Annotated in this window: 58 protein-coding genes and 1 riboswitch; of the genes, 14 read left to right on the top strand and 44 right to left on the bottom strand. The window is 68.5% G+C overall.

Going from position 1 to position 55067, the window contains the following annotated elements:
• Together LVJ59_RS14860 and LVJ59_RS14865 are read left to right on the top strand one after the other, a co-directional pair.
• On the top strand, positions 1-183 hold a 183-nt coding region (locus tag LVJ59_RS14860), incomplete at its 5' end, for a hypothetical protein (protein ID WP_232763620.1).
• Positions 184-451: 268 nt separating this feature from the next.
• On the top strand, positions 452-1843 hold the full coding sequence (locus LVJ59_RS14865) for a CoA transferase (RefSeq protein ID WP_232763621.1): 1392 nt from the start codon (positions 452-454) through the stop codon (positions 1841-1843).
• Here the strand turns inward: LVJ59_RS14865 and LVJ59_RS14870 are convergent.
• Genes LVJ59_RS14870 through LVJ59_RS14880 form a run of 3 tightly spaced genes read right to left on the bottom strand, consistent with a single transcriptional unit; the run spans position 1828 to position 4925 of the window.
• Positions 1828-2622 (bottom strand): DUF4184 family protein, encoded by a 795-nt coding sequence (locus LVJ59_RS14870; RefSeq protein WP_232763622.1) that lies wholly within the window; start codon positions 2620-2622, stop codon positions 1828-1830. The two genes, LVJ59_RS14865 and LVJ59_RS14870, sit on opposite strands and share 16 nt — an antisense overlap.
• Before the next feature lie 9 nt (positions 2623-2631).
• Positions 2632-3933: a tyrosine--tRNA ligase gene (gene tyrS, locus LVJ59_RS14875; protein ID WP_232763623.1), complete on the bottom strand. Its 1302-nt coding sequence runs from the start codon at positions 3931-3933 to the stop codon at positions 2632-2634.
• A gap of 38 nt (positions 3934-3971) precedes the next feature.
• Positions 3972-4925: an aldo/keto reductase gene (locus LVJ59_RS14880; protein ID WP_232763624.1), complete on the bottom strand. Its 954-nt coding sequence runs from the start codon at positions 4923-4925 to the stop codon at positions 3972-3974.
• Positions 4926-4978: 53 nt separating this feature from the next.
• On the opposite strand from LVJ59_RS14880, the gene LVJ59_RS14885 reads away from it, so the two are divergent.
• Positions 4979-5335: a MerR family transcriptional regulator gene (locus LVJ59_RS14885; RefSeq protein WP_232763625.1), complete on the top strand. Its 357-nt coding sequence runs from the start codon at positions 4979-4981 to the stop codon at positions 5333-5335.
• 5 nt (positions 5336-5340) lie between these two features.
• On the opposite strand, the gene LVJ59_RS14890 is transcribed toward LVJ59_RS14885, so the two are convergent.
• Together LVJ59_RS14890 and LVJ59_RS14895 are read right to left on the bottom strand one after the other, a co-directional pair.
• Positions 5341-6156: a hypothetical protein gene (locus tag LVJ59_RS14890; RefSeq protein ID WP_232763626.1), complete on the bottom strand. Its 816-nt coding sequence runs from the start codon at positions 6154-6156 to the stop codon at positions 5341-5343.
• Positions 6153-6797, bottom strand: a complete 645-nt coding sequence (locus LVJ59_RS14895; protein ID WP_134351652.1) for a SatD family protein — start codon at positions 6795-6797, stop codon at positions 6153-6155. Before LVJ59_RS14895 ends, LVJ59_RS14890 begins: the two co-directional genes overlap by 4 nt.
• A 60-nt stretch (positions 6798-6857) precedes the next feature.
• Between LVJ59_RS14895 and LVJ59_RS14900 the strand changes: the two genes are divergently transcribed.
• Positions 6858-7454, top strand: a complete 597-nt coding sequence (locus LVJ59_RS14900; RefSeq protein WP_232763627.1) for a DUF1349 domain-containing protein — start codon at positions 6858-6860, stop codon at positions 7452-7454.
• Positions 7455-7485: 31 nt separating this feature from the next.
• Here the strand turns inward: LVJ59_RS14900 and argH are convergent, their stop codons facing one another.
• The 22 genes from argH to infC all read right to left on the bottom strand — a co-directional run bounded on the left by argH (position 7486) and on the right by infC (position 31064).
• On the bottom strand, positions 7486-8916 hold the full coding sequence (argH, locus tag LVJ59_RS14905) for an argininosuccinate lyase (RefSeq protein WP_131492600.1): 1431 nt from the start codon (positions 8914-8916) through the stop codon (positions 7486-7488).
• The gene (gene argF, locus LVJ59_RS14910) at positions 8916-9845 is read right to left on the bottom strand and encodes an ornithine carbamoyltransferase (RefSeq protein ID WP_131492602.1); all 930 of its coding nucleotides are present in this window, start codon (positions 9843-9845) and stop codon (positions 8916-8918) included. Before argF ends, argH begins: the two co-directional genes overlap by 1 nt.
• On the bottom strand, positions 9842-11047 hold the full coding sequence (locus LVJ59_RS14915) for an acetylornithine transaminase (protein WP_232763628.1): 1206 nt from the start codon (positions 11045-11047) through the stop codon (positions 9842-9844). Before LVJ59_RS14915 ends, argF begins: the two co-directional genes overlap by 4 nt.
• Positions 11044-11961, bottom strand: coding sequence for an acetylglutamate kinase (argB, locus tag LVJ59_RS14920; RefSeq protein ID WP_232763629.1), 918 nt, complete (start codon positions 11959-11961; stop codon positions 11044-11046). Before argB ends, LVJ59_RS14915 begins: the two co-directional genes overlap by 4 nt.
• Positions 11958-13115 carry a bifunctional glutamate N-acetyltransferase/amino-acid acetyltransferase ArgJ gene (gene argJ, locus LVJ59_RS14925; RefSeq protein WP_232763630.1) on the bottom strand — a complete coding sequence of 386 codons (1158 nt, stop codon included), beginning with the start codon at positions 13113-13115 and terminating at the stop codon, positions 11958-11960. The genes argB and argJ overlap by 4 nt, the downstream gene beginning before the upstream one ends.
• On the bottom strand, positions 13112-14164 hold the full coding sequence (gene argC / locus LVJ59_RS14930; RefSeq protein WP_232763631.1) for an N-acetyl-gamma-glutamyl-phosphate reductase: 1053 nt from the start codon (positions 14162-14164) through the stop codon (positions 13112-13114). The genes argJ and argC overlap by 4 nt, the downstream gene beginning before the upstream one ends.
• A 239-nt stretch (positions 14165-14403) precedes the next feature.
• Positions 14404-16584, bottom strand: a complete 2181-nt coding sequence (locus LVJ59_RS14935) for a bifunctional hydroxymethylpyrimidine kinase/phosphomethylpyrimidine kinase (protein WP_232763632.1) — start codon at positions 16582-16584, stop codon at positions 14404-14406.
• Complete coding sequence (thiM, locus tag LVJ59_RS14940) at positions 16581-17429, bottom strand: hydroxyethylthiazole kinase (RefSeq protein WP_232763633.1); 849 nt, start codon at positions 17427-17429, stop codon at positions 16581-16583. The genes LVJ59_RS14935 and thiM overlap by 4 nt, the downstream gene beginning before the upstream one ends.
• A riboswitch (TPP riboswitch) is annotated at positions 17420-17513 on the bottom strand. It overlaps the preceding gene by 10 nt.
• Positions 17514-17519: 6 nt before the next feature.
• Positions 17520-18482, bottom strand: coding sequence for an NAD-dependent epimerase/dehydratase family protein (locus LVJ59_RS14945; protein ID WP_232763634.1), 963 nt, complete (start codon positions 18480-18482; stop codon positions 17520-17522).
• Positions 18483-18555: 73 nt separating this feature from the next.
• Positions 18556-21066, bottom strand: coding sequence for a phenylalanine--tRNA ligase subunit beta (pheT, locus tag LVJ59_RS14950; RefSeq protein WP_232763635.1), 2511 nt, complete (start codon positions 21064-21066; stop codon positions 18556-18558).
• Positions 21066-22106: a phenylalanine--tRNA ligase subunit alpha gene (gene pheS, locus LVJ59_RS14955; protein WP_232763636.1), complete on the bottom strand. Its 1041-nt coding sequence runs from the start codon at positions 22104-22106 to the stop codon at positions 21066-21068. Before pheS ends, pheT begins: the two co-directional genes overlap by 1 nt.
• A gap of 51 nt (positions 22107-22157) precedes the next feature.
• Positions 22158-23084, bottom strand: a complete 927-nt coding sequence (locus LVJ59_RS14960; RefSeq protein ID WP_232763637.1) for an amino acid ABC transporter permease — start codon at positions 23082-23084, stop codon at positions 22158-22160.
• Complete coding sequence (locus tag LVJ59_RS14965; RefSeq protein ID WP_047524336.1) at positions 23081-23728, bottom strand: amino acid ABC transporter permease; 648 nt, start codon at positions 23726-23728, stop codon at positions 23081-23083. Before LVJ59_RS14965 ends, LVJ59_RS14960 begins: the two co-directional genes overlap by 4 nt.
• A gap of 60 nt (positions 23729-23788) precedes the next feature.
• On the bottom strand, positions 23789-24694 hold the full coding sequence (locus LVJ59_RS14970) for a glutamate ABC transporter substrate-binding protein (protein WP_047524335.1): 906 nt from the start codon (positions 24692-24694) through the stop codon (positions 23789-23791).
• Between the two features lie 56 nt (positions 24695-24750).
• Entirely contained in the window at positions 24751-25497 is a 747-nt protein-coding gene (locus LVJ59_RS14975) for an amino acid ABC transporter ATP-binding protein (RefSeq protein WP_194239376.1), read from the bottom strand.
• Positions 25498-25753: 256 nt separating this feature from the next.
• Positions 25754-26719, bottom strand: coding sequence for a TAXI family TRAP transporter solute-binding subunit (locus LVJ59_RS14980; protein WP_232763638.1), 966 nt, complete (start codon positions 26717-26719; stop codon positions 25754-25756).
• Complete coding sequence (locus LVJ59_RS14985; protein WP_232763639.1) at positions 26716-28092, bottom strand: HAMP domain-containing sensor histidine kinase; 1377 nt, start codon at positions 28090-28092, stop codon at positions 26716-26718. The genes LVJ59_RS14980 and LVJ59_RS14985 overlap by 4 nt, the downstream gene beginning before the upstream one ends.
• A 3-nt stretch (positions 28093-28095) precedes the next feature.
• Positions 28096-28767, bottom strand: coding sequence for a response regulator transcription factor (locus LVJ59_RS14990; RefSeq protein WP_232763640.1), 672 nt, complete (start codon positions 28765-28767; stop codon positions 28096-28098).
• Between the two features lie 34 nt (positions 28768-28801).
• A complete protein-coding gene (locus LVJ59_RS14995) occupies positions 28802-29614 on the bottom strand; it encodes an RNA methyltransferase (protein ID WP_232763641.1) in 813 nt (270 codons plus the stop codon).
• Positions 29615-29731: 117 nt separating this feature from the next.
• The gene (gene rplT / locus LVJ59_RS15000; RefSeq protein ID WP_047524330.1) at positions 29732-30118 is read right to left on the bottom strand and encodes a 50S ribosomal protein L20; all 387 of its coding nucleotides are present in this window, start codon (positions 30116-30118) and stop codon (positions 29732-29734) included.
• A 33-nt stretch (positions 30119-30151) separates the two neighbouring features.
• Positions 30152-30346, bottom strand: a complete 195-nt coding sequence (rpmI, locus tag LVJ59_RS15005) for a 50S ribosomal protein L35 (protein WP_017828564.1) — start codon at positions 30344-30346, stop codon at positions 30152-30154.
• A gap of 73 nt (positions 30347-30419) precedes the next feature.
• Complete coding sequence (gene infC / locus LVJ59_RS15010; protein ID WP_081997100.1) at positions 30420-31064, bottom strand: translation initiation factor IF-3; 645 nt, start codon at positions 31062-31064, stop codon at positions 30420-30422.
• 232 nt (positions 31065-31296) lie between these two features.
• Here infC and LVJ59_RS15015 point away from each other — a divergent pair, with 232 nt between their 5' ends.
• Positions 31297-31695, top strand: coding sequence for a DUF1844 domain-containing protein (locus tag LVJ59_RS15015; RefSeq protein WP_047524328.1), 399 nt, complete (start codon positions 31297-31299; stop codon positions 31693-31695).
• Between the two features lie 28 nt (positions 31696-31723).
• On the opposite strand, the gene LVJ59_RS15020 is transcribed toward LVJ59_RS15015, so the two are convergent.
• From LVJ59_RS15020 to LVJ59_RS15045, 6 genes are all read right to left on the bottom strand, one after another.
• Positions 31724-32521, bottom strand: coding sequence for an SseB family protein (locus LVJ59_RS15020; RefSeq protein ID WP_232763642.1), 798 nt, complete (start codon positions 32519-32521; stop codon positions 31724-31726).
• Positions 32505-33251, bottom strand: a complete 747-nt coding sequence (gene priA, locus LVJ59_RS15025; RefSeq protein WP_232763643.1) for a bifunctional 1-(5-phosphoribosyl)-5-((5-phosphoribosylamino)methylideneamino)imidazole-4-carboxamide isomerase/phosphoribosylanthranilate isomerase PriA — start codon at positions 33249-33251, stop codon at positions 32505-32507. Before priA ends, LVJ59_RS15020 begins: the two co-directional genes overlap by 17 nt.
• Before the next feature lie 103 nt (positions 33252-33354).
• On the bottom strand, positions 33355-33990 hold the full coding sequence (gene hisH / locus LVJ59_RS15030; RefSeq protein ID WP_047524325.1) for an imidazole glycerol phosphate synthase subunit HisH: 636 nt from the start codon (positions 33988-33990) through the stop codon (positions 33355-33357).
• Positions 33987-34604 (bottom strand): imidazoleglycerol-phosphate dehydratase HisB, encoded by a 618-nt coding sequence (gene hisB / locus LVJ59_RS15035; protein ID WP_232763644.1) that lies wholly within the window; start codon positions 34602-34604, stop codon positions 33987-33989. Before hisB ends, hisH begins: the two co-directional genes overlap by 4 nt.
• Positions 34601-35695 carry a histidinol-phosphate transaminase gene (locus LVJ59_RS15040; RefSeq protein ID WP_197055679.1) on the bottom strand — a complete coding sequence of 365 codons (1095 nt, stop codon included), beginning with the start codon at positions 35693-35695 and terminating at the stop codon, positions 34601-34603. The genes hisB and LVJ59_RS15040 overlap by 4 nt, the downstream gene beginning before the upstream one ends.
• Positions 35696-35739: 44 nt before the next feature.
• Positions 35740-36108, bottom strand: coding sequence for a LysM peptidoglycan-binding domain-containing protein (locus LVJ59_RS15045; protein ID WP_134351672.1), 369 nt, complete (start codon positions 36106-36108; stop codon positions 35740-35742).
• A gap of 287 nt (positions 36109-36395) precedes the next feature.
• Between LVJ59_RS15045 and lexA the strand changes: the two genes are divergently transcribed.
• Positions 36396-37082, top strand: coding sequence for a transcriptional repressor LexA (gene lexA, locus LVJ59_RS15050; RefSeq protein ID WP_047524321.1), 687 nt, complete (start codon positions 36396-36398; stop codon positions 37080-37082).
• A 163-nt stretch (positions 37083-37245) separates the two neighbouring features.
• Here the strand turns inward: lexA and metE are convergent, their stop codons facing one another.
• Complete coding sequence (metE, locus tag LVJ59_RS15055; RefSeq protein ID WP_232763645.1) at positions 37246-39555, bottom strand: 5-methyltetrahydropteroyltriglutamate--homocysteine S-methyltransferase; 2310 nt, start codon at positions 39553-39555, stop codon at positions 37246-37248.
• 21 nt (positions 39556-39576) lie between these two features.
• Positions 39577-40524: a methylenetetrahydrofolate reductase gene (locus tag LVJ59_RS15060; RefSeq protein ID WP_232763646.1), complete on the bottom strand. Its 948-nt coding sequence runs from the start codon at positions 40522-40524 to the stop codon at positions 39577-39579.
• A gap of 190 nt (positions 40525-40714) precedes the next feature.
• On the opposite strand from LVJ59_RS15060, the gene LVJ59_RS15065 reads away from it, so the two are divergent.
• The gene (locus LVJ59_RS15065) at positions 40715-42580 is read left to right on the top strand and encodes a prolyl oligopeptidase family serine peptidase (RefSeq protein WP_232763647.1); all 1866 of its coding nucleotides are present in this window, start codon (positions 40715-40717) and stop codon (positions 42578-42580) included.
• A 10-nt stretch (positions 42581-42590) separates the two neighbouring features.
• On the opposite strand, the gene smpB is transcribed toward LVJ59_RS15065, so the two are convergent.
• The 3 genes from smpB to ftsE all read right to left on the bottom strand — a co-directional run bounded on the left by smpB (position 42591) and on the right by ftsE (position 45148).
• Positions 42591-43067, bottom strand: a complete 477-nt coding sequence (gene smpB / locus LVJ59_RS15070; protein ID WP_047524317.1) for an SsrA-binding protein SmpB — start codon at positions 43065-43067, stop codon at positions 42591-42593.
• A gap of 63 nt (positions 43068-43130) precedes the next feature.
• Positions 43131-44045 carry a permease-like cell division protein FtsX gene (ftsX, locus tag LVJ59_RS15075; protein ID WP_047524316.1) on the bottom strand — a complete coding sequence of 305 codons (915 nt, stop codon included), beginning with the start codon at positions 44043-44045 and terminating at the stop codon, positions 43131-43133.
• Positions 44042-45148, bottom strand: a complete 1107-nt coding sequence (gene ftsE / locus LVJ59_RS15080; protein ID WP_232763648.1) for a cell division ATP-binding protein FtsE — start codon at positions 45146-45148, stop codon at positions 44042-44044. Before ftsE ends, ftsX begins: the two co-directional genes overlap by 4 nt.
• 181 nt (positions 45149-45329) lie before the next feature.
• On the opposite strand from ftsE, the gene LVJ59_RS15085 reads away from it, so the two are divergent.
• Both LVJ59_RS15085 and LVJ59_RS15090 read left to right on the top strand, forming a co-directional pair.
• Entirely contained in the window at positions 45330-46259 is a 930-nt protein-coding gene (locus LVJ59_RS15085; protein WP_232763649.1) for a DUF2510 domain-containing protein, read from the top strand.
• 25 nt (positions 46260-46284) lie between these two features.
• Positions 46285-47283 carry a DUF2510 domain-containing protein gene (locus tag LVJ59_RS15090; RefSeq protein ID WP_232763650.1) on the top strand — a complete coding sequence of 333 codons (999 nt, stop codon included), beginning with the start codon at positions 46285-46287 and terminating at the stop codon, positions 47281-47283.
• 63 nt (positions 47284-47346) lie between these two features.
• On the opposite strand, the gene prfB is transcribed toward LVJ59_RS15090, so the two are convergent.
• Positions 47347-48456, bottom strand: a complete 1110-nt coding sequence (gene prfB / locus LVJ59_RS15095) for a peptide chain release factor 2 (protein ID WP_047524313.1) — start codon at positions 48454-48456, stop codon at positions 47347-47349.
• 119 nt (positions 48457-48575) lie between these two features.
• On the opposite strand from prfB, the gene LVJ59_RS15100 reads away from it, so the two are divergent.
• Complete coding sequence (locus tag LVJ59_RS15100) at positions 48576-49862, top strand: MFS transporter (RefSeq protein WP_232763829.1); 1287 nt, start codon at positions 48576-48578, stop codon at positions 49860-49862.
• Positions 49863-49880: 18 nt separating this feature from the next.
• On the opposite strand, the gene LVJ59_RS15105 is transcribed toward LVJ59_RS15100, so the two are convergent.
• The 5 genes from LVJ59_RS15105 to LVJ59_RS15125 all read right to left on the bottom strand — a co-directional run bounded on the left by LVJ59_RS15105 (position 49881) and on the right by LVJ59_RS15125 (position 51878).
• On the bottom strand, positions 49881-50321 hold the full coding sequence (locus tag LVJ59_RS15105) for a hypothetical protein (protein ID WP_232763651.1): 441 nt from the start codon (positions 50319-50321) through the stop codon (positions 49881-49883).
• A complete protein-coding gene (locus tag LVJ59_RS15110) occupies positions 50318-50773 on the bottom strand; it encodes a TadE family protein (RefSeq protein ID WP_232763652.1) in 456 nt (151 codons plus the stop codon). Before LVJ59_RS15110 ends, LVJ59_RS15105 begins: the two co-directional genes overlap by 4 nt.
• Positions 50742-51143, bottom strand: a complete 402-nt coding sequence (locus tag LVJ59_RS15115) for a TadE/TadG family type IV pilus assembly protein (RefSeq protein WP_131492645.1) — start codon at positions 51141-51143, stop codon at positions 50742-50744. The genes LVJ59_RS15110 and LVJ59_RS15115 overlap by 32 nt, the downstream gene beginning before the upstream one ends.
• A gap of 1 nt (position 51144) precedes the next feature.
• Positions 51145-51324, bottom strand: coding sequence for a hypothetical protein (locus LVJ59_RS15120; protein WP_047524308.1), 180 nt, complete (start codon positions 51322-51324; stop codon positions 51145-51147).
• 95 nt (positions 51325-51419) lie between these two features.
• On the bottom strand, positions 51420-51878 hold the full coding sequence (locus LVJ59_RS15125; RefSeq protein WP_232763653.1) for a GbsR/MarR family transcriptional regulator: 459 nt from the start codon (positions 51876-51878) through the stop codon (positions 51420-51422).
• A gap of 113 nt (positions 51879-51991) precedes the next feature.
• Here LVJ59_RS15125 and LVJ59_RS15130 point away from each other — a divergent pair, with 113 nt between their 5' ends.
• From LVJ59_RS15130 to LVJ59_RS15145, 4 genes are all read left to right on the top strand, one after another.
• Positions 51992-53137 (top strand): FAD-dependent oxidoreductase, encoded by a 1146-nt coding sequence (locus LVJ59_RS15130; RefSeq protein ID WP_232763654.1) that lies wholly within the window; start codon positions 51992-51994, stop codon positions 53135-53137.
• A 210-nt stretch (positions 53138-53347) separates the two neighbouring features.
• On the top strand, positions 53348-53869 hold the full coding sequence (locus LVJ59_RS15135) for a hypothetical protein (protein ID WP_232763655.1): 522 nt from the start codon (positions 53348-53350) through the stop codon (positions 53867-53869).
• Between the two features lie 24 nt (positions 53870-53893).
• Positions 53894-54337 carry a hypothetical protein gene (locus LVJ59_RS15140; RefSeq protein ID WP_232763656.1) on the top strand — a complete coding sequence of 148 codons (444 nt, stop codon included), beginning with the start codon at positions 53894-53896 and terminating at the stop codon, positions 54335-54337.
• A 71-nt stretch (positions 54338-54408) separates the two neighbouring features.
• Positions 54409-54753 (top strand): hypothetical protein, encoded by a 345-nt coding sequence (locus tag LVJ59_RS15145; RefSeq protein WP_232763657.1) that lies wholly within the window; start codon positions 54409-54411, stop codon positions 54751-54753.
• The last annotated feature ends 314 nt before the right edge of the window (positions 54754-55067 follow it).

A 55067-nucleotide genomic window follows, 5' to 3' on the forward strand; every position in this document is an offset into this window, starting at 1 on the left:
AAGCTAGACGAGGATAATTTGGCATTTGACAAGTGCACGCTGTTGAGTTCTCAAGGATCGGATGCTCCCACGACCCAGTCATCACAACCAGGCCCGCAGGGCAACTTCTCTATCTTACCCACCCTGTCCCGCTTGTCAAATCGGCGCGCCGTGCAGATCAGTGATCCGCAGCGCAACTGTTGACAGCCGCAGAAGGGTGGATTCCCTATCCTAGACGCAAGCGCGAGATCTCTCAAGAGAGAGTGGAAGGGATTCGTTCTCCGCTTGAGGGGGGTGAAGCTCTCGGCTCCTCCGCGTCCCTGTGGGGCGAACAAGTAATAAGTTACGTGGGTTCCCGGGTTCTGGCAAATCGAGGGCCACCGCCCGGGCGTGTCGACGCCTCGCCCGTCAGGTTTCCACCGGATCAGGGGACGTTTCGGCTGCGTCAGGTGCTGCGGAGTACGATCGCGCCATGCCCACGCCCCCGGATGAGCCGCTCCTCGAGACGGCGCTCGCACATGCAGATGACGACGATCGTCGGGGCTCGCGTGACGGCGGTGCGCTGTTCGAGCGTGTGCTCGGCGAGCTCGGCATCGCGGTCACTGACCGGTCGTCTGCGGCGCTCCCTGTCGTCCCGCTCTCCTCACGGCTGGACACGGCCGCTCTCGCCTGTGCCAGTGTCAGCGCCGTGATGGTCGCCGCCGGTCGCTCACCCGAGGCCCTCGACCCAGAGCGGGTCGCCGTCGCGTACGGAAGCGACCGTGTGCTCACCGTCGACGGCGCCGCTCCGCCGGTGTGGTCGCCGTACTCCGGGTTCTGGCGAACCTCCGACGGCTGGATCCGCACCCACGGGAACTACCCCCATCACGCGGCCCGCCTGCGCGCAGGTCTCGGCCTGCAGGAAGGGGCAGGTGCCGAGGCGGTTCGCGACGTGCTCGCGGAACAACAGAGCGCACCGGCCGTCGCCGCCATCACGGCCGCAGGAGGCCTGGCCGTTCGGGTGATGGCGGAGGCCTCCGCGACCGACCGGCTCCTCGGTGCGCGCCCGCTGCTCGAGATCAACCGCGTGGAGGCGGTGTCGCCCTCCCCCTTGTCGCGCTCGACACCGGCCGATGCTCGTTCAGAGCACCGCCCCCTCCAGGGAATGCGCGTACTCGACCTGACGAGGGTGATCGCCGGCCCCGTGTGCACGCGGACACTCGCGCTGCTCGGTGCCGATGTCCTGCGGATCGATCCACCGCAGCTGCCCGAACCGGAATGGCAGCATCTCGACACGGGACACGGCAAGCAGTCTGCGGTGCTGGATGCGCGTGACCCGCAGCTGGAGGAGCTGATCGAGCGGGCCGATGCCGTCGTCCTCGGATACCGTCCGGCCGCGCTCGATCGGCTCGGGCTGAATCCGGCGGAGCTCGCCCGCCGCCACCCCGGGCTGGTGGTCGCCCAACTCAGCGCTTGGGGCACGGAGCATCCGGATCGGGCCGGGTTCGACAGCCTGGTCCAAGCCGAGTCCGGTATCGCGCTCATCGAATCACCCGATGGCGACCGCCCGGGAGCACTCCCCGTGCAGGCCCTCGATCACAGCGCCGGCTATCTCCTCGCGGCCGCGGTGACGACGCTGCTTCGACGGCGTCCCCCGCGCCCGGATGGCTCGTGGGTGGTTCGGACGTCGCTGCGCCGGGTCGCCGCAGAACTCCTCCTGATGCCACGACGTCGGCAGCCGAACGCGGCACTCGGCTTCGCCGTCGATCCTCACGTCGCCCACTTCGTCCTCGGAGACACGAGCCTCACGACCGCACGTCCGGCCCTGCCCGGATTCGAGTTCGACGCTCCCCACCCCTGGGGGTCGGATCAGCCCCGCTGGTGACGACGCCCGCGCACCGCGAGCACGACGCAGAGCACCACGGTGATCACGCCCCAGAGCGCACACGCCGGAGGCAGCACACGGTAAGCGAGGTGCTGAACCGTGAACTCCGCATCGAGCGGACCGAACACGGCGAGACCCACCGCCCAGGCTCCGACCAGGATGACCGGCAGCGACACCCACCACGCCAGCCGGACCCCGTGCGGGATCGATTGCGCGGTGTCCAGCCGCGGCACACGACGACGGAGCCAGAGCAACGCCCAGATCCCGATGATCGCGAGACCGATCAGGCTCGATCCGTGCTGAAGCCACTTGAACCCGGGAAGCGGGCCCCACATCTCATCGAGAGCGGGGATCTGCTGCACACCCCATCGGCCCTCATGCGTGAACAGGTCCCACACGATGTGTGAGAGCACACCGATCAGGAGCGACACCGCGAGAAGGACCGGATACGAGCGCTTCTCCCCCACCCCGACGGCTCGTCCCGCCGCGACGGACCCACCTTCACTCCACTCACGGGGAAGTCGGCGGGCCAGCCAGAGCGGAGCGAGCTCGGGTACTGCCGGGCGCAACAGCACACGCCACACCAGGAACAGGACGAACGCGAGCAGCGCCGTCCACAGCACGTTCCCGAACGTGTGGGTGAAGGTGTAGTTCAGTCCGACGCCCCGCACGAACAGCGGAAGATCCGGGGTCATCGCACCGATCGCGATCGCCGCGGGCACCAGGGGCGTCCGCACGAACGGCAGCGCGACGAGCGCGTGGCTGGGAGTGAACGGCATCCGTCTGGATCAGCCGATGAAGACGCCGGCGAGGGTCTTCTTGCCGCGACGCAGCACCGACACGCCTCCGGGGAGCGTCCCCCGGACGGTGGCGCCGTCGTCTTCCACGCGTTCGCCGTCCAGCGTCACGCCACCCTGGCCGATCGCACGCCGAGCCTCGGAGAGGCTCGCCACGAGTCCGGTCGCCACCAGCGCTTCAGTCACCGGGGTATCCGCGGCGACCGTGGCATTCGGGAGTTCCTCGAGCGCGGTGCGGAGCGTGCTGGCATCGAGCGCAGTCAGGTCCCCCTGCCCGAACAGTGCCTCGGATGCGGCGATCACAGCTGCCGTCGCATCGATGCCGTGCACGGTCGCGACCACCTCGAGCGCGAGACGCTTCTGAGCGGCGCGACGGAACGGCTCCGTCTCGACGAGCGCGGCGTACTCCTCGACCTCGGCCCTGCCGAGGAACGTGAAGACCTTGAGCCTGTCGATGACGTCACTGTCCGCCGTGCTGAGCCAGAACTGGTACATGCGGTACGGGCTGCACATCGCGGCATCGAGCCAGATGGCGTTCCCTTCGCTCTTGCCGAACTTGGTCCCATCGCTGTTCGTGATCAGCGGGGTGCCGATCGCATGCACGGAGACGCCTTCGGCGCGACGGATCAAGTCGGTGCCGCTGGTGAGGTTGCCCCACTGGTCGGATCCACCCGTCTGCAGGACACAGTCGTACTGGCGGTACAGCTCGAGGAAGTCCATCCCCTGAAGGATCTGGTAACTGAACTCGGTGTAGCTGATGCCTTCGTCGGAGTTGAGGCGCGCGGCGACCGCATCCTTCTTCAACATCGTCCCGACGCGGAAGTACTTGCCGATCTCGCGCAGGAAATCGATCGCGCTCAGCGGCGCGGTCCAGTCCAGGTTGTTGACGATGCGAGCCGCGTTGTCCCCCTCGAAGCTGAGGTAGCGCTCGACCTGCGTCCGCAGGCGCCCGACCCACTCCTCGACGGTCTCCCGCGTGTTCAGGGTGCGCTCCGCCGTGGGGCGGGGGTCGCCGATGAGTCCGGTCGATCCGCCGACGAGCCCGAGCGGCTTGTGACCGGCGAGCTGGATGCGGCGCAGCGTCAGCAGCTGCACGAGATTGCCGAGGTGCAGGCTGGGTGCCGTCGGGTCAAACCCGCAGTAATACGTGATCGGGTCCCCCGCGAGAAGGGCGCGCAGCGCCTCCTGGTCGGTGGACACATGGACCAGGCCACGCCACACGAGCTCGTCCCACACGTTCTCGAACGTGGGGTCGATCGCCTGGGGTGCGGTCGTCAGATCAGCAGTTGACACGCGCTCCAGGCTATCAGCGCGGGCAGGGGCGAATCGCCTCACAGCGGTCCGTCGAGGAGAGCGATCTCGTCGACGGACAGGGCGATCGCGGCGGCGTCCATCGCGACTTCCAGCTGGTCGAGCTTGCTGCCACCGAGGATCGGGCGGATGCCCCGCGCGAGCTGCCATGCCAGCACGATCTGCCCCCGTCCGAGACCCCGTGCGTCCGAGACCTCATCCAGCGCGGCGAGCCGACGTGCGGTTCCCGGGTGCTCATACACCTCGGGCACGGGCTTCGCGGGGTTGTCGTAGGCGCCGGAGAGCAGCGGGGTGTACGCCCAGATCTCGATCCCGTTCGCCACCGCGAAGTCCCGCTGCTCGTCGCTCAGCACGCCGAAGGGATGGGCCACCCCGGGCGGAAGCGTGCCCGGGCGCGTGCGCAGGTACGTGCTGTTCAGCTGGAGCGCGTCGATGGGGGTGCTTCCGAGGGACTTCGCGTGCGCACGGGCGCGCTCGATGCGCCAGGCCGGGTGGTTCGAGGCGCCGACGCGGCTCACGGTGGCGTCGGCGGTGAGCGCCGCGAGAGCATCCACGGTCTCCTCGATCGCCACCGTCCGGTCCTCCTGGTGGAGCCAGAGCAGATCGATCCGGTCGATGCCCAAACGCTCGAGGCTCCCCTCGACAGCAGCGCGGATCGCCCGCGGAGAGAGCCCGGCCCGGTGCTCGGGCCAAGACCCCGGCCACAGGGGCTCGGCGCCGACCTTGGTCGAGATGCGGATCTGCCGCCGCGCATGTGGTCGCGCCTCGAGCCACCGTCCGAGCACCTCCTCGGACGCTCCGCCCTGCCCCGTGTCGCTCGCCCAGAAGCTGTAGCAGTCGGCGGTGTCGATCCAGACTCCTCCGCGCTCGACGAAGCGGTCGAGCAGAGCGAACGAGGTCTCCTCATCGACGAGTGTGCCGAAGGACATCGCTCCCAGGACGAGCGGGGATACAGGGGTGTTCCGAGTGGTCATGACCTCACTCTGCAACCTGGAGTGCGCTCCAGGTCAAGCTCTATGCTCGGACCATGACCACGTACACGCCGGCGGAGGCTGCGGCACGCTCCGGTTTCAGCATCGATACACTGCGCTACTACGAACGCGAGGGCATCCTGCCCGCGGTGTCTCGCACGGCCGGCGGCCATCGCGCGTACACCGATACCGAGCTCGGACTCCTGGAATTCCTCAAGTGCCTCCGGGAGACCGGTATGCCGGTGGAACGCCTGCGTCGCTACGGCCAGCTCTGCCAGCGCGACGACACCGTTCCGGAGCGGATAGCTCTTCTCGAAGAGCACGCCGCGACAGTCGAGAAGCAACTCACCGACGTTCTCGCGCAGCAGCGGCGTCTCCAGGAGAAGCTGGACTGGTACCGGTCGTCGAGCTGACTCCGTCAGCTGTGCGCCGCCCACCAGACCAGGAAAGCGGCGCCGAGGGCGATCACCCAGCTGACGAGGCTGCCGACGAGGAAGTACTCCGCCCGAGCACCGGTTTCGCCGTCGCGGGAGATCTCTGGGAATCGGACGATGCCCTTCGCGGCGAGCATCGCGGCGAGGATCGGATACGCCGCAGCGAGAGTGAGGATCAGGACGAGGATGCGCTCCAGCGGTCCGATCAGTCGTCCGCCCTTGAATCCGCCGCGAGGATCGCGGGGTGCTGACGCCACCTCAGCATCTGTCTCCGTGGCGGCGGCAGTTTCACTGGCGGCGGCGGTTTCTGCGGCGGCGGCGGTGTCGGCGACCGCTGTCACCGGCGTCGCGGCCGGGTCTGCCGGGCGCCAGGTGTGCTCGCCGTCGAGCGCCGCACGGACCACGAGGTTCGCGGATTCCAGGAGGAACACCCCGGCGCCCAGTGCCAGCAGAGCAAGATCGAAGGGGACCTCTCCGAACGGTGACCGGAGGCGCCAGACCGCGCCGATCAGGCCGGCGTCTGGACGAGCACCGAACCCGACGACGGCACCGACGCTCACGACCGCGAGCAGGACGGCGGGCCAGAACCCCAGAGGGGCGGGGCGCTCAGTGGGCATGCTCCACACCCAGAGCGCTCCGACCACCAGCGCGAGTGCCATGGGGAGAAGCGCGTCGCTGACGCTGCCGAGCAGGAGCAGGACCACGGTGACGGTGAGGTAGCCGATCCACCGGCGCGGGGCGAATTGACGCACCAGGTCGGCGGCGCCGACCGCCAGCAGGATGAAGCCGGCGACGATCATGCGCGCTCCCCTCGGAGCGCGGCCACTCCCTCGATGAGCGCGGCCGTGCCCGCGGTGCGCAGCGACTTCGAGACGCTGGGCTGCGTGATCCCTTCCTCGGCCGCGAGCTCCTGCTGCGATCGACCCAGCAGACGGCCGTAGGTGAGTCGCCGTTCCCGCTCGCTCATCGCGCCGACCAGCTCGTCGCGGACGAGGAGGTAGGCGTTCGATGCGGCGATCGTGCTCTCCATGACCTCATCCTGCCCCGGGGCTCCGACAATCCAGGACCGCGTGCGCGGCACGGCGCGACCCTCGCGCTCATGCACGGTCTCGATCGCGGCGCGGGCCGCGTACCAGCCGGGCCCGTCCGCGAGCTCGCGATGGACGGATTCGACCTGACGCACCTCCCCCACCCCGATCCCGAACCGGAAGGCGATACCGTCCGGCAGCCGCAGCTGGATCATCAGGAGCGACACCATCGCGTCGCTCAGATCGAGGTAGACACCCTGTTGCTCGTCTCCTACGGTGGGCGTGAGCGGCTGCGCGGCCAGCGGGAAGTCGACCTCGACCCGGGCTATGGTGTCGTCGAGGACGTGCTGCGCGGCGGTGCGATCGTCGAGCCGGCGAGAGCCCACGATGTCTGCGAGTACCGCGATGACCATGGCATAACCATAACACGCATAACTCTCGACTTATGCTCTAAATGTCTATATTCTGCGAACATGCCTGAATCGCACATCATCCCCTGGTCCCAGGGGACATGGACCACCGCCCCCGCTTCCCCCTCCGGTCTCCCCGACGGCTCGGCTCCCCTCGACATCACCGCCGTGGAGGGCAGCGACGCCTGGCGGCACACCGCCTACGGCTTCGTGCACGACACCGAGCACGCCCTGCTCGCACCCCTCGCGGTCGGCGAGGCGATGGAGGTGTCGTTCCGCGCGCCCTGGGACGGACAGTTCGACCAGGCGGGTGTCTTCGTGCGGATCGACGACGAGCACTGGATCAAGACCGGTCTGGAGTACGCCGACGATCACCTCGGACTCGGCGCCGTGGTCACCGCCGGGGGCTCCGACTGGTCGGTCGGTCACGTCGATGAGTGGCTCGAGAGTGAGATCACGGTACGCGTCAGCCGCTGGGCGGACTCCGTGATCGTGCGCGCCCGTGCCGATGACGGACCGTGGCGTCTCGTTCGGGTCGCCCCGTTCGACGGCACGGCGACGGTATCCGCCGGACCGTTCCTCGCCGCGCCGACGCGCAGCGGACTCACGGTCCGGTTCACCCGGTGGGAACGGTCGTCGGCAGACACCGACCTCCACTGATCCGCTGCGGGCCCGGCGGCCCCGCCGTCGACTAGAGGCCGAGGGCGTGGGCGGCCGCCTGCGCGCGAGCGATGAGCTCGGCGCGCTGCTCGGCGACCCGCTCCGGAGCGGTGCCGCCGACGCCGGTCCGCGATCCGACGGAACCCTCGATCGTGAGGACCTCACGCACCTCGGGCACGAGATGCGGGGACACCGAGAGCAGCAGCTCATCGGAAGCGTCCTCCAGTCCGATCCCCTGCTCCTCGCACGCACGCACGAGCGCACCCGAGATCTCATGGGCGTCGCGGAAGGGCACCCGGCGCTTCACGAGCCACTCGGCGACGTCGGTCGCGAGCGAGAAGCCCTGCGGTGCGAGTTCCGCCATCCGCGCGGTGTCGAAGCGGAGCGTCGCGATCATGCCGGCGAACGCGGGGAGCACGACCTCCAGCGTCTGCACCGAATCGAAGACCGGCTCCTTGTCCTCCTGCAGATCGCGGTTGTACGCGAGCGGGAGGCCCTTCAACGTGGCCAGCAGTCCCGACAGGTTGCCGATGAGACGGCCGGACTTGCCCCGGGCAAGCTCGGCGATGTCGGGGTTCTTCTTCTGCGGCATGATGCTGGAACCGGTCGAGTACCCGTCGTCGAGGGTGACGAAGCCGAACTCGCGGGTGTTCCAGAGGATGATCTCCTCCGAGAGGCGCGAGAGATCGACACCGGTCATCGCCGTGATGAAGGCGAACTCGGCGACGACGTCACGAGCGGCAGTGCCGTCGAGCGAGTTCTCGGCCGGACGGTCGAGGCCCAGCTCGGTCGCAACGAGCACGGGATCGAGACCGAGCGTGGAACCCGCCAGCGCTCCCCCGCCGTAGGGCGAGACACCGGCGCGGCGACGCCAATCCACGAGCCGCTCCAGCTCCCGAACCAGCGGCCACCCGTGCGCCTGCAGGTGGTGGGCGAGCAGGACGGGCTGTGCGTGCTGCAGATGGGTGCGCCCGGGGAGGATCGCCGTCGGGTGCGCCTCCGCCTGGGCGACCAGTGCGTCGACGACGCGCAGGATGTCTCGCGCGATGACCCGAGCGTGGTCGATCAGATACATGCGCACGAGCGTCGCGATCTGGTCGTTGCGGCTGCGACCTGCACGCAGACGCCCGCCCAGCTCCGGTCCCAGCTCGGCGATCAGTGCCTGCTCGAGCGCACCGTGCACATCCTCGTCCGTCGGCACCGGGCGGAGGGAACCGTCTGCGACACGGCGAGCCACGGCATCCAGCCCCTCGTGCATCCGTCGTGCCTCGTCGGGTTCGAGGTATCCCGCGGCCTCGAGCGCGGTCGCATGGGCATGCGAGCCGGCGATGTCGTACGGAGCGAGGATCCAGTCGAAATGCGTGGAACGGCTGAGCTCGACCAGCTCGGGCGAGGGCCCGGTGGCGAAACGTGCGCCCCAGAGCGCCCCTTCGTTGGTGCCTTCATGCGTCGAGTCGGTCATCACGCGTCCTTCTTGCCGAGCAGCCACACGAGAAGCGCCTTCTGCGCATGCAGCCGGTTCTCTGCTTCATCCCAGACGACGCTCTGCGGTCCGTCGATCACCGAGGAATCGACCTCGTAGCCGCGGTCCGCCGGGAGGCAGTGGATGAAGATCGCCTCCGGGTCGGCGAGCGTCATCGTCTCGGGGGTGACCTTGTAGCCGCCGAGGTCACGGATGCGCGCGATCTTCTCCTCCTCCTTGCCCATCGAGACCCAGGTGTCGGTCACGACCACGTCGGCCCCAGCGGCGGCCTCGACCGCGTCGGTGTACAGCGTGATCGATCCGCCGGTCTCGGCCGCACGGCGGTCGGCTGCCTCGATGACGTCGGCGCGCGGTGCATAGTCCTCGGGCGACGCGATGCGCACGTGCATCCCCGCCGTCACGCCGGCGAGGGCGTAGGAGTGCGCCATGTTGCTCTGCCCATCACCGAAGAACGTGAGCGTGAGACCCTTCAACTCGCCCTTGTGCTCACGAATCGTCAGCAGATCAGCGAGCAGCTGGCAGGGGTGGAAGTCGTCGGAGAGCGCATTGATCACCGGCACGCGCGTGCCGGCGGCCATCTCCTCGAGTCCAGACTGCGCGTAGGTGCGCCAGACGATCGCGGCGACCTGGCGCTCCAGCACCCGTGCGGTGTCGGACGGTGTCTCCTTGCCCCCGAGCTGACTGCTGGCGGTGGAGATGATGAGCGGCGAGCCACCGAGGTCGGCGATGCCCACCGCGAACGACACCCGGGTGCGCGTCGAGGACTTGTCGAAGATCACCGCGACGGTCTGCGGCCCCGCAAGACTCTTGTCCGCCCAGCGGTCCTTCTTCAGTTCGAGGGCGAGGTCGAGGATCTCGGCCTGCTCGGCGGGCGTCAGGTCATCGTCACGCAGCAGGTGGCGGGTCATGCGGATACCTTTCCGGAGAGGGAAGCCTGTACGTCGGCGAGGGCAGCGGTGAACAACTCACGGAACTCTGCGAGCTCGGCGTCACCGATCGTGAGGGCGGGCGCGATGCGGACCGTCTCCGGATTGGCGGCGTTGACGATGAGGCCGCGCTCCTGAGCAGCGGCGACCACGGCTCCGGCCACCGGCGCGGACAGCGCCACGCCGATGAGCAGACCGCGTCCGCGCACGCCGTCGACGAGCGGGGAGTCCATGCCGAGCAGGAACTCACGCAGCTCGGCGCCCCGGCGGGCGGCGTTCTCGACCAGCCCGGCACTCTCGATCTCGGCGAGCACCGCGTCGGCGACCGCGGTCGCGAGCGGGTTCCCCCCGAAGGTGGAGCCGTGGGACCCCGGCGTGAAGAGCGCGCTGGCGGAACCGTAGGTGACCAGAGCACCGATCGGGAAGCCACCACCGATGCCCTTGGCCAGGGTGATCGCGTCGGGCGTGATGCCCTCATGACTGAACCCGAACCATGCGCCCGTGCGGCCGGCACCGGTCTGGATCTCGTCGACGATCAGCAGCGCGCCGTGCGCGAGGGTCAGCGAGCGTGCAGCGGCGAGGTAGCCCTCCGGCAGCTCGACCACACCGGCCTCGCCCTGGATGGGCTCGACGATGACGGCGGCCACCCGATCATCCATCGCCGCCTGCAGCGCCTCGATCGTGGCCGGAATGTGCTCGACACCACCCGGCATCGGCTCGAAGGGCGCACGCATCGAGGTCTTCGCGGTCAGGGCGAGGGAGCCCATGGTGCGTCCGTGGAAGCCGTTCTCCAGCGCGAGGATGCGCGGCCGCTCGACGCCGCCGTGCAGACGGGCGAGCTTGAACGCGGCTTCGTTCGCTTCCGCACCGGAGTTCGAGAAGAACACGCGTCCGTCGATCCCGGCACCGGCGAGGCGCTTGAGACGTGCCGCGAGGGCGAGCTGGGGTGGAGTGGCGAAGTAGTTCGACACGTGGGCGAGCGTCGCCGCCTGAGTCGACACCGCCTCCACGAAGGCCGGGTGCGCATGCCCGAGGGAGGTCACCGCGATTCCCGCGAGGAAGTCGAGGTGGCGTCGGCTGTCGGCATCCCACAGGTACGAGCCCTCGCCGCGGACCAGCAGCGCGAGCCGCTCCCCCGCGTTGAGCACGAGATCGCGTGCCGCATCGTCCTGCCAGACGGTCATGCCGTCACCTCATTCCTTCCCAGGACCACTTCGGTCCCGATTCCTTTGCTGGTGAAGAGTTCGACGAGCACCGAATGCGGTACCCGTCCGTCGATGATCGCCGCGGCATCGACGCCGCCCTCGACCGCATCGAGACACGCGCGCATCTTCGGGATCATCCCCGACTCGAGCGTCGGAAGCATGTCGATGAGAGCCTCCGATGTGAGGTGCGAGACGAGCGAGTCGCGGTTCGGCCAATCGGCGTAGAGTCCGGGCACGTCGGTGAGGATCACGAGCTTGCGGGCGTTCAGAGCAACCGCCAGCGCCGCCGCCGCGGCATCCGCGTTGACGTTCAGCGACTGACCGGGGTGGTCGAGGTCGGGCGCGATGCTCGAGACCACGGGGATGCGCCCGGCCACGAGGTGGTCGTGCACCGGGGTCGGGTCGACTTCGACGACATCGCCGACGCGTCCGAGATCGACCTCTTCTCCGTCGATCACGACGCCGCGACGGCGTCCGCCGAAGAGACCGGCGTCCTCACCACTGAGCCCGGTGGCGATCGGCCCATGGGAGTTGATCTTGGAGACGAGCTGCGGGTTCACCTGACCGGTGAGCACCATGCGCACGACGCTGATCGCCTCGGTATTGGTGACGCGGTATCCGCCCTTGAACTCGCTCGGGATCTCGAGTCGCTCCAGCATGTTCGAGATCTGCGGACCGCCGCCGTGGACGACGACCGGCAGCACGCCGACGTACCGGAGATACGCGATGTCCTGCGCGAAGGCGTCCTGCAGCTCTTCCGAGACCATCGCGTTGCCGCCGTACTTGATGACGACGATCTGATCGCGGAACTTCTTCAGCCACGGGAGGGACTCGATGAGGGTCGTGGCCTTCTGCGCGGCGACCTCGGCCGGAGTGTCCTGGATGTCGGTCATGAGGCGTACGCGCTGTTCTCGTGCACGTAATCGTGCGTGAGGTCGTTGGTGAGCACCGTGGCCGCGGCCTCACCCGACTTCAGATCGATCACGACGTGGGTGGCGCGCGGGGTGAGGTCGACCTCTTCCCGAGGGCGGTCGGGACCGCCCTCGGTGCACACGCGGACGCCGTTCATCCAGACGTCGACGTCATAGGGATCGAACTGGGCGTTCGTGGTGCCGATCGCGGCGAGCACACGTCCCCAGTTCGGGTCGTTGCCGAAGATCGCCGCCTTGAAGAGGTTGTTGCGTGCCACGGACCGTCCGACCTCGACCGCGTCCTGCTCGGACACCGCCTGCCGGACCTCGATCGTGATGTCGTGGCTCGCGCCTTCCGCGTCACCCTGCAGCTTCACCGCGAGTTCCTGACACAGTTCCCTGAGGGCGGCGGCGAAGTCCTCGAGGTCCGGGGCCACCTCCGAGGCACCGTTGGCGAGAAGCGTGACCTGATCGTTGGTCGACATGCACCCGTCCGAATCGAGCCGGTCGAACGTCTTCCCGGTCGCGCGGCGCAGGGCCTCGTCGGCCTGCAGCGGTTCGAGGACGGCATCGGTCGTGATCACCACGAGCATCGTGGCGAGTCCGGGCGCGAGCATTCCGGCCCCCTTGGCCATGCCGCCGATGGTCCAGCCGTCGCGGCTGATCACCGCCGTCTTCGCGACCGTGTCCGTGGTCATGATCGCGTGAGCGGCGTCGTCCCCGCCGTCTGCGCTGAGCTCGGCGATCGCCTGCTCCGTGCCGGCGAGCACCCTCGCCCGGAAGGTCTCGTCTCCGGTGCCGATGAGCCCCGTGGAGCAGATCAGCACATCGCCGGCGCTGACACCGAGGAGTTCGGCTGCCTTCTCCGCGGTCTGGTGGGTCGTCTGGAAGCCGAAAGAGCCGGTGAAGCAGTTCGCCCCTCCGGAGTTGAGCACGACGGCTTCGACGACGCGATCGGCCACGGCCTGCTGCGACCAGATGATCGGATTCGCCTTAGCACGGTTGCTGGTGAAGACGGCGGCGCCGACCTTGCGCGGTCCCCGGTTGACGACGACGGCCACGTCCGGCTTGCCTGTCGACTTGAGTCCTGCGGCGACACCGGCCGCTTCGAATCCTGCGGGGGCGGTGACGCTCACGGCGCGACTCCGTTCAGTGAGAGGGCGCGGGCCTCGGGCAGTCCCAGCGCGATGTTCATGGATTGGATGGCAGCGCCGGCGGTGCCCTTGACGAGGTTGTCGACGGCGGTGACCACGGTGACGCGGTTGGCGGAACGGTCGATCGCGAGACCGATCAGTGCGGTGTTCGCGCCGACCACGTCGGCGGTCCGCGGGAATCGTCCTTCCGGGAGCAGCTGCACGAAGGTCTCATCCCCGTACGCGCTCTGCCAGGCGTCCCGGATCTGCGCATCGGTCGCGCCGGACGCGATCGGCGCCGTCGAGGTCGCGAGGATGCCGCGCGACATCGGGACCAGCACCGGGGTGAAGGAGATCCGGATGCCGTCGGGGTCTGCGCCCGAGGCTGCGGCGAGCGCCTGACGGATCTCGGGAATGTGCCGGTGGGTTCCACCGACGGCATACGGGTTCGCGGATCCGAGGATCTCGCTCGCCAGGAGATTCGTCTTGAGGCTCTTCCCCGCACCGGACGGGCCGACCGCCAGCACCGAGACGATGTCGGAGGCGTCGATGACCCCGGCGGCCACTCCCGGGGCGAGGCTGAGGCTCACGGTGGAGGCGTTGCAGCCGGGAGCGGCGATGCGCGTCGCACCCCGGAGGTGCTCGCGCTGCTTCACGCCGTCGACCAGGAGCTCCGGCACGCCGTAGGTCCACGCCTCATGGAACGCACCGCCGTAGAACGCGTCCCAGGCCGCGGCCGACGTGAGCCGATGGTCGGCTCCGGCGTCGATCACGAGCGGGGCGTCGCCCAACGCGTCGGTGTACTGACCGGACTGCCCGTGCGGGAGCGCCAGGAAAACGATGTCGTGGCCGGACAGGATGTCCGGTGTCGTCTCCTGCAGCGTGAGGTGCGCCAGGGAGCGCAGGTGCGGCTGGTGATCGACGAGGGGTTGCCCGGCGTTCGAATGCGCCGTGACGGTGCGGATCTCCACGTCGGGATGGTCTGCCAGGAGGCGTAGGATCTCGCCGCCTGCGTAGCCGGATGCGCCGGAGACGGCGACGGAATACGTCATGCTTCTACCTTAACGGTCGGGTCTTCCTCGAAAGGAGGACCGAGGGGCGGGGCCGGAGGCGGCGACACCGGCACTCACCGCCGCAAGGGGGCAGGCAGGAGGGCGGGGTCGCCTACAGTCGGCGGCCGCGGCGTCGGCGCACAGCGATGACGCTCGGAGCGAGCGTCGGAGAAGCGGTGGCGGCCGAAGGCATGTCGCGACAGTAGCGCGGCCCCGGCGGCCACCGCAAATCCGGGCCGTCATCCGGCGGGCGAGAACTCCATCGGCGCGGCGAAGAAGGCCAGCTCGTGCGCGCTCGAGACCTCGAACACGCGGCTCATCCTCGCGCGGGTCGCGGCGTCCGCCCGTGCGGCTGCTCCGGAGGCGTAGAGGATCGCCGTCTCGGTCGCCTCCTCGAACGCAGGGTCGGCGTATGTCGCGAGCCAGGAGGCGAAGGGATGCTGCGGATCCCGCGCGTACTCGCCGAACTCCCCGGCATGCAAGCGCCGGCCGAGGTCGGTGTAGAGCCAGAAGCAGGGAAGGACGGCTGCGACGATCTCGGCGTAGTCCCCGCCGAATGCGACCGACCTGAGGTGATCGAGGTAGGCCGTGGTCGCCGCCGACGGTTCCGCGGCGAACGTCGCCGCGCTCACCCCCTGCTGCGGCGTCAACCACGAGGCATGGAGTTCGAGCTCGCCCACGATGGACCCGTGGGCGGAGTGTGCCCAGAACGCCTGCTCAGCCGACGTCGGGGCTCGTCGCGCCGCCTCCGACAGCACCCGGGCGTACTCGCGCAGGTACAGGGCATCCTGCGCGAGGTACGAGAGGAAGGGCTCGCGCTCCAGCGAGCCGTCAGCAAGAGCACGGATGAACGGCAACTCGTCGATCTGTGCGCGGATGTCGGCGATGCGCTGCCACCACTCGGATGCGACCTCCGAGGCAGGGACGTCCGAGGCGGCGACCTCCGACGCAGCGACTCTGCTCGTCGTGTCCGCCCGCGCCCACAGTCCAGCGAAGTGGTTGATGGGGCCGTGCCCGCGCCCCACCCGCAGTGCCTCCCCCGCACGGAGCGATTCACGCAGCCAGCTCCGCGCCGCGCGGACCGCGTGCTCCGGCTCCAGACCCCGTGCCAACAGCGTGGCGAGGGCGGAGGAGAGCGAGCAGCCGGTGCCGTGGGTGCTCGAGGTGACGATACGCGCCCCGCTGTACTCCTGACGTCGCCCGTGACGAGCGTCGATCAGCGCGTCCGGGGCGTCGTTCCCCGCGAGATGTCCGCCCTTGACCAGCACGGCGACCCCGACATCCGTCGACAGGTCTTCCGCGGCGGCGATCGCCTCCGGCCAGTCCCCGACGTCGCGCCCCGACAGGACGGCGAGCTCGGCCAGGTTCGGAGTCACGAGCGTGGCGCGACGGAGCAGATCCCGCAGTTCCCGCTCCGCATCCGGCTGCAGGAGCCGATCCCCCGAAGTCGCCACCATCACCGGATCGAGGACGACGATGGGCGGACGGACCCGATCGAGCCACGCAGCGACCGTCCGGATGACCTCGGCGTCGGCGAGCATCCCGATCTTCACCGCGTCGATCACGATGTCATCCGACACCGCGTCGAGTTGGTCGCGGAGGAACTCTGCCGGCGGCACGTGCACACCGCGCACGCCCTGGGTGTTCTGCGCGGTCAGCGCGGTGAGCACGGCCATGCCGTATCCGCCGTTGGCCGCGATCGATTTGATATCGGCCTGGATCCCTGCGCCACCGGACGGGTCGCTCCCGGCGATGCTCAGCACACGCGGAACCGAACCTGCGAGCCACCGCCGCCGGAAAGCACGGGCGGTCGCCGCAGGGTCTTCCGCCGCGCACAGCGCCGAGACCACGGCGATCCCGGCTGCACCGGCACCCCGCAGTGCCTCGGTATCGTCGAGCCCCACGCCGCCGATCGCGACGCACGGGAGCGGACTGCGTGCGACGAAGTCACGGAATCCGTCGATCCCGAGCGGCGCCGGGTGATCCGGCTTCGTCGCGGTGGGACGGATCACACCGACACCCAGGTAGTCGACCGTCCCCACCGGCAGGGCGAGAACGGCCTCGAGGTGCGCGGCACTGTTCGCCGTGAGGCCGATCAGCGCATCGGGTCCCAGTACCTCGCGCGCCCGCCGCACGGACGCATCGCCCTGCCCCAGATGCACGCCGTCGACGCGCGCACCCCGTTCGCGGGCGGCGACGGCAGCATCCAACCGGTCGTTCACGACGAGGAGCGCCCGTCCGTCGATCGCCCGCGACACCGCGATCAGCTGTTCGACGATCTCGGCCTCCGTCGCGGTCTTGTCCCGCACCTGGACGACGCGCACACCACCCTCCACAGCCTGACGGACGGTCTCGACGACACCACGATCACCGCAGAGTTCGGGATCGGTCACGAGATAGAGCGAGAGATCGGCGGTCACCGCGCACCGCTCTCGACGCGAGCCTCGGCGACGAGGTCTTCCGGGCGCAGCGCTGCGAGTGCATCCAGCAGCGAGACCGCGAAACTGCCCGGACCCCGTGCTGTCGTTGCGGCATGCTCGGCGGCGATCGTGTATCCGAGGCTCGCGGCGGCGACCGCCGTGAGCGCATCGTGCCCCGTCACCCTGGCGGCGCCGAGGAGCGCGGCCATGACTGCGCCGAGGGCACAACCGCCGCCGGTGACCCTGGTCAGGAGCTCATGACCGTTCGCGAGTCGCAGGACCCGCTCGCCGTCGGTGAGGAGATCGACCGGACCCGAGACCGCGACCACGGCACCCGTCCTCGTCGCCAGGGCAGCCGCAGCGTCGGCAGCGGCATCCGTACTGTCCGTCGCGTCGACACCTCGGCCACCCGCGCTGACTCCGGCGAGGGCGAGGATCTCGGAGGCGTTGCCTCGGATCGCGGTCGGGCGCTGATTGGCCAGGTCATGCGCCAGCGTCGTGCGGATCGGCAGGGTGCCGATCGCGACCGGATCGAGCACCCACGGTGTCCCGGACGCGGTCGCGCCGGCGACGGCTTCGAGGATCGCAGCCCGCTGCTCCGGCGTGGGCGTGCCGAGGTTGATCAGCAGGCCGGAGGCGACCCCGGCGAACAGCTCGGCCTCGCCGACGATGTCGACCATCGCGGGTGCCGCACCGGCGGCGAGCAGCACGTTGGCGGTGAACCCCGTGACGACCGCGTTGGTGATGCAATGCGTCAAGGGCGGAGCCTCACGCACCACCTCCCACAGCGCCGCGGCGGAGCCGACGAGATCGGTGGTGGATTCAGGACGCAGAAGATCGCTCATCGCGACATCCCTTCGCTAGTACGAACTAGATCAGGTTCGACGGGTCTGTTCTCAGCCGCGGATGCGGCACCCCGTGTCACTGCTCGCAGTCTAGCGATCGGCCAGGAGTGCGCGTTCCTCCGCCCGGGTGAGTCCGGCACGTCGCGGCCGATCGACGCCGCGGGCGCGCTCATCGACGATGACCCGCCCGATCGTGTCGGCGAGGGCGCGGAGCGAGCCTCCCGACGCACGGAACGCTGCGTTGGACCGCGTCATGAATCCCGTCATCTCCGGCGGCAGCCACAGCGGAAGCGACCGCGGTCCGGCCCAGTGCTCGACCTCCCGAGCGACGAGCCAGTCCTCGTCGGCGACGACCGTGTCACCGGAGTGCCCTGCTGCCGAACGTACCGCCTCCAGCACGTCGGCGAGCGAATGCCTGTCACCGATCGCGTTCACCACCCCGCTCCGCGTCACCGTCACGATGAACTCGGCCAGGTCGTCGACATCGATCACCTGCGCAGCTCTCCCCTCGAGCGGTGGCAGCAGCACCGGCTCCGCGCCGGCGCGCGTGAACGCCGCCGCCCAGTATCCGAACCTGTCGCTCGGATCTCCGTCCCCGACGATGAGCCCGGGGCGCACGATGAAGGCCCGCGCTCCGAGCGCCGAGACGGCGTCTTCGGCCGCGGCCTTCTGCGCCCCGTACTCGTAGACGTCTCCGGGACGGGCGGGCGGATGACGGGGAGCTGATTCGTCGGCCCCGACCGTCTCATCATCGGCGTACACGGACATCGAGGACACATACGTCCACCGTGCGGCACGCTCACCGAGAGCGTCGACGGCAAGAGCGACGTGCGACGCTTGCGAGGAGATGTCGACCACATGGTCCCAGTCGCGCTGCGCGAGTGCGTCGTACGCCTCGGCAGCCTCCCGGTCTCCGCGCACGAGCTCGGCACCCTCGGGCGCAGGTCGTGTTCCGCGGGCGAGACAGGTCACTGCCGCACCGGCATCGACCCATCGACGCGCGATCCGCCCCGAGAGCCAGCCCGTACCGCCGAGGATCAGCACATCCGACATGGCTCCATGTCAGCAGGAATCGACCACACGCGAAAGAGCTTCCGCTCAGAGCAGATTGCGCCCGAGGTCGTGCTCAGTCGCGCAGCGCCGCCCCGAACCGTTCGGCCGCCACCGCGACGCCCGCGAGCTTGGCCTCGGTGGCCTCCGCAGCGGTGAGGGTGCGGTCGTCGGCACGGAACCGCAGGGCGAACGTCAGGCTCTTGGAGCCTTCCGGCACCCCCTCCCCGCGATAGTCGTCGACGAGACGCACGGACTCGAGCATCGCACCGGCGCCCTCAGCGAGAGCCGCCTGCACATCCGCGGCGGGAACCTCGGCCGGCAACGTCAGCGAGACGTCCTGCGTGGCAGCAGGGAACGTCGACAGCGACGCGGCCACGACACGGCCGCCCGCGAGCGACAGGACGCGGTCGAGGTCCAGCTCGAACACGGTCGCACGGCCGGGGAGGTCGGCCCCCTCCGCCACCGCGGGGTGCAGCTCGCCGACGTAGCCGACCTCTTCCTCCGCGATCCGGAGGGATCCGGTGCGGCCGGGGTGGAGTGCGGCACGCTCGGCCTGCACGACGTCGATCTCGACTCCGGCGGCGGCGGCGATCACACGGACGGCGTCCAGCGCCTCGACCAAACCGGCGGGTTCGGCCGGGCGACCGGGCTGGCGCGGTGACACGTGGCCGGTGAGCAGCGCCGAGACGAACCGGTGCTGCGGCGGGATTGAGGCGTTCAGCGCGGCGAGCGTCTCTTCCGACGGGCGCTCCCCCAGGGGCGGCACATCCTCCGTACCGTACTCCACACCGGGCTCGGGCAGGAAGACGACGCCCGTCTCGAAGATCGCGAGGTCGGTGAGCCCGCGCGAGATGTTGCGGTGCGCGGTCTGCAGCAGACCGGGGATGAGCGATCGACGCAGGGAGGGCGCCTGACCATCGAGCGGATTCGCCAGGCGGATGCTCGGCAGGTGCTCCCCCGACGCGGAACCGTGCAGGTCGTTCTGCACCTCGGTGGTGAACGGGAACGACGGTGTCTCGACGAGCCCCGCGGCGGCCAGGGCATCGGCCACGCGACGGCGACCCTGCTGATGCGCGGTGAGCCCGCGACCGGACGGAGGCGTCGGCAGCACCGAGGGGATGCGGTCGAGCCCGTGGATGCGGGCGACCTCCTCGGCGAGCGTCCACTTGTCGGTCAGGTCGGGACGCCAGGTCGGCGGGATCACGATCCAGCCGGACCCTGTCTCGGAAGCGGTGACGTCAGCGCCGATGGTGGTCAGCGCCCCGGTGATCTCGTCGTCGGTGTAGTCGACGCCGATCAGACCCTGCACGAATCCGGCCGGGAGCTCGATCTCGCCGACGAAGACCTCGGCGAACAGTGCGCCACCCTCCTCGGTGAGCGTGCCACCGGCGAGCTCGACCATCAGGTCTGCCGCCCGGCGCGCGGCCGCGAAGGGGATGAGCGGGTCGACGCCGCGCTCGAAGCGCTTGGACGCCTCGCTGGGCAGCTTGTGACGGCGTGCCGAGCGGGCGATGGTCGTCGGGTCGAAGGTCGCGGCCTCGATGAGCACGTTCCTGGTGGTGTCGCTCATCTCCGTCGTGCCGCCGCCCATGACACCGGCGAGGCCGATCGGCCCCGACTCGTCGGTGATGAGCAGGTCTTCCACGTGCAGCGCGCGCTCGACGCCATCGAGCGTGGTCATCTTCTCGCCCGGGGTCGCACGCCGCACGGTGATGCCGCCGGTGAGCTTGTCGAGGTCGTATCCGTGCAGCGGCTGGCCGAGTTCGAGCATCACGTAGTTGGTGATGTCGATCAGCACGCCCAGCGAACGCATGCCCGCGAGGCTGAGCCGCGCGACCATCCATGGCGGAGTCGGACGCGAGGGGTCGACCCCCCGGACGACGCGGGTCACGAACTCGCTCGCACCGACACGGCCACGGACCGGCGCGGTGTCGTCGACCACGGTGGTGTGGCCGGTGCCCGGCTGCAGTTCGGCGAAGTCACGCTCGGCGGGATCGCGGAAGTCTGCTCCGGTGGCGTGCGCGTATTCGCGGGCCACACCGCGCAGCGAGAACGCGTAGCCGCGGTCAGGCGTGACGTTGATCTCCACGGCCACGTCGTCGAGACCGAGCAGCGCGATCGCGTCGGTACCGACAGGAGCATCAATGCCGAGATCGGACAGCACGACGATGCCGTTGTGCTCGTCGCCGAGGCCCAGCTCCCGCGCAGACGCGATCATGCCGTCGGAAACATGACCGTAGGTCTTCCGCGCGGCGATCGGGAACGGGCCGGGCAGCACGGCACCGGGCAGCGTCACGACGACCTTGTCACCGGCCACGAAGTTGTGCGCACCACAGACGATGCCGCGGATGCCGCCGTTCGCCTCGCCCACATCCACCTGGCACCAGTTGATGGTCTTGCCGTTGGACTGCGGCTCGGCCTCGAGCGACACGACCTGTCCGACCACCACGGGGCCCGTGATGTCGAACCGGTGCACGTCCTCCTCTTCGAAGCCGACGGTCACCAGCGCGCCGAGGACGTCCTCGGGCGTGGCATTCGCTGCCAGATCGACGTATTCACGCAGCCACGAAAGCGGGACGCGCATCACACCACCATCCCGTACTGCTCGCTGAATCGGACATCGCCCTCGGCCATGTCGCGCATGTCCTGGACGTCGCTGCGGAACATCAGGCCCCGCTCGATGCCCATACCGAACGCGAAGCCGCTGTACTCCTCCGGATCGATCCCAGCCGCGCGCAGCACGTTCGGGTTGACCATGCCGCAGCCGCCCCACTCGATCCAGCGCGCGCCGCCCTTGAAGGTCGGGTGCCACAGGTCGAGCTCGGCGGAGGGCTCGGTGAAGGGGAAGTAGTTGGTGCGGAAGCGGGTCTTGGCCTCGGGGCCGAAGAGCAGCTTCGCGAAGTGGTCGAGTGTGCCCTTGAGGTGCGCCATCGTGATGCCCTTGTCGATCACGAGGCCCTCGAACTGGGTGAACACCGGCAGGTGCGTGGCGTCGAACTCATCAGTCCGGTACACCCGCCCGGGGCACAGCACGTAGATCGGCACCTCGCGGTCGAGCATCGAGCGCACCTGCACGGGACTCGTGTGGGTGCGCATCACGAGATGGCGCGATGTCGGGTCCACGTAGAACGTGTCCTGCTCCTGACGCGCGGGGTGATCGACGTCGAAGTTCAGGGCGTCGAAGTTGAACCACTCGTGCTCGAGCTCCGGTCCCTCCGCGATCTCCCAGCCCATTCCGACGAAGATGTCGCAGACCTGGTCCTGGAGGAGCGTGAGCGGGTGCCGGGCACCGACGCGGGTGCGAGAAGGCACGGCCGTGATGTCGATGCGCTCGGCTTCGAGTCGCGCAGCGACCTCCGCCTCGGCGAGCTCGGTCTCCTTGGCGGCGAGCGCCTTCGTCACCTGCCCGCGCCCCTGCCCCACGAGCTTGCCGAACGCGGCCTTGTTCTCGGGGGCGACCTGTCGCATCGAGGCGTTCAGGACGGCAAGCGGCGATCCGTCGGCAACGTGTGCGGCGCGGGCCGCCTTCAGCTCGGCGGTGTCGGCGGCTGCGGCGATGGCCGCGAGGGCATCGGCGACCGCGGCTTCGACCGCTTCCGGGGTGATTTCAGGAGACTCTGACACGAGAGTCGAGTCTACCGGCGCGTCGCCCCACCGACCGACGGCGCAACCGGATCAGATGCCCTGAGGCGGTGGTCCGCCGAACCCGCCCCCACCGCGCTGCAGCGTGATCAGTTCGGTATCGGTGCCGTCCTGGTGCGGACGCGGATCCACGCCGCCGGCCGGAACGCCGTCGTGCCCACGCGGCGAGCGTCGGGTGCGGATCTCCAGCCACTTGGCGATCCCGGAGAGGATCAGGCACATGATGATGTAGATGCCGCCGATGACGAACGCCGACTGCAGCACGGGGCGTCCCTGCTGAGACGTGAGCTGCTTCGCGAAGTAGAGGAGTTCGGGGTACGTGATGATGAAACCGAGCGCGGTGTCCTTCATCGTCACGACCAGCTGGGCCACGATCACGGGGAGCATCGCCCGGATCGCCTGTGGCAGCAGGATCAGACGCATCACGCCGCTCTTGCGCAGACCGATCGCGTAGCCGGCCTCCTTCTGCCCTCGGGGCAGGGATTCGACGCCGGCGCGGAGCACCTCGGCGAGCACGGATCCGTTGTACGCCATGAGCGCGAGGACGACGGCCCAGTACGGGTCCATCTTGACGCCTGCGACGGGCAGACCGTAGTAGAGCAGCATCATGAAGACGAGGACCGGCACGGCTCGGAAGATCTCGGTGATCGCCGTGACGGGGACACGCACCCAGGCATGATCGGACATCCGACCGATGGCGAGCACGAATCCCAGCGCGATGGCGAGGATCGCTGCGAGCCCGAACGCCGCGAGAGTTCGGCCAAGCGCACCGAAGATCTGCTCCCAGACGGCGCTGAAGGTGAAGACGTACCACCGGGACGCGTCGAACTGTCCGCTCACGTAGAAGCGGTAGCCGATGAAACCGAGCAGGGCAAGCACCACGACGACGGTGGCGACACCGATCAGACGGTTGCGCAGGATCGCCTTGGGGCCCGGGACGTCGTACAGGACGGAAGTCATCGCGCGATCCTCCACTTGTTCTCGAGATACCGTTGGAGCCAGCTGAGGAGCAGGACGAGCGCGACGAAGATGACGGCCACCCAGAGCAGCACCGAAAGCGCATTCTCTCCGCGTTCACTGAGGTAGGAGCGGACGGCTCCGAGCTCGAGGATCGAGAAGCCCGCCGCGACGGTCGTGTTCTTCAGAAGCGCGATGAAGACGCTCATCATCGGTGGCACGACCGAGCGGAACGCCTGCGGGAGGACGACCAGAGTCATCACCTGTCCGAACGGGAGGCCGATCGCCCTGGCCGCCTCCGCCTGGCCGACGGGGACGGTGTTGATACCGGCGCGCAGCACCTCCGCCACGTAGGTGGCCGTATAGATGCCGATGGCCAGGATGCCCAGCACTGTGGTGCTGAGCTTCGGCAGCCCGAGCTGCGGGTAGCCGAAGATGAAGAAGAAGAAGACGAGGGTCAGCGGGGTGTTGCGGATCAGGTTCACGTACACCGTGCCGACACCGCGCGCGATGGGCACGGGTGAGACGCGGGCCGCCCCGACGATGATCCCGAGGATGAGCGCGAGCAGTCCACCGCCGAAGAAGATGATCAGCGTGTTCTTGAGCGCTTCGCCCCACAGGTCGAGGTTTCCGAAGATGACGTCCACGCCACCCTCCCCTTCACGATTCGGAGAGGGGGCGGCCCTGGAGCCGCCCCCTCTGTTCGATCAGTCGACGGCCGGCTGGCTGACTTCGATGCCGGACGATCCGAGGTTCTTGTCGAAGATCGCCTGCCAGATGTCGCCGCCGTCGGTGAACATCGTGTTGATGAACTCCTGCAGCGCGGCGTCGTCCTTCGCCAGGCCGACACCGTAGCGCTCCTCGGTGAAGGGCTCACCGACCACCTTCAGGTTGTCAGGGTCCTGAGCCGCGTAGCCGATGAGGATGGCCTGGTCGGTCGTGACCGCCTGGACCTCGCCGGAGAGCAGCGCCTCGACACAGGCCGAGTACAGGTCGAACTCCTTGGTGGGGACATCCGGGTAGTTCTCGCGGATGTTCTGGATGGGCGTGGAGCCGGTGGCCGAGCACACGGTGGTGTCGGCGTTCAGGTCGTCCTCGCTCTTGATGGTGTCGTCGTCGGCCGCGACGAGCAGTCCCTGCCCGGTGATGAAGTACGGGCCGGCGAAGGCGATCTGCTCCTTGCGCTTGTCGGTGATCGAGTACGTGCCCACGTAGTAGTCGATGTCGCCGTTCACGATGGCCTGCTCGCGGTTGGCGGAGGCGATCGGCTTGAACTCGATCTTGTCCTCGTCGTAGCCGAGCGAGGCGGCGATCCAGCGGGCGATGTCGACATCGAATCCGGTGCGCTCACCGGTGGTCACGTCGAGGTAGCCGAGACCGGGCTGGTCTTCCTTGACACCGATGACGACCTGGTCGCGGTCCTTGATGTTGTCGAACGTGGGGCTGCCCTCGAGCTGGACGTCGGTCGCGACCTCGAACCAGGTGCTGTCCTCTCCGGCGTCACCGCCATCGGTGCCACCGGGCGTCGACGGGCTGCCGCTGTTGCAGGCCGTGAGCGCGAGCAGTGCTGTCGCCGCGATTCCGATGCCCGCCAGTGTCCGTGTGCGTCGCATGTGCGTCTCCTTCGTGTGCTGTGTGTGCAGGGTCTGTGTGGTCGGTGTGTGGGCCGTCAGTGCGTGAGGAGCTTCGAGAGGAAGTCCTTGGCACGGTCGCTCTTCGGGTTCGTGAAGAACTCCTCGGGCTTGGCCTCCTCGACGATCCGCCCGTCGGCCATGAAGACGACGCGATCGGCGGCCTTGCGAGCGAAGCCCATCTCGTGGGTGACGACGATCATCGTCATGCCGTCCTGCGCCAGCTCGACCATGACGTCGAGGACCTCGTTGATCATCTCGGGGTCGAGGGCGCTGGTCGGCTCGTCGAACAGCATCACCTTGGGCTGCATCGCCAGAGCACGGGCGATCGCCACGCGCTGCTGCTGACCACCCGAGAGCTGAGCCGGGAGCTTCGACGCCTGCTGCTCCACGCCCACGCGCTTGAGCAGGAGCATCGCCTCGGCTTCGGCATCGGCCTTCTTGAGCCCACGGACCTTGATCGGACCGAGGGTCACGTTCTCGAGGATGGTGAGGTGGGCGAAGAGGTTGAACGACTGGAACACCATGCCGACGTCCGCCCGCAGGTGAGCGAGCCCCTTACCCTCGGCGGGCAGCTCCTTGCCGTCGATGCGGATGCTGCCGCTGGTGATCGTCTCGAGGCGGTTGATCGTGCGACACAGCGTCGACTTGCCGGAGCCGGACGGGCCGATCACGACCACGACCTCTCCCGGGTTCACGCTCAGGTCGATGTCGGTGAGCGCCTGGAACTCGCCGTAGTGCTTCTGGACGTTCTCGACCACGACGAGCGGGGTATCAGAGGTCATCATTTCTCCAAGCTAGCCACGTCGTACCCCGGGTTCCAGGGTCATCGGTGAGATTTACACGTTCGTAATCACCTGATCGCGGCACCAATGCAGCTCTGCATGGGTACCCCACGGCCCGCCCCCACGGGCCGCGGGATGGTCCTGCCGCCTCGCCCCCCAACGACAGCTGAGCAGCAGGATCCGATCGTGTGCGATCGACCTCACCTTGGCAGAGCGTCGAGCCCGGTGTCAGACTTCTTGAGGATTTCTTGAGCCGTCAGCCGCGGAAGTCCCGGTAGTAGTCGATCGCGCCGGGATGCAGCGGGACCGGGGCGGTGAAGATCGCCGAGCGACGGTCCAGCAGCGCGGCTGTGGGCACCTCCGCCGCGAGACGCAGGCGTGCTTCGAACAGCCCTGCGAGCATGTCCCTCGCGACGGCGTCCGGGGTTGCGGACGCCGTGACGAGATAGTTCGGCACTGCCATGGTCGGCGCGGAGGCGACGAGCCCATAGGTCCCTGCCGGCACTTCCGCGGGCCGGTACGCGTGCGAGTATCGGTCGTTCACCTCGTTCACCCACTCCTGCTCGATCGCGAGCAACCGGACGGAGGAGGTGTCGGCGAGTTCCGCCACACCGGGGGTGGGCAATCCGCCGACCCAGAAGAAGCCATCGATCTCTCCCCGCCCCATCGCGTCGATGGACTCGCTGAGGTCGAGTTGCGGGTTCCGGATCGTGGCGATGTCGACGCCGGCCGCGTCCAGCACGCGTCCGGCGATCACCGTCACCCCGGAGTTCTCCGCCCCGAGGGAGATCGTCCGACCCGCCAGGTCGCCGATGTCATCGATCTCCGAGTCCCCGCGCACGACGATCTGCACGTACTCGTCGTACAGACGCGCGAGAGCGCGCACCGGGAGCGGGTCATCGAACGCGCCCGTTCCCGCCACGGCATCCGCGGCCGCGTCGCCCTGGGCGAACCCGATCACGGCCTCTCCGGAGCTCACGCGCAACAGGTTGTCGACGGATCCGGCCGTCTCGTCAGCCGACATCGCGATGTCCAGCGAGCCCGACAGCTCCTCGGCGAGATGACTGCCGTAGTCGTAATAGACGCCGGTGGACCCGCCGGCGGCGATCACGTACTCCCCGTCGGTCCATTCGTTCGCGCGCTGACTGCACGCGGCCAACGCTCCCACCAGGAGGAACGAGAGGAGGCCGGCGGTGAGTCGCCGCAGCACCGGCGCGGTCATGGCCTCGTCCTGTCGTGGAGCAGCAGCGAGACGAGGAGACCGCCGCTCTCGGCCGACGAGACCGTCAGTTCCCCGCCCACGGTCTCGAGCAGGTCGCTTGCGATCGCGAGCCCGAGACCGGAACCGGGCGTGTCCTGAGTGTCGGCGTTCCGCCAGAACCGGTCCGTCGCCGCGGCCGCCTGCTCCGGCGTCAGCCCGGGCCCGTGATCCCGGACCGTGACCCGGCAGACGTCACCCGAGCGCTCCGCACCGATCTCGATCCCTGAGCCTTCCGGCGAGTACTTCACGGCGTTGTCGATGACGGCATCCAACGCGCTCTCCACGATCGTCCGGTCGGTGACGCTCATGACGGACGACTCCCCTGACGTCTGCAACGAGATCCCCCGCTGTCCTGCCACGTCCCGCCAAGCGTCGAGACGACGGGCTGCCAGCGTCGCCAGGTCGACCGCGGAGATGGTCGAATCGGTGCGTCCGCCGCGGGCGAGGCCGAGCAGCGTCTCCAGGATCCGCGTCATCCGGCGTCCCTCCTCCCGCGTCTCCTCGACGTCGTCGTCCCACTCGCGTCCGAGTCCGGTCGCCAGGTGCTCGACGCGCAGGAGAAGAGCGTTGAGGGGGTTGCGCAGTTCGTGCGAGGCGTTGAGCGCGAACTCCTGCTGCCGGGTCATCACCCGCTCGATCTGGTCGGCCATCCCGTTGAACACCCTGGCCATGCGACGCAGCTCCGGTGGACCGGCATCCTCCGCGACACGCGCATCCATCTCGCCGCGCTCGATCGCCGCCATCGCCTCGTCGAGCCGCCCGACCGGCGAGAGGACCCACCGGGCGAGACGGAACACCAGCAGCACTCCGAGGGCGATCAGCACCAGCGCGATGGCGGAGATGAGCAGAAGCTGTTGCAGGATCGCCGCGCGCGGCGCGTCGGCGTCACCGGCGACCAGCACTGCCCCGATCACATCCCCGTCGTCGAACACCGGCTCGGCGAGGGCGGCATCGGCGACCGTCCACGGGTACACCGCCGCGGGCTGCTCCGCGCGCCGGCCGGACAGCGCCAGTCTGACTCGTTCCGCGTCGTCCTCCGCGAGCACCCCTGGGCTGTCGTCGCCCGCCGCCCAGATACTCCCACCCAGGTCGAACACCGTGACCTCGATCCCGTAGACCTCCCGGAACCTCGCCGCCTCCGCCTCGATCACCGCGGCACTGCCGGAGCGGAGGGCCTGCCGGGCGCTCGTGACGAAGTAGCCGAGATCACCGAGCTGCTGCGTGTAGAAGGCCTGCTGGACGCTGCGCGCAGCGCTCCAGCCCGCGGCGCCTCCCAGCGCGACCAGGATCGCCACGAGGGGCACGAGGAAGACGATGACCAGACGCCGGCGCATGGCTCAGGAGCCCGCCAGCCGGTAGCCGACTCCGCGGACGGTCTCGATGAGACCCCGGGCCCCGCTCTTCTTCCGGATCGCCCCGACGTGCACTTCGAGCGAGTGGCCGAAGCCCCGCCAGTCCGTGTTCCATACTTCGCGGATCAGACGCTCCTTCGGCACGGCGACGCCCGGATAGCGCGCGAGCACGGCGATGATGTCGAACTCCTTGCGTGTCAGGTCGATCGGCACCCCGTCGACCGACAGTTGACGTGCCACGAGATCGATCTGCAGCTCACCGCCGTGCAGCAGGACCCGCGCGTCGGACTCCGGGCGTATCGGACGCGATCGTCGGGTCACGGCCTCGATCCGGGCGAGGAGCTCATGCACGTCATACGGCTTCACCACGAAGTCGTCCGCGCCCGCACGCAGTCCCTTGATGCGCTCGGCGACCTGATTGCGCGCCGTCACGATCACGATCGGCACCTCCGACCGCCCGCGGATGCGGCGACACAGATCGATGCCGTCGACGTCGGGAAGACCCAGATCGAGGAGGACGACCTCGGTGTCCGCACCGAGGAGTTCCAGCGCTGCCGTGCCGTCCGCGGCACGAACCGTGGCGTAGCCGGAGCGGGCGAGGAACGCTTCGAGCGCGCCGGCGACCCGGTCGTCGTCTTCGACGATCAGAATCCTCATCGACTCGGCTTCCCGCTTCCTTCGTGTGCTTCGCTCAGCCGGCGGAGTCCGCCCGCTGAGCGAAGGCGCTCTCGTAGAGGCACACGCTGGCGGCGGTCGCCAGGTTGAGAGACTCGGCGCGACCGAAGATCGGCAGCTTCAGCACCCGATCGGCGAGCGCGAGCGCATCGTCTTCGAGACCACGGGCCTCGTTGCCGAAGAGCCAGCCGGTCGGCTCGGCGAGAGTGCCCTCCGCTCGGGCTACGAGCAGGTCGTCACCCTTCACGTCTGCCGCAAGGATGCGGAGGCCTGCCGCGTGGGCACGGGCGACCACGTCGGCGAGATCACCCCCGACCGACACGGGGAGGTGGAACAGCGAACCGGTCGTGGCACGGACGACCTTCGGGTTGTACGGGTCGACGGTTCGCCCCGTCAGCACGACCGCATCGGCACCCGCGGCGTCGGCGGCACGGATGATCGTGCCCAGATTCCCGGGATCGCGGACCTCTTCGCAGATCGCCACGAGTCGCGGAGAGGCCTCGAAGATGTCACGCACCGACGTCGGCGTCTGGTGGACGACCGCGACCAGCCCCTGCGGAGTCACCGTGTCGGCCATCGCGTTGAGCACGTACTCGGTCACATACTCGACGTCGATGTCGGCGTCGGCAGCCTTCCCCCGGATGTCCGGGTGCTTCTCCCAGCCGCTCGGTGTCGCGAACAGCTCGACGATCGCCTCCGGACGGTAGGTGAGCGCCTCACGAACGGACTGCGGCCCCTCGAGGAGGAACAGGCCGGTCTCGGTGCGCGCGCTGCGCTTGGTCAGCTTGGCGACGGCACGGACTCGGGGCGAACGCGGGTTCTCCAGCACGATCACAGTCTAGGGAACGCACAGCCGGTTCCCGCACCATCCACGCAAGGGCCGTACTCCCCCGAGAAACGCCACAGGGCGCCCTCCCGAAGGAGAGCGCCCTGTGTGAAGAGGTGCTTACGCAGCCGACTTCGGCGCGTTGACGTCGGAGGGCAGAGCCTTCTTCGCCGTCTCGACGAGCGTCGTGAACGTCGCCGCGTCGTTGATCGCGAGGTCGGCGAGCATACGACGGTCAACCGTGACACCCGCGAGGCCGAGGCCCTGGATGAAGCGGTTGTAGGTCATGCCGTTCTGGCGAGCCGCAGCGTTGATGCGCTGGATCCACAGACGACGGAAGTCGCCCTTGCGCTTGCGACGGTCCCGGTACGAGTAGACCAGGGAGTGGATGACCTGCTCCTTGGCCTTCCGGTAGAGGCGCGAACGCTGACCGCGGTAACCGGAGGCGCGCTCGAGGATGACCCGGCGCTTCTTGTGGGCGTTTACTGCCCGCTTGACTCTTGCCATTTTCCTGTGTTCCTATTCGTGCGTTCGGACGCGTCAGCGGCCGAGAAGCTTCTTCGCGACCTTGGTGTCAGCCTTCGACAGCACCTGGTCCTGGTTCAGACGACGGGTGCGACGGCTCGACTTGTGCTCGAGGTTGTGGCGCATCCCGGCCTGCTGCTTCTTCAGCTTTCCGCTACCGGTGATCTTGAAGCGCTTCTTAGCACCCGAGTGGGTCTTCTGCTTCGGCATCTTCTCTTCCTTCGTATGGCGCCTTCTCAGGCGACGGTGTCAACCCGCGGTGCGGGAGTTCTGGGGGCGGGAGCTACTCCGCCGGAGCGGCGGCCGGGGCGTCGGCCTTCGCGTCGCGAGCAGCCTGCTTCTTGTCGGCGCGCTGAGCATCGCGGACGGCGTTCTGCTCCTGCTTGGCCTCCGACTTGCTCTTGAGTGGCGCGACGACCATGACCATGTTGCGACCGTCGATGGTCGGATTCGACTCGACGGTGCCGAACTCGGCCACGTCCTCGGCGAACTTGCGCAGCAGACGCACACCCTGCTCGGGACGCGACTGCTCGCGACCGCGGAACAGGATCATGGCCTTGACCTTGTCGCCCGCCTTGAGGAAGCCCTCGGCGCGCTTGAGCTTGGTCGTGTAGTCGTGAGCCTCGATCTTCAGACGGAAGCGAACTTCCTTGAGGATCGTGTTCGCCTGGTTGCGGCGAGCTTCCTTTTCCTTCTGGGCGGCCTCGTACTTGAACTTGCCGTAGTCCATGATCTTGACGACGGGCGGCTTCGAGTTCGGGGCGACCTCGACGAGGTCGAGATCGGCTTCCTGCGCGAGGCGCAGCGCGGCCTCGATGCGGACGACGCCGATCTGCTCACCCGCGGGGCCGACGAGGCGGACCTCGGGGACGCGGATGCGCTCATTGGTACGGGGATCGCTGATGCGGAACTCCTTAGACGATGTGATTCGGCCACCGCGACGCTCTCTGCATCACGGGCGAAATCGGAATCGTCCCCGCCCACCGGCATTCAGACGCCGGCTCCGCACCCTGTCTACCGGGTCCGTCTTTGCGAACGGAGCCGGTGGAGTGCAAGACCCGGTAGCCTTGAACGGCAAGCGCGGGTGGGAAGTGAATCCTCTTTCGATCCGGAGCATGACGCTCCGGAGCCCGCCAAAGTCTAACAGAAAGCAAGGCGAAGTGACGAACCAGGCATCGGACGAGGCTGCACGCGAGCGCGAAGAGCGCTGGGCACGTCAGGAGGAGGCCGCGTCGTCGGCCACCCGAGACATCGCGGACGTCCCCGCTGTCGAGGTGATCACCACCGCGGCCGTGCACCTGATGAGCGCGGCTGCCGTCAAACTCGGCCTCGCCGACGACCCGGACGCGGCAGCCCAGCTCGACCTCGACGAGGCGCGCAAGCTCATCAACGCCCTCGCCGGACTCATCACCGCCGGCGCCCCCGAGATCAGCGACATGCACGCACGCTCGCTGCGCGATGGTCTCCGCTCGCTTCAGCTCGCCTTCCGCGAGGCCTCCTCCATCCCCGACCCGATCGGCAAGGGACCCGGCGAGAAGTGGACCGGTCCGGTCAACTGACAGCCGGAACGCAAGCGAGAAGCGACGCTCAGGCGCTGCGGCGGAGCTTCACGGTCAGTGAGTCGGCGAGCACGGCGATGCGGTCATCGGACGCCCAGCGCTGGGCGAGGCGGGCGAGAACAGCATCGAGCACCTCGCGCTCGAGCCCATCGACCAGTTCGAGGATCACGACCAGCTCCGGACCACGCAGGCGCGCGTCGGGGTCGCCGGCAGCGACGGCCACATCGATCACCGCCAGCTCGTGCGCGACGCTCTCCTGCAGCGCGGAGACCACCTCGGGCGAGAGGTAGCTCGGCACCCACGGGTGCCCCTGAGCGATCGCCCAGACGGCGGGGCGCCGGATGACGAACTCGGTCTCGGAGGTCGGGTCGAGCACGATCAGATCAGTATCTTCGGCGGAAGCCGCCAAGGCGGCACGGAGCGCCTCGACCGGGATCGGTCGCGCCGTGGCATCCCACGCCTGCATCGTCTCGACGGACGAGAACACCGGCTGCACGCGACGCCCGTCGGGAGCGGCGACCGTGACGATCGAGAGCTCCTGCGTCTTGTCGACCGGCAGGCCGTTGGGCGCGACGCCTTCCTCCCCCTTCTCGGCGATGAGCGGGATCAGCACGCGCGCGGAACGGAACGCGTCGACGACCTCGACCTGACTCCCCTCCCCCGCACGGAAGCGGAGCAGAGCGGCCAGCAGGGCGGGGTCCGCGGAACCGTCGTCCGCCGCGTGGGGGTTCGACTCGAAGCTGCGCCCCTCCCAGGGGACACCGGCGGAGTCGCCGTGGTTGTGCGACTCGGGCCCGCAGGAGTGCGCGTCAGTCTCCTGCGACATCCAGGGCCTCAGCCAGTGTGAAGGCGCCGGCGTAGAGTGCCTTGCCGACGATCGCACCCTCGACGCCCAGCGGCACGAGCGCACGGAGCGCGGCGATGTCATCGAGGTTCGAGATGCCTCCGGATGCGACGACCGGCTTCGGCGTGCGGGCGGTGACCTCGCGCAGCAGTTCGAGGTTCGGACCGCGAAGCGTGCCGTCCTTCGTCACGTCCGTGACCACGTAGCGGCTGCAGCCGGCGTCTTCGAGACGACCGAGGACCTCCCAGAGGTCTCCGCCCTCTTTGGTCCATCCGCGGGCGGCGAGCGTCGTGCCGCGCACGTCGAGGCCGACCGCGATCGCCTCGCCGTAGCGGCCGATCACGTCGGCGGCCCACTCGGGGTTCTCGAGCGCGGCGGTGCCCAGGTTGATCCTGGCGGCCCCGCTCTCGAGAGCCGCTTCCAGGGTCGCATCGTCACGGATGCCGCCGGACAGCTCGATGTCCACACCCTTGAACTGCTTGATGACCTTGCGCAGGATCGGCGCGTTGGTCCCCCGACCGAACGCCGCATCGAGGTCGACGAGGTGGATCCACTTGGCGCCCTGCGCCGCCCACTCACCCGCCGCGTCCAACGGGTCGCCGTAGCTGGTCTCGGTCCCGGCCTCCCCCTGGGTCAGCCGGACGGCCTTGCCACCGGCGACATCGACTGCGGGAAGGAGCGTGAGCGAGGGAGACTGCGCGAAGTCGTTCATGGATTCCTTGGTTCGGGAAGCTCTGCGGCCCGGAGCGGGCACGAGAACCGAGGGTAGTCCGCCCGAGGGCGGGTGACAAAACGGATGACGTCCACGGGAGGAGTCAGAGGCTGCCGATCCAATTGCGCAGCAGTTGGATGCCCGCTTCGCCCGACTTCTCCGGGTGGAACTGCGTGGCCGAGAGTGGGCCGTTCTCGACGGCAGCGAGGAACGGATCGCCGTACGTCGTCCAGGTGAGGACCGGCTGCGGGAAGGGCGGGATCACATCGAGCTCCCACGACTGTGCGGCGTAGGAATGCACGAAGTAGAACCGCTCCTTCTCGAGTCCGCGGAACAGGACGCTGTCCGCGCCGGGCTCGACCGTGTTCCACCCCATGTGCGGGAGCACGGGAGCGTTCAGTTCGGTGACCGCCCCCGGCCATTCGCCGAGCCCCGCGGTGTCGTGTCCGCGCTCGACACCGTGCTCGAACAGCACCTGCATGCCGACACAGATCCCGAGCACCGGTCGCCCACCGGCCAACCGCCGGTCGATGATCTCGTCGCCGCCGTGGGTACGCAGTGCCTCACGGACGGCCTGGAACGCACCGACGCCGGGGACGAGCAGTCCGTCGGCCTCGAGAGCCGTCTGACGGTCTCGGGTGAGCACCGCATCCGCGCCGGCCTCGGCCAGTGCCTTCACCGCGGAGTGGACGTTGCCGGAGTCGTAATCGAAGACGGCGACGCGGGGCGCGCTGCTCACAGCGCACCCTTGGTCGACGGGATGCCGTCGACCAGCGGGTCCAGAGCCTTCGCCTGGCGGAAGGCACGCGCGAAGGCCTTGTACTCGGCCTCGGCGATGTGGTGCGGATCGCGCCCGCCGAGGACGCGCACGTGCACCGTGAGTGCGGCGTTGAAGGTGATGGCCTCGAACGAGTGGCGCACAAGAGACCCGGTGAAGTGTCCACCGATCAGGTGGTGCTCGAACCCGGCCGGCTCGCCGGTGTGCACGAGGTACGGACGCCCGGAGATGTCGACGACCGCCTGCGCGAGGGCTTCATCGAGGGGCACGAGCGCATCGCCGTACCTCGAGATGCCCGACTTGTCGCCGAGCGCTTCGAGGATGGCTTGTCCGAGCACGATCGACACGTCTTCGACGGTGTGGTGCGCGTCGATGTCCGTGTCGCCCGAGGCCCGTACCGTCAGGTCGATGAGCGAGTGCTTCGCGAAGGCGGTGAGCATGTGGTCGAAGAACGGCACCGAAGTGTCGATACGGCTCGCACCGGTCCCGTCGAGGTTCAGTTCGAGCTCGACGGTGGACTCCGACGTGCTGCGCACACGGCTGGCGGTGCGCGGGGTCAGTGCGGGGCTGCTCATGATGCCGATCCTATCGAGGCCAAGGCGTCGAGGAATGCGGTGGTCTCGGACTCGGTTCCTGCGCTCACCCGCAGGTGCCCGGGGATGCCGACGTCACGCACCAGCACACCGCGGTCGTATAGCTGCTGCCAGGTCGCGCGCGGGTCGGCGACTCCTCCGAACAGGACGAAGTTCGACCACGTCTCGTGCGGCGTGTAGCCGAGGGCCTCCAGGGTCGCGGTGATCCTGTCGCGCTGCTCGACGATCTCCTCGACCATGCCGAGCATCACGTCGGCGTTGCGCAGCGCAGCAACGGCGGCGGCCTGTGTGAGCGCGCTGAGGTGATACGGCAGTCGGACCAGGCGGAGGGCGTCGATGAAAGCAGGATCGGCCGCGAGATAGCCCACCCGCGCGCCCGCGAACGCGAATGCCTTGCTCATGGTGCGGGAGATCGCGAGCCGAGGCCGCCCTTCGAGGAGCGTCAGCGCGGAGAGGGCGTCGTGCGGAGCGAACTCCTGGTACGCCTCGTCGACGATGACGACGCCACGCGCAGCGTCGTAGACGGCTTCGACGACATCGAGACCGAGAGGCGTCCCGGTCGGATTGTTCGGCGAGCAGAGGATGACCACATCGGGGTCAGCAGCGCGTACCTGCGCGGCCGCATCCTCGGGCGTGATCGAGTAGTCGGGCTCCCGGGTGCCGGCAATCCACCGTGCCCCCGTTCCCTGCGCGATGAGCGGATACATCGAGTACGTGGGCGCGAACCCGAAAGCGGTGCGCCCGGGTCCTCCGAATGCCTGCAGGATGTGCTGCAGCACCTCGTTCGATCCGTTGCCCGCCCAGATCTGGTCGGCGGTGAGCCCATGACCGAGGTAATCCGCGAACGCCTCGCGAAGCGTCGTGAACTCCCGGTCCGGATACCGGTTCACATCGCGGATCGCCACCGCGATGTCGTCGAGGATGTCACTCGCGACCGCCTCCGGGATCGGATGAGTGTTCTCGTTGACGTTGAGAGCGACCGGGAGAGGGGCCTGCGGGGCACCGTACGGCTTCAGCCCGCGAAGGTCGTCACGGAGCGGCAGATCGTGGAGGGAGAGCGTCACCCTTCCCATGCTAGGCCGCCGGTCGGGCGGATGACGCACATCGCGGTGAGGGCTCAGTCCACGTACTGCGCCGGGATCGCGAGCTCCTGACCGATCTGGAGCTCGCCACCACGGAGCACGTTCATCCGGCTGATCTCTCCGATGACGACGCGCGGGTCGGCATTCGGCGCGACCGAGGTGGCAATCGACCACAGGGTGTCCCCGGGCAGGACCGTCAACGTCTCGACACTCGCGGCGGGAGCATCGACACCGGAGGCGATGGCGCTGCCACCGCTGAGTGCCGCGAAAGCGATTCCGATGGCCAGCGGCACCGAGGCGAGAGCCAGCAGCACACCGCGACCCCGTGCCGTCAGCCGCAGTCGCGTGTGGGGGCGTGCGGGTGCCGGGAGGATCGTTGCGGTGCTGACGCTGATGCTGCTCATGTCGTGCTCCTTAGCCTGTCTCGGGGCGATGGGCCCGGAGGAAGTTGGCGTAGCGTTCGCATTCCCGTCTCGGCCGGGAGCCGTGAATGCGAAGCTACGTTCCGAAGATATCTTCGAGTTCGAACATCTGTCAAGTGTTCTTCGAAACCGGAAACGCGATTCGCCCGACACGCTCGAACAGATCTTCCAGATCGGACTGTTTCTCGGATACGGTTTCGATGAGAACACCACACCACGGGCCTCCGACATTCGAAGAGCGACGTCGGATCACGCACTTAAGGAGCACCATGAGCGAGTACTCAGCCCCCGAGTCGGAGGCACCGCGGACCCGCCGTCGCAAGAGCCTGAGCCCGAAGCAGATGGCGATCCTCGAGGTCATCCAGAATTCGATCGCCCACCACGGGTACCCGCCGAGCATGCGGGAGATCGGTGACGCCGTCGGCCTCAAGTCACTCTCGAGCGTGACGCACCAGCTCGGACAGCTCGAGCTCAGCGGCTACCTGCGCCGCGACCCCGGGAAGACGCGCGCGATGGAGGTCCTGATCGATCTGCCCGGTGCGAGCGGCGAGAACCCTGCCGATGTCGCGACCCCCGTCGGCGATGCCGCGCTCGTACCCCTGGTCGGGCGCATCGCCGCGGGTGTGCCGATCACGGCGGACCAGCAGGTGGAGGAGATCTTCCCCCTGCCACGCCAGCTGGTCGGCAAGGGCGACCTGTTCATGCTCAAGGTCTCCGGTGAGTCGATGATCGACGCCGCGATCTGCGATGGCGACTGGGTGGTCGTCCGCTCCCAGAACAATGCGGAGAACGGGGAGATCGTGGCCGCGATGCTCGACGGGGAGGCCACCGTCAAGGTCCTGCGCCGTCGCGACGGGCACACCTGGCTGCTGCCCCGCAACTCGTCTTTCGAACCGATCCTCGGTGATGAGGCCGTCGTGCTCGGCAAGGTCGTGGCCGTGCTCCGAGCGGTCTGACGTGCTCCTCTGACCGTCGAGGCCCCCGCTGACCGTCGAGGCCCCCGCCCAGATACGTTTCTGAGAGGGGGCCTCGACGCTGGGCGGGGGTGTCGACCCGCTGCGGGGGTGTCGACCCGCTGCGGGGGTGTCGACCCTGCGCGAGGGTGTCGTCGCGGGGTGGCTACGCCCGGACGCTCACGTCCTCACGCACCCGGCGCGTCGCCTCGACGATGTTGCGCAGCGAGGCGGTCGTCTCGTCGTAGCCGCGGGTCTTCAGGCCGCAGTCCGGGTTCACCCAGAGCTGACGTGTCGGGATCTCCTCCACCGCGCGACGCAGCAGCGACTCGACCTCCTCGACCGTGGGCACGCGCGGCGAATGGATGTCGTAGACGCCCGGACCGATGCCGTGGTCGAACCCGACCTCGGCGATGTCGGCGACGACCTCCATGCGACTGCGCGCCGCCTCGATCGAGGTCACGTCGGCATCGAGCGCCCGGATCGCATCGATCACGACACCGAACTCGGAGTAACAGAGGTGCGTGTGCACCTGGGTACCCGCAGCGGCACCACCGGTCGCGAGTCGGAACGAGTCGACGGACCAGCGGAGGTACGCGGGCTGGTCCGCCTTCTTCAGCGGCAGGAGTTCACGCAGCGCGGGCTCGTCGACCTGGATGATCGCGATGCCGGCAGCCTCCAGGTCCGCGATCTCATCGCGCAGCGCCAGCGCGACCTGGTTCGCGGTCTCACCGAGCGGCTGGTCGTCGCGTACGAACGACCAGGCGAGGATCGTCACGGGACCCGTGAGCATGCCCTTCAGGTGCTTGCTCGTCAACGACTGCGCGTAGGCGGACCATCCCACGGTGATCGGAGCCGGTCGCGAGACGTCGCCCCAGAGGATCGACGGACGTGTGGCCCGGGATCCGTACGACTGGACCCAGCCGTGCTCGGTCACGGCGAAGCCATCGAGGTTCTCGGCGAAGTACTGCACCATGTCGTTGCGCTCGGGCTCACCGTGGACCAGCACATCGAGCCCGAGGTCCTCCTGCAGAGAGACGACGCTGGCCACTTCGCGACGCAGGAAGTCGTCGTAGTCCTCGGCGGGGATCTCGCCACGCGTGAACCGGGCGCGCGCACGCCGGATGTCGCCGGTCTGCGGGAAGGAGCCGATCGTCGTCAACGGCAGCACGGGCAGGCCGAGCGCCTCCTGCGCGGTCTCACGCTCCTCGTACCCGACGCGGGAGAAGTCGGCCGTGCTGAGCGCGCGATCGCGGACGGCACCGTCACGAACGCCCGGTGCGGCGAGACGATCAGCCAGGGCCGCGGACGACGCGTCGAGCTCGGCGGCGATCGACGCGCGGCCGACGCTGAGTCCCCGTGCGAGCACACCGACCTGCTCGACCTTCTGGTCGGCGAACGCCAACCACGAGACCAGACGCTCGTCGAGCCGGGACTCGTCGGTCACATCGTGGGGCACATGCAGCAGCGACGTCGACGTCGACGCGGACACGGCCGCGCCGAGCGCACGGAGAGCCTCGAGCCGGTCGAACGCGTGCGCGAGGTCGCCGCGCCAGATGTTGTGCCCGTCGACCACCCCGCCGACGAGGGTCTTGCCCTCGAGCCCTGCAGCCGGGGCGGGCACGCCGCCGCGCACGAGGTCCACAGCGATCGCCTCGATCGGCGCGGCCGCGAGCACCGGGAAGACCTCACCGAGGTCGGCGTACGGGGCGGCGACGAGGATCGCGGGGCGTTGCGTTGCACGTCCGAGCACGTCCAGCGCTCGGGCGGCAGCATCCGCCAGCTGCGCAACGGATGCAGGGAGCGACTCGCTCACGAGCGCTGGCTCGTCGAGCTGCACCCACTCGGCTCCCTCGGCGCGAAGTCGCGCGAGCAACTCCACGTAGACCGGGAGGAGGTCATCGAGGCGCGACAGCGGGTCGAAGCCCTGCGGGGCGTCATCCGAGGCCTTCGCCAGCGCGAGGAGGGTGACGGGGCCCACGATGACCGGTCGCGTGACCAGTCCCGCCGCGGCAGCTTCGGAGACCTGCCGGACGAGGCGGTCACTGGAAAGCGAGAACACGGTCTCCGGGCCGATCTCCGGCACCAGGTAGTGATAGTTGGAGTCGAACCACTTGGTCATCTCGAGCGGCGCACGATCGCCCTCCCCGCGGGCGATCGTGAAGTAGGCGGGGAGTCCCACCGTGCCGTCGGCACCGCGGAGGTCCTCGAAGCGGGTCGGGATGGCCCCGACGGTCACGGCGGCATCGAGCACCTGGTCGTAGTACGAGAAGGACTCGGGGATCGCGGAGTCCTTGCGTCCAAGCCCCAACTCGGCGAGGCGCTCACGCGTCGATGCGCGCAGCTCACGGGTGGTCCGCTCGAGCTCCTCCTCGTCGATGCGGCCCGCCCAGAACGCCTCGACGGCCTTCTTGAGCTCACGGCGACGGCCGATCCGGGGATAGCCGAGGATGGTGCCCTCGGGGAATGCGGTCATGATCTTTCCTTTCGGCGGGGTCTAGTGACGCAGGGCCGGGAGAATCCCGGCTTCTGCGAGGACGGTCAGGACGGTCTCGTGTTGGTTGAAGGCGTAGAGGTGCACGCCCGGCGCTCCCCCGGCGACGACCTCGCGAGCGAGGCGTGCGGCCCACTCGATGCCGATCTCTCGACGACCCTCCGCGGTCGGCTCGACGTCGAGCGCGATGGCGAGCTCGCTCGGCAGGTCCTCCCCCGTGAGCTCGAGCACGCGTGTGAGCCGCGCCGGTGAGGTGATCGGCATGATGCCCGGCAGGATCGGGATCGTGACCCCGGCGCTGCGAGCCCGTTCGACGAACGCCAGGTAGTCGTCAGGGTGGAAGAAGAGCTGCGTGATCGCGAAGGTCGCCCCGGCGGCCTGCTTGGCGAGCAGCGCCTCCACATCCTGCGTGCGGTGCGTGGCCCGCGGATGCCCTTTCGGGAATGCGGCGACCGCGATGTTCACCTTGCGGCGGGGATCGACCCTCGCGGCACCGGGGAGTCCGGGGACGGGTGCCTCCTCGTAGGGAGCCCGTTCGGCCTGCACGCGGTCGATCAGCTGCACGAGCTGGGCCGCACTCTCCAGATCGCCGAGGTCGCCCTCGGTCTGCCCTGTGGGCGGGTCTCCGCGCAGGGCGAGGAAGCTGAGGATGCCGGCATCGAGGAACTCGCGGATCAGCGTCGCGGCGCCCGCGTAGCTGTTGCCGACGCAGGTCAGGTGCGCGAGTGGCTCGACGTCGGTCTGCGTGCGGATGAACCGGAGCACGTCGAGGGAGCGGCCACCGGTCGATCCGCCCGCCCCGTAGGTGACCGAGAGGAAGTCGGGTCCCGCGGCGGCGAGGCGTCGAACGGTGTCGTGCAGCGCTTCCTCGCTCGACGCCGAACGCGGTGGGTAGAGCTCGAAGGAGAACGGCACGCGAGGAGTGCCTGAGGTCTCGGTCTCGGAAGACATCTTCTCTCCTGGGGACAAGTCGGGCCGGGGGCCGCGCACGACACAGAGGACGTCGTTCGCGGGCGGGTGCCGGGCTCGGCTGTCGCTCCACGCTCCGGGGCGAACCGGGGCGTTTCCAGAAACCTAGATCACCCTGTCGGGTCGCCGCACGTGTGTGACGCCGTATGTCATCGGCCCATAGGCTCGAAGCATGTCGTCCCCTTACGGTTCCTGGCCCTCGCCCTTCTCCGCCGCATCCGTGGCGGTCTCGTCCCCGCGCATCGACGGCGCCCGCTTCGTCGGCTCCGAGATCTGGTGGGGGGAATCCGTCCCGTCCGAGAAGGGGCGCGTGACGGTGCGGAGTTCGTCCGGGGACGAGATCCTTCCCGCCCCCTGGAGCGCACGTTCGCGGGTGCACGAGTACGGGGGCGGCGCATGGACAGCCGATCGCCAGGGCACGCTCTACTTCGTCGATGCGGATGATCAGCGGGTGCGTCGACTCGTCCCTGGCACCGAACCTGTCCCCCTCACCCCGCAGGGCGCGGCGCACGGAGGCCTGCGGGTGCAGGCCGGGCGTCTGCTGGCCGTGCGTGAGGACCTGTCGACGACCCCGCACACCCGATCGATCATCGAGATCCCGGTCGACGGTTCGGCGGCGGACGACGCGAGCGCGATCCGGGTGATCCGGGAGAGTGAGGGCTTCGTCGCCCATCCGGCGCTCTCCCCCGACGGTAAGCGAATCGCCTGGGTCGAGTGGGACACCGGCCGGATGCCGTGGGAAGAGGCACACGTTCAGATCGTCGCTCTCCCCGCAGGCGACGTGCACACCGTGCCCTCGCGAGCGGCTCTCCAACCGGAGTGGCTCGGCGACGCGGATCTGGTGTTCGCCGATGACTCCGCCGGCCGATGGGGGCTGCACCGCGTCGCTCTCGACGGCGACGTCCCGGGCGCCGAGCCGCAGCCGCTCGCACCGGCGGACGCCGACACGGGCTACGGACTCTGGGTGCTCGGCAACCGCTGGTACCAGCCGCTGAACGACGGGCGGATCGTGGCCGTGCGGACGAACGGCCGTGACCTGGTGGTCGTGATCGATGCGGATGGCGCCGCACGTCCGATCGATGTCCCCGGGGACGGGCATGTGAGCGTGGACGACGCCGAGGGCACCCGGGTTCTGCTCTCCGGGAACGGCTCACACGTCACACCGGGCCTGTGGGTCGTCGACGTCGACTCCGGAGAGACCGTCACGGTGCGCGGCGGGGAGCCCGTGGACGCCCGGTGGATGCCGCACGCGGTGCCGATCGAGGTCGATGGTGCGCATGGCGAGGTGCACGCCTTCGCGTATCCTCCTGCGAACCCGGATGCGAGCGCACCCGACGACGAGCTCCCGCCGTACATCGTGCTCGTGCACGGGGGGCCGACGGCGCACGTCTCCGGCGCCTCCTCGACGGCGATCGCCTACTACACGAGCCGGGGCATCGGCGTGCTCGACGTGAACTACGGCGGATCCACGGGCTACGGCCGGGCCTACCGCGAGCGTCTGAACGGGCGATGGGGCGTCGTCGACGTCGATGACGTGATCTCCGCCGCCCGAGGTCTCGCGGACGCGGGACTCGCCGACTCCGCCCGCATCGCCATCCGCGGAGGGTCGGCCGGAGGCTGGACGGTCCTGTCGGCGCTGGTCCGTGGCGGGGCGTTCGCCGCGGGGATCAGCCGCTACGGCGTGGCGGATCTGCGGCTGCTGGCCGCGGAGACCCATGACTTCGAAGCGACATACCTCGACGGACTCGTCGGCCCCCTCCCCGAATACGAAGACGTGTACATCGAGCGTTCGCCGCTGACCCACGCCGACCGCATCGACGTTCCGGTGCTGCTCCTCCAGGGCGGCGAGGACCGCGTGGTCCCGCCGTCGCAGTCGGAGTCGATCCGCGATGCCCTGGCGGCGCGCGGCGTCGATCACGAGTACGTGCTGTACCCGAGCGAGGGCCACGGTTTCCGCAGTGCGGAGACGATCGTCGACTCCCTCGAACGCGAACTCGCGTTCCTCGGCCGGGTGTTCGGGTTCGTACCGCGCCGCTGAGGGCGGGGCGCTACTCTCCCACGCGGTTGCGCAGGCGCATCGCGCGCTCGGCCTCGCGCGTGTCCTGACGCTCTCGCAGGGTCTGACGCTTGTCGTACTCGCGCTTGCCCTTCGCGAGGGCGATCTCGACCTTCGCGCGGCCGTCCGAGAAGTAGAGCTTCAGAGGGATCAGCGTGTATCCGCCCGCCGAAACCGCGTGCGCGATCTTCGCGATCTCCTCGCGATGCAGCAGCAGCTTGCGGACGCGCTTCGCCGAGTGATTGGTCCAGTGCCCCTGCGAGTACTCCGGGATGTGCACGGAATCGAGGAAGACCTCATTCCCCTTGACGAACGCGTAGCCATCGCTGAGGTTGGCGCGTCCCTGACGCAGCGACTTCACCTCGGTGCCGGTGAGCACCATCCCCGCCTCGTACGACTTCTCGATCGTGTAGTCGTGACGTGCGCGACGATTGGTCGCGACGACCTTCTCTCCGCGTTCCCTGGGCATGATGCTCTCCTGTTGCCGTGATGAGCTCGATCGATCTTTCCGGCCGAGCAGCCTTTCAGGCTATCAGGTACGGAGCCAGCGGCGGATCGCGAACCCGGCGGACAGAGCGGCCAGCACCACCCCGATGCCGATCAGCACGGGCACGACGAGCACCGCATCCTGCATCGTCACCCAGGTCGTGATGAAGGGGACCCGACCTCTCAGGTATCCCTCGACGCCGAAGTGCATACCGGCGACGACCGCAGCGCTGGCGAGCGCCGAGCCGAGGAACGCCGCGAAGACGCCCTCCAGGACGAAGGGTGTCTGGATGAATCGGTTCGAGGCACCGACCAGACGCATGATCCCGATCTCCTTCCGTCGGGCGTACGCCGACAGCCGGATGGTCGTGCCGATCAACAGCGTCGCAGCGATGAGCATCAGCACCGCGATGCCGACCGCGATGTAGGTGGCGACGGTCAGTGCTGAGAACAGCGGATCGAGGTACTGCAGCTGATCCGTGACCTGTTCGACCCCTGCCTGGCCGCTGAAGGCTTCGGCGAGCACCTGTGACTGGCCCGGATCCTTCATCGTGACGAAGAACACCTCGAACGCCTGGTCCGGCGTGAGAACGCTCGCCTGCTCCGCGCCGAGCTGGTCGACGAGCTTGGCGTAGGTCTCTTCCTTCGTGTCGAAGGTGATGGAGCTGATCAGCGGCGCCAGGGCCTCGCCCTCGAGCTGGGCGCGGACCGCGGCGACCTGCTCCTCGCTGGCCGCACCGTCGATGCAGGTCTCCGACTCGGAGACCTCCGAGCACATGTACACGGCGACCTGGGCGCGCTCGGCCCAGTACCCGCGCATGACACCGATCTGCCCCTGCATCAGGATCGCTGCGCCGACGAAGGTCAGCGACACGAAGGTCACGAGGACGACGGAGATCACCATCGAGATGTTCCGCCGGAGGCCGCCCAGGGCCTCGGCGAGGATGAGTCCGATTCTCATGAGGTCGGGCCCACTTCCTCGTCGTCTTCGTCGGAGAGGCCGAGGCGGTCGGCGACTCCGAGCTCTGCGACATCGACATTCGGGAGGGTGATCGGATGCGTGCGGGGCCGGTTGACGGCGGGCGGCTCGACCACGGCGGGCGGTTCGACGATTCGCGCGGCCTCGTCCGCCTCGGGCGTGAAGGCCTGCTCCGGAGGTTCGACGGTCTGCGGAGGCTCGACCGTCCGCGGGGACGGCTCGGCTTCGACATCCGGGCCTCGGTCCGCGGCCGCGGTCCGCTGCGCGGCGAGCTCCTCGGCGAGGGCAGCGCGCACCACCGAGAGGTCGGCCGTCTGGCGCTGCACCTCCTGCACCGCCGTGAGGGCGGCGGCCGCAGCGGCACCGCGCACCTCCTCCGGCACGAGGCGCGGGATGTTCGAGGTGTCGCCGTAGCCGCCGTGCACCTCGTCGCGCACCATCTCCCCGTCGCGCAACTCGATCACGCGACGCTGCATCTGGTCGACGAAGCCGGCCTCGTGCGTGGCCATCAGCACGGTGGTCCCTCCCGCGTTGATGCGGGCGAGGAGCTGCATGATGTCGACGGAGGTCGCGGGGTCGAGATTGCCGGTGGGCTCGTCGGCCAGGAGCACCTGGGGGCGGTTCACCAGAGCGCGGGCGATCGCGACGCGCTGCTGCTCCCCACCGGACAGCTCGTGCGGCATGCGCTTCTGCTTGCCGTCGAGTCCGACGAGAGCGAGTGCCTCCGGTACGGCCTGCTGGATGAAGCCTCGAGAGGATCCGGTGACCTGCAGCGTGAAAGCCACGTTCTGATACACGGTCTTCGAAGGGAGGAGGCGGAAGTCCTGGAACACCGAGCCGATGTGGCGCCGGAAGTACGGCACTTTGCGGTTGGCGAGCGAGCGGAGATCCCGGCCGAGGACCGCGACGCGGCCCGAGGTCGGCACGTCTTCACGCAGGATGAGGCGCAGACAGGAGGATTTCCCGGACCCCGAGGCACCGACGAGGAAGACGAACTCTCCGCGCTGCACTTCGAAGTCGACACCGGAGAGAGCGGGCTTCGTCGTCCCTCTGTAGCGCTTGGTGACGTTCTCGAACCGAATCATGGCGGTTCGAGCCTAAGCGCGCCCCTCCGGCTGGTCGCGAGCGACACCCCGCACACCGTGTCCCTGTGCGCACGAAATGGGGACTATTCCCCATCCGGAGGCCTCACCCCGGTCACCGCCCACTGCTATACATGAAGGGGTCGCCGCACCAGGGAGCGATCGCATTCATCGAGGGGGAATCATGACCACGACACCAGCAGGCTGGTACGACGACGGATCCGGACGCCAGCGCTGGTGGGACGGCCAGCAGTGGACCGAGCACTTCGCTCCCGAGGCCGCGGCCTCGGTCGAGCCCGATGCCCCCGCCGCAGCTGAGACTCCGTCAGCCGCAGAGGTGCCAGCCCCCGAGGTCCCCGCCTCCGAAGCCCCCGCCGCCGAGGTCCCCGCCGCCGATGTTCCGGAATACGGCTCCCCGGCTCAGCCGGCCGCCGGTTACCCGGGTTCCGCCCCGACTTACCCTGCGGGGTACACGACGTCGCCGTCGGGCCACCCCGCCGCTTCGCCGTACGCTCAGCCCGGCCAAGACGCTCCGAAGAAGATCTCGATCCTCGGACTCGTCGGCCTCGGCCTCGCCGCCATCGGAACGATCCTCGCCTTCATCCCCGTGATCGGATTCTTCGGGTTCATCCTGCTCGGTGCCGGCTTCATCGTCTCGCTGATCTCGCTGTTCCTGAAGGGCAAGAAGTGGCCCGGCATCGCGGGCCTGATCCTCGCCGTCGTCGGCACGATCATCGGCGTCGTGATGTTCTTCGTGTTCGTCTTCGCGGTCGCGCAGACGGCGAGCGAAGAGCTCGACAACCTCCCGAGCACCTTCCCGTCGAGCGAGGCGACCGACCCGGGCGAGACGGACGGTGCCGACGACGGCACCCGCCCGACCACGTCCGAGGTGGCCGCAGGACTGACGGCGATTCTCACGCTGGACGGCACCGAGGGGTACACCGAGGAGCAGGTCCTGTGCCTCGCCGACCTGCTCGTCGTCTCCGATCTCGACAACGCCACGCTGCGTGCGATCGCCGAGAGCGACGGCACTCTGACGGATCTCGACGCGATCAACGGTCTGGCCGAGGTCCTCGGGGACACCGAGGCCATCACCGCCTGCTTCGTCTCCTGAGACACCACGACAGCGGGAGCGCGAGATGACTACGCCTGCGGGGTGGTACGACGACGGTTCGGGGAACCAGCGGTGGTGGGACGGACAGCAATGGACCGAGCACGTCGTGGCCGCTCCCCCGCGGCCCGCCGAGCCCGCTCCCGCTCCCGAGCCTGCTCCCGACGGTGATCCCGTCCCCGCCACACCGGAACCTGCTCCGTTCGCTCCGCCGTACATGATGGCGCCTGCGGATCCGACACCCGTCGCGGGCCCGACCATGACCGGCTATCCGGGCGCTTCCGGCGTCGTCGGTGATCCGTGGGCGGTCCCGGCCGCTCCCCCTGCCGCGACCGGGACGCCGGTGCTCGGCATCATCGGCCTGGTGACGGTGGTCGTCGGCGTGATCGGCGCCTGCGTCCCCGTGATCGCGATCGCGGGCTGGAGCCTGCTCGCCATCGGATTCATCCTGTCGCTCGTCTCGCTCTTCCTGCGGGGCCGGAAGTGGCCGGGCATCACCGGGATGGTGGTGGCGGCGATCGGCGCCGTCCTCGCGGTCGCCGTCTCGCTCGTCCTGCTGGGAGTCGCGTCCGCAGCGGGAGGAGCCGGTTCCCCGAGCGGAGCCCCGGGCGAGCGCCCCTCGACGGACGACGATTCGAGCGCCATCGAGGGTGCCGAGATGGTGAGCTTCGCCGATCTCCGCGTGGGCGACTGCCTGCCGTTCGTCGACTACTCCGACGAAGAGGGGAACATCTACGAACTCCCCGTGGTGCCCTGCGCCGACCCCCACACGGACGAGGTCTTCTTCATCTACGACCTCGAAGGCGAGGAGTTCCCCGGTGACGGCGCCCTCCAAGACCAGGCTTGGGATGGCTGCCTGTCGGAATTCGAGGCCTACGTGGGCACGTCCTACATGGATTCGGTTCTCGACTACTACACGTATCAGCCGACGGAGTCGTCCTGGGTCCGTGGCGACGACCGCACCGTGCACTGCATCCTCTACAGCTATGAGGACGTGACCGGCACGCTGAAAGATGCCGCATACTGACTCCTGCGCTGTCGCTGAGACAAGAAGAAGGGCCCCGGGATCACTCCCGGGGCCCTTCTTGTCTCAGTCCTCGATCTTGCGCTTGCGCCAGCGGATTCCCGCCGAGATGAAGTCATCGAGATCGCCGTCGAACACGGCGGCCGGGTTCCCGGACTCCTGGCCGGTGCGGAGGTCTTTCACCAGCTGCTGTCCGTAGAGGAAGTAGGAGCGCATCTGGTCACCCCAGCTCGCGGTGATGTTGCCGGCGAGTTCCTTCTTCTTCGCTGCTTCCTGCTCCTTCTGGAGCAGCAGGAGCCGCGTCTGCAGCACGCGCATGGCGGCTGCCCGGTTCTGGATCTGCGACTTCTCGTTCTGCATCGACACGACGATGCCGGTCGGAAGGTGGGTGAGGCGCACCGCGGAGTCGGTCGTGTTGACCGACTGTCCGCCGGGGCCGGACGAGCGGAAGACGTCGACACGGATGTCGCTCTCGGGGATGTCGACCTCGGTCGCCTCCTCCATGAGCGGGATGACCTCGACCGCGGCGAACGACGTCTGGCGCTTGTCGGCGGATCCGAACGGACTGATGCGCGCGAGGCGGTGCGTGCCGGCTTCGACCGAGATGGTTCCGAAGGCGTAGGGCGCATCGATCTCGAACGTGGCGGACTTGATGCCCGCACCCTCCGCGTACGACGTGTCCATCACCTTGACGGGGTACTTGTGGCGTTCTGCCCAGCGCAGGTACATGCGCATCAGCATCTCGGCGAAGTCGGTGGCGTCGTCGCCCCCCGCGCCGGAGCGGATCGTGATGATCGCTGCCCGGTCGTCGTACTCGCCGTCGAGGAGCGTCTGCACCTCGAGCTGGTTGATCAGGTCGGTGAGTGCCGCGAGCTCGGTGCGCGCCTCCTGCGCGGAATCCTCGTCGTCCATCTCATTGGCGAGACCGACGAGCACCTCGAGGTCGTCGAGGCGCTGCGCGATGCCGGTGATGCGGGCGAGCTCGGACTGACGGTGGCTGAGCGCGCTGGTCACCTTCTGCGCGTTGTCGGTGTCGTCCCAGAGGTCGGGAGCACCGGCCTCTTCGCTGAGACGCGCGATGTCGTCGCGGAGACGGGAGACATCGACGACCTCGCTGATGTCGCCGAAGGTGTGCCTGAGCGCCTGGATTTCGGCGGAGAGATCTAGTTCGAGCATGACACCTCAGCCTAACGTGCCGTCTGCCCACGCGGGGACCGGGTCCAGGAGCACCTCCCTGCGGGGAGTAGCGTGAGGGCGTGAGCAGTGCATCGACGGTCCTTCGGCAGTTCGGACCGATGGTGTATCTGCCGACGGTCCTCTTCGCCCTCGGCGAGGGCGCCGTGATCCCGCTCATCCCGGTACTGGCAGCCGCCATGGGCGCCGACGTCGCTTTCGCGGCCCTCGTCGCCTCCGCGCTCGTCATCGGCCAGCTCTGCGGAAACCTCCCTGCCGGATGGGCAGTCGGGCGGATCGGCGAGCGGTTCACGATGGTGATCGCCGGCGTGATCGCGATCCTGTCGGCTGTGGGAATGGTCTTCGCCCCGACGCTCGGCGTGCTGGCGGCCTCAGTGTTCGTCCTGGGCGTGTGCGCGGCCGCCTTCGGCCTGGCCCGTCACGCGTTCATGACGACCAGGGTTCCGGTCGCCTTCCGCGCGCGCTCGCTCTCGTTGCTCGGCGGCAGCTTCCGCCTCGGCATCTTCATCGGCCCGTTCGTGGCAGCGGGTCTGCTGCAGGTGTTCGGCACCGAGAGCGCCGCGATCTGGTTCTTCCTGGGCTGCCTCGTGGTGATGGTGCTTCTCGTGCTCTTCGGCCCCGATCCGGAGAAGACGACACCGCCCGCTCCGCTCACCCCGGCCGAGCGCTACATGGAGGACTCCGGCGAGGCGGTGAGCGGATCCATCCCGACCGTCGAGCGCACCGGCATCTTCCAGACCATGTGGCGACAGCGCGCGGTGCTCGGCCGTCTCGGACTCGCCGCGGCGTCGCTGTCGGCAGTGCGCTCCGCCCGGCAGGTCGTCCTCCCGCTGTGGGGGCTCTCCCTGGGGCTGGATGCCTCGACGATCGCCCTCGTGGTCGGCGTCTCCGGGGCGATCGACTTCGCGCTGTTCTACGCCAGTGGGCAGGTGATGGACCGATTCGGACGACTGTGGGCGGCGATGCCCGCGATGGTGCTCATGGGCGCCGGCTTCCTCGCGCTGTCGTTCACGCACGAGCTCGATGCGGCGGTGCTGTGGTTCGGGATGTTCGCCGCGGTGCTCGGCGTCGGCAACGGCCTGTCGAGCGGGATCCTGCTCACCCTCGGTGCGGATGTCGCCCCGAAGCGCGAGCCCGCCGCCTTCCTCGGATCCTGGCGCACGCTCACCGACGCCGGAGGTGCGATCGCGCCGCTGCTGGTGTCGGCGATCACCGCTTTCTCGGCGCTCCCCTTCGCGGCCGCAGCGATGGGCGTCATCGGCCTCGTCGGGGCAGCCGGATTCCTGCGGTGGATCCCGAAGTTCATACCCAGATCGCGCCCGGAGCCGGAACCGGAGTCGGAGTCGGGGCCGGGGCCGGAGCCGGGGCCGGAGCCGGACGGTAACTGAGCGCTCCCTCGCGGCAGGTCACCACAGGGCGGTGCGGCTCGTGGCCGTGGACTCCAGGCGTACGCCGTCCGGGACGAAGGGCGACAGCAAGGGCGGACGCCAGTCGACGCCGACCGTGACACGTGCCGAGACCCCGTCGGGTGTTCCCGCCGCGACGAGGTCCGTCTCGCCTGGCACCCCCTCGACCAGGGCTGCCGCTTGCTCCTCGACCCCGGTATCCGTCAACTCGGCGCGGACGCCGTCGGCCGTCACCGCGAGGATGAAGCCATCCGCCCCGGCGAGCGCCGCCGAGTCCGCGAGGGCGTCCAGCCGCTTCTGCGCGATGTAGAGATCCGTCGCGCAGACGCAGACGTAGATCACCACGAGCGCGAGGAGCACGTAGCCGAGCGTCAGCAGGAGGACGCTGCCCTCGTCCTGCCCCGGCACCGCTGTGTCCGCTGACCGGACGGCGCGCGTCATCGCGCACCCCACAGCCGCGACACCTTCTGCGCCGAAGTGGCCTGGACGGCGACCGCGGTGGAACGGTCGAGGCCGAAGAGCTCCGGCACGAGAGGCAACCGCACCCGGGTGCTGACGGTGACGAAGACGGTCGCTCCCGACGATGGGCACTCGACGCCCGACGGAGTGCATGTCAGCGTCACGTCCACCGCGTCGGCATCCAGACCGTACTCGTCGATCACCCCACGGAGCACCACATCTCCACGTTCGGTCGCGGATGCGGCGTCCGGAGCCCGCGCGATGACGCGCGCCATGTGCCTCGCCGCCGCCTCCGCGCCGAGCGTCTGCTCCTGGATGCCGCCGAGCGCGATCACGAGGTAGACCATCGGCACCAGGAGGATGACGCCGACCGCGATGAACTCGAGCGCCGCTGATCCTTCCTCACCGGCCACCGAACGTCTCCACGGGTGCATGGGCCTCCACCTCCATCGCGAACGGGATTCCGATCAGGCCCAGCAGGGGGAAGGTCGAGCGCACTCGCACGTCGACGGTTTCTTCCTCCGGGAGCCCCGAGGTGCCGATCCGGATGTCCTCGGCATATCCCGCGCCGATCGCACGCGTGATCACCTCGCGGGTGCGCTCGACTCCTTCGGCCGGACTCGTGTCGGCGAGAGCAGCGTGATACGCGCCTTCGACGGCTGCATCGTGGACCACGTTTCGCACATAGACGGCGAGCGCGAGTTGGAGGACGGCGAGTGTGAGCGCCGTGAGCAGCGTTCCCACCAGCAGGAACTCCACCGGGCTCGAACCGCGCTCATCCGCGAACCGGGGCCCCTCCGCCATGTCAGAGCCCCGACACCCGTTGGATCGCCTGTTCGAACAGCGCGGTCAGCGCGGGTCCTGCGACCGCCCAGATCAGCACCACCAGCCCGGCCGTCATCAGTGTCACGAGCACCCAGCCGGGGACGTCACCGGATTCGTCGGCCGACAGAGCGCGGAAGAACGAGCGCAGGCGTGTGATCATGCGGCCAGTCTGCCCGGGGTGAGATCACCCGCGCGGAAGTTATCCACAGCCCGCAGGACGCGGCCGTCCGCGCCTCCCCTGCCAGAGAGCTCGCGTCAGTCGTTCCGCTCCTGCCAGCGGTGCAGCAGAGCGGGAATCTCGCCCCGCAGGAATTCATAGAACGCGTGCATCTGCGCCAGGCGCTGATGCGCCGGATCATCGTCACCGGTGACGGAGACGCCTTCCGAAGCGACCTGGAGCATGGCGTCGATGATCGTGTTCTGGCCGGTGAACAGGGTCGCCCAGGCATCGTCGCGAAGTCGGAAGTGCTCCCGGCGACTCCCGGGAGCGGGCAGACGCTCGATGAGCCCCACCGAGAGCAGCGACTTGATCGCACTGGAGACCGCGCCGGCGCTGGCATCCAACCGCTCGACGATCTCACCCGCTGTGACCGTCTCCTGGTCGGTGAACAGGAAGACGGCGAGCGTGCGCGCAGCCATCCGCTGCATCCCGCCCTCGGTCAATGTCAGCGCCAAGCGTTCAGCGGTCTGCCACTGCGTGTGCCTGTCGGTCATCTCACCCTCCAAGTAGCACGATATCAAATATCATGACTGTTCAATAATTCCTGAAACTCCGATACTGTCGGAAGCGCGTCATCTCGACCACGACGCGAGGAAGGACGACACCCATGCGCGCAGTCATCATCGGAGCCGGCATCGCCGGACTCTCCACCGCCCTCCGCCTGCACCAGGCCGGGTGGGAGACTCTCCTCGTCGAACGCGCACCCGCACGCCGCGACGGGGGCTATGCCGTGACCTTCGGTGGCATCGGGTATGACGCCGCGGAGCGAATCGGCATCCTGAGCGATCTCCAGGCCCGCTCGTTCGAGACCGCGGAGCTCAGCTATCACCGGTCCGACGGCTCACGCCTCTTCGCTCTGGATCGCGCCACGATCACTGCCACCACCGGCGCGCGCTCCTTGACGATCCTGCGGGGCGACCTCGAGTCGGTCCTGTACGAAAAGGTCCGGGATCACACGACCATCCGCTTCGGCACCACGCTCACCTCCTTCGAGCAGGACGAGCGAGAGGTCCGCGTCGCACTGACCGACGGCACCGTCGAAGCAGCCGATCTGCTGATCGGTGCGGATGGGTTGCACTCGGCCACCCGCACCCTGCTGTTCGGGCCGGAGGAGGACTTCCTCGTCGACCTGCAACACAAGATCGCCGTGTCCATGCTCGAGCGGCGCCCCGCATCCATCGCACCGGGCACCACGGGCACGCACTCCTCGCGCGGTCGCACCGCCGCCGTCATCAGCGCCGGCGACGGTCGCAACGTCGCCTTCTTCGGCTACCGCGCCGATCATGCGCGCCCGGGTGCCGACGTGCACGCCGAGCTGAGACGCATCTACGGCGATCTCGGTTGGATCATCCCCGAAGTACTCACGGGCCTCCAGGAAGCCGACTCCGTCTACTTCGACACCGTCAGCCAAGTGGTGGTGCCGTCCTGGAGCAAGGGTCGAGTCGCGCTCCTCGGCGACTCCGCGTGGTGCGTCACGCTGTTCGCCGGCTACGGCTCATCTCTGGCCGTGGGCGGAGCGGACCGGCTCGTCACAGAGCTCACCGCCAGACCTGACGGCATCCCGGCCGCGCTGCAGGCGTGGGAGACAGCGATCCGCCCCGAAGCGGAACGCAAGCAGAGGCTCGGGCGCCGGGTCAAAGGAATCTACGCCCCCGCCCATCCCCTGACACTCTGGGTGAGCATGCTGCCCCTGCGCCTCGCATCCTTCCCTCTCGTCCGCCGCCACATGACGCGCAGGTACATCAAGGGGTGAGGACCCCCTGCGAGGCCGTCAGCCGATGCCGAGCCGCAGGATGAACAGTCCCGGGTACACGGCGAACACAAGAGCCCTCAATGGGCATGCCCGTCGGGCTGCAGCGAACCACTCCGACCTTCACAGCGAATCCCTCGCTCGCAGACCGTCTCCAAGGAAAGGCACGAACTAGTTGGCATCCGGAGAGTCGACGTCGGGTATGGTGACGAGATGACAGCAGTGCAGCGCGCATGCTACGTGCCACACGAACCAGTCGGTTCGCGGTGCTACGGCGCTTCTCTAAACGGCAGCGAGCACCAGTTCGCAGAGTGGGATTTCTCTGTTCGCGAAGCTCATGCAGAGATCGACGCACTGCACTCCAACAGCCTGGATCCGAAACTAAGCCCTGCCGAGCACGCGGAATATGCTAGCCAGCTTCAGATCCTGATGCACAAGGCGAGAGCCGGCACCGTCAGGTTCGTGGGTCGCGACGCGGAGGGCAACGTCGTTGGCGGGCACATCGTGGAGTTAAAGCCCCGGCTTCGGTACGTTCGTGAAGTGTTCGGTCGGAAGCCCCGGCTTCTGCGCCTCTATCTCGGGGAACCTTCAGTGCACCCGCGTATGCTGCTTGCCTTAGGGCTGGCCACGAAAGAAGCTTCGTTGGACGGGCTCTCAGAACAAGACGCCGATATCGCCGAGGCGAAGGCGCGTGCGGAAGCCTGGTGCCAGCCGTCACCCAGCCCGGTAGTCTGATAGTGGAAGAGGGAGGTGTTCGGAATGGCTAAAGCCGCTTCGCGTATGCGTAGACTCCGCAACGAGCTAGCTCATACCGAGGATCTGTTTCACTGGTCCGCGCAGTGCAACATCGCGCACAATGAAGGTCTTTTCGACGCACTCCTCGAGGCTCTCACGCACGCGGGCGTGCCTCGCGAAGAGGTTGCGGAACGCCTTGGCATTGATCTCGACACACTCGCCGACGCCCTTTCCGGACAGACAGACTTGACACTGACAGAGCTGCGGATGCTGTCATCGGCCAGTGAAGTCATCATCAAGTTCGAGGTCGAATCCGCCCTCGTTGAGCGCGCCCGGATGGCACAGCGCGACCTGATTGAACTCGCCCACGCCTACTATGTAGTCGAAGAACAAGAAAGTTCATCGCGAGGTTGGGCGGATACTGCCACCTTGTTCCGTGCTATCGAAGCCAAGGCAGTCGTCGCGTGACCTTACGCTTGTCAAGCCCCTCCATCGTTCGTGTTCGCGCAACTGGGTACGAGCCTTCGGAAGAAGACGACGTGACGTGGAAACTCACTCTTATCGACAGACTCCTACGGAGCGAGAAAGCGTTGCGGCCGGTTTTCGGAACCTTGCGTGCCTCGTCGCCCGCTGGTTGGGCTGAAATCGAGGTCAGCGCCATGGGGCAAGGCTCTCGCAACTCGTCCCCGGAAGCTCTGAAACGGGACCTCATCGATTCTGGAACAGCGGAAACGCTTTACGATTTCGCTCGGCCTCATCTGCAGGTTCTGCTCGCTCAGATCGGTTCTGGTCAGTCGACGCCCATTAAGGCACCGGAGGCGGAGCTGAGATTCATCGAGCGCGAAGAGTTCGAGCGCATCCTTGAGGATTCTGACAACGAATAGGGCGACAGCGATCGATCGAGTGGCTCGATCGTCGAGGACGTGTCTAGCAAGTATTGGACCCTAGTTGAGCCGGGGCTGGCGACGCGGTTCCTCCAACTGAACCGAGCAAGCTAGACGGCTGCCGAGCATTTACAGCGCTAACCTACCGCTGTAAATAGGCTTTGCCTCGCCGAACCGGCGGCGCTTGCCGCGAAAATACGGGCCTTTTGTATCCGACCGTCCCAAGCGTTCTTTCGAAGAGCACGGACAACGGGAGGATGAGGAAGACGAGCGGTGCGAACATGGCGTTAGGGTACCTTTATGGGCTGCGCCAT

Origin of the sequence: Microbacterium sp. KKR3/1, from assembly GCF_021272365.1 — a bacterium.
Lineage (GTDB): Bacteria > Actinomycetota > Actinomycetes > Actinomycetales > Microbacteriaceae > Microbacterium > Microbacterium aurugineum.

Bases quoted from the DNA above. Each gene is read 5' to 3' on its own strand.
- LVJ59_RS14880 (WP_232763624.1), bottom strand. From the start codon at position 4,925: ATGACCACTCGGAACACCCCTGTATCCCCGCTCGTCCTGGGAGCGATG.
- hisB (WP_232763644.1), bottom strand. From the start codon at position 34,604: ATGAGCAGCCCCGCACTGACCCCGCGCACCGCCAGCCGTGTGCGCAGC.
- priA (WP_232763643.1), bottom strand. From the start codon at position 33,251: ATGAACGACTTCGCGCAGTCTCCCTCGCTCACGCTCCTTCCCGCAGTC.
- LVJ59_RS14890 (WP_232763626.1), bottom strand. From the start codon at position 6,156: ATGATCGTCGCCGGCTTCATCCTGCTGGCGGTCGGCGCCGCCGACCTG.
- LVJ59_RS15125 (WP_232763653.1), bottom strand. From the start codon at position 51,878: ATGACCGACAGGCACACGCAGTGGCAGACCGCTGAACGCTTGGCGCTG.
- argH (WP_131492600.1), bottom strand. From the start codon at position 8,916: ATGACCGACTCGACGCATGAAGGCACCAACGAAGGGGCGCTCTGGGGC.
- LVJ59_RS15120 (WP_047524308.1), bottom strand. From the start codon at position 51,324: ATGATCACACGCCTGCGCTCGTTCTTCCGCGCTCTGTCGGCCGACGAA.
- prfB (WP_047524313.1), bottom strand. From the start codon at position 48,456: ATGCTCGAACTAGATCTCTCCGCCGAAATCCAGGCGCTCAGGCACACC.
- thiM (WP_232763633.1), bottom strand. From the start codon at position 17,429: ATGAGCGATCTTCTGCGTCCTGAATCCACCACCGATCTCGTCGGCTCC.
- metE (WP_232763645.1), bottom strand. From the start codon at position 39,555: ATGACCGCATTCCCCGAGGGCACCATCCTCGGCTATCCCCGGATCGGC.
- LVJ59_RS14895 (WP_134351652.1), bottom strand. From the start codon at position 6,797: ATGGTCATCGCGGTACTCGCAGACATCGTGGGCTCTCGCCGGCTCGAC.
- LVJ59_RS15085 (WP_232763649.1), top strand. From the start codon at position 45,330: ATGACCACGACACCAGCAGGCTGGTACGACGACGGATCCGGACGCCAG.
- LVJ59_RS14945 (WP_232763634.1), bottom strand. From the start codon at position 18,482: ATGTCGGATGTGCTGATCCTCGGCGGTACGGGCTGGCTCTCGGGGCGG.
- lexA (WP_047524321.1), top strand. From the start codon at position 36,396: ATGAGCGAGTACTCAGCCCCCGAGTCGGAGGCACCGCGGACCCGCCGT.
- LVJ59_RS15105 (WP_232763651.1), bottom strand. From the start codon at position 50,321: ATGACGCGCGCCGTCCGGTCAGCGGACACAGCGGTGCCGGGGCAGGAC.
- smpB (WP_047524317.1), bottom strand. From the start codon at position 43,067: ATGCCCAGGGAACGCGGAGAGAAGGTCGTCGCGACCAATCGTCGCGCA.
- LVJ59_RS15140 (WP_232763656.1), top strand. From the start codon at position 53,894: ATGGCTAAAGCCGCTTCGCGTATGCGTAGACTCCGCAACGAGCTAGCT.
- LVJ59_RS15100 (WP_232763829.1), top strand. From the start codon at position 48,576: ATGGTGTATCTGCCGACGGTCCTCTTCGCCCTCGGCGAGGGCGCCGTG.
- LVJ59_RS15115 (WP_131492645.1), bottom strand. From the start codon at position 51,143: ATGGCGGAGGGGCCCCGGTTCGCGGATGAGCGCGGTTCGAGCCCGGTG.
- LVJ59_RS15135 (WP_232763655.1), top strand. From the start codon at position 53,348: ATGACAGCAGTGCAGCGCGCATGCTACGTGCCACACGAACCAGTCGGT.
- ftsE (WP_232763648.1), bottom strand. From the start codon at position 45,148: ATGATTCGGTTCGAGAACGTCACCAAGCGCTACAGAGGGACGACGAAG.
- LVJ59_RS14870 (WP_232763622.1), bottom strand. From the start codon at position 2,622: ATGCCGTTCACTCCCAGCCACGCGCTCGTCGCGCTGCCGTTCGTGCGG.
- LVJ59_RS15020 (WP_232763642.1), bottom strand. From the start codon at position 32,521: ATGTCGCAGGAGACTGACGCGCACTCCTGCGGGCCCGAGTCGCACAAC.
- LVJ59_RS14865 (WP_232763621.1), top strand. From the start codon at position 452: ATGCCCACGCCCCCGGATGAGCCGCTCCTCGAGACGGCGCTCGCACAT.
- LVJ59_RS14980 (WP_232763638.1), bottom strand. From the start codon at position 26,719: ATGACCGCGCCGGTGCTGCGGCGACTCACCGCCGGCCTCCTCTCGTTC.
- LVJ59_RS14900 (WP_232763627.1), top strand. From the start codon at position 6,858: ATGCCTGAATCGCACATCATCCCCTGGTCCCAGGGGACATGGACCACC.
- LVJ59_RS14915 (WP_232763628.1), bottom strand. From the start codon at position 11,047: ATGACCGTCTGGCAGGACGATGCGGCACGCGATCTCGTGCTCAACGCG.
- LVJ59_RS15065 (WP_232763647.1), top strand. From the start codon at position 40,715: ATGTCGTCCCCTTACGGTTCCTGGCCCTCGCCCTTCTCCGCCGCATCC.
- LVJ59_RS15060 (WP_232763646.1), bottom strand. From the start codon at position 40,524: ATGTCTTCCGAGACCGAGACCTCAGGCACTCCTCGCGTGCCGTTCTCC.
- LVJ59_RS15045 (WP_134351672.1), bottom strand. From the start codon at position 36,108: ATGAGCAGCATCAGCGTCAGCACCGCAACGATCCTCCCGGCACCCGCA.
- argC (WP_232763631.1), bottom strand. From the start codon at position 14,164: ATGACGTATTCCGTCGCCGTCTCCGGCGCATCCGGCTACGCAGGCGGC.
- pheT (WP_232763635.1), bottom strand. From the start codon at position 21,066: ATGCGCGTCCCGCTTTCGTGGCTGCGTGAATACGTCGATCTGGCAGCG.
- LVJ59_RS14990 (WP_232763640.1), bottom strand. From the start codon at position 28,767: ATGAGGATTCTGATCGTCGAAGACGACGACCGGGTCGCCGGCGCGCTC.
- argB (WP_232763629.1), bottom strand. From the start codon at position 11,961: ATGACCGACATCCAGGACACTCCGGCCGAGGTCGCCGCGCAGAAGGCC.
- rpmI (WP_017828564.1), bottom strand. From the start codon at position 30,346: ATGCCGAAGCAGAAGACCCACTCGGGTGCTAAGAAGCGCTTCAAGATC.
- rplT (WP_047524330.1), bottom strand. From the start codon at position 30,118: ATGGCAAGAGTCAAGCGGGCAGTAAACGCCCACAAGAAGCGCCGGGTC.
- LVJ59_RS15110 (WP_232763652.1), bottom strand. From the start codon at position 50,773: ATGCACCCGTGGAGACGTTCGGTGGCCGGTGAGGAAGGATCAGCGGCG.
- LVJ59_RS14985 (WP_232763639.1), bottom strand. From the start codon at position 28,092: ATGCGCCGGCGTCTGGTCATCGTCTTCCTCGTGCCCCTCGTGGCGATC.
- LVJ59_RS14885 (WP_232763625.1), top strand. From the start codon at position 4,979: ATGACCACGTACACGCCGGCGGAGGCTGCGGCACGCTCCGGTTTCAGC.
- argF (WP_131492602.1), bottom strand. From the start codon at position 9,845: ATGACCCGCCACCTGCTGCGTGACGATGACCTGACGCCCGCCGAGCAG.
- LVJ59_RS15090 (WP_232763650.1), top strand. From the start codon at position 46,285: ATGACTACGCCTGCGGGGTGGTACGACGACGGTTCGGGGAACCAGCGG.
- LVJ59_RS14960 (WP_232763637.1), bottom strand. From the start codon at position 23,084: ATGACTTCCGTCCTGTACGACGTCCCGGGCCCCAAGGCGATCCTGCGC.
- LVJ59_RS15040 (WP_197055679.1), bottom strand. From the start codon at position 35,695: ATGGGAAGGGTGACGCTCTCCCTCCACGATCTGCCGCTCCGTGACGAC.
- LVJ59_RS14975 (WP_194239376.1), bottom strand. From the start codon at position 25,497: ATGACCTCTGATACCCCGCTCGTCGTGGTCGAGAACGTCCAGAAGCAC.
- ftsX (WP_047524316.1), bottom strand. From the start codon at position 44,045: ATGAGAATCGGACTCATCCTCGCCGAGGCCCTGGGCGGCCTCCGGCGG.
- LVJ59_RS14970 (WP_047524335.1), bottom strand. From the start codon at position 24,694: ATGCGACGCACACGGACACTGGCGGGCATCGGAATCGCGGCGACAGCA.
- LVJ59_RS15130 (WP_232763654.1), top strand. From the start codon at position 51,992: ATGCGCGCAGTCATCATCGGAGCCGGCATCGCCGGACTCTCCACCGCC.